32 protein-coding genes and 5 tRNA genes are annotated in these 41,069 nt (G+C 71.4%); 14 read left to right on the forward strand and 23 right to left on the reverse strand.

All coding sequences use genetic code 11. The features are described 5' to 3' along the window. Positions 1-24 precede the first annotated feature (24 nt). The 10 genes from ACFT4A_RS17690 to ACFT4A_RS17735 form a co-directional block, all read right to left on the reverse strand. A tRNA-Glu gene (locus tag ACFT4A_RS17690) sits at positions 25-97 on the reverse strand. Positions 98-141: 44 nt separating this feature from the next. Then, a tRNA-Gln gene (locus ACFT4A_RS17695) sits at positions 142-213 on the reverse strand. 20 nt (positions 214-233) lie between these two features. After that, positions 234-306: transfer RNA gene (locus ACFT4A_RS17700), tRNA-Glu, on the reverse strand. Positions 307-347: 41 nt separating this feature from the next. Further along, positions 348-420: transfer RNA gene (locus tag ACFT4A_RS17705), tRNA-Glu, on the reverse strand. A 21-nt stretch (positions 421-441) separates the two neighbouring features. Beyond that, a tRNA-Gln gene (locus ACFT4A_RS17710) sits at positions 442-513 on the reverse strand. Between the two features lie 91 nt (positions 514-604). Beyond that, complete coding sequence (locus ACFT4A_RS17715) at positions 605-1,336, reverse strand: HAD family hydrolase (protein WP_382831014.1); 732 nt, start codon at positions 1,334-1,336, stop codon at positions 605-607. A gap of 29 nt (positions 1,337-1,365) precedes the next feature. Further along, a complete protein-coding gene (locus ACFT4A_RS17720) occupies positions 1,366-3,582 on the reverse strand; it encodes a FlgD immunoglobulin-like domain containing protein (protein WP_382831017.1) in 2,217 nt (738 codons plus the stop codon). 169 nt (positions 3,583-3,751) lie between these two features. Beyond that, the gene (gltX, locus tag ACFT4A_RS17725) at positions 3,752-5,236 is read right to left on the reverse strand and encodes a glutamate--tRNA ligase (protein ID WP_382831018.1); all 1,485 of its coding nucleotides are present in this window, start codon (positions 5,234-5,236) and stop codon (positions 3,752-3,754) included. Next, the gene (locus ACFT4A_RS17730) at positions 5,229-6,005 is read right to left on the reverse strand and encodes a fumarylacetoacetate hydrolase family protein (RefSeq protein WP_382831020.1); all 777 of its coding nucleotides are present in this window, start codon (positions 6,003-6,005) and stop codon (positions 5,229-5,231) included. Before ACFT4A_RS17730 ends, gltX begins: the two co-directional genes overlap by 8 nt. Before the next feature lie 173 nt (positions 6,006-6,178). Further along, positions 6,179-6,370 (reverse strand): hypothetical protein, encoded by a 192-nt coding sequence (locus tag ACFT4A_RS17735; RefSeq protein WP_382831023.1) that lies wholly within the window; start codon positions 6,368-6,370, stop codon positions 6,179-6,181. A gap of 603 nt (positions 6,371-6,973) precedes the next feature. Between ACFT4A_RS17735 and ACFT4A_RS17740 the strand changes: the two genes are divergently transcribed. The 8 genes from ACFT4A_RS17740 (at position 6,974) to ACFT4A_RS17775 (ending at position 17,559) form a co-directional block, all read left to right on the forward strand. After that, entirely contained in the window at positions 6,974-10,768 is a 3,795-nt protein-coding gene (locus ACFT4A_RS17740; RefSeq protein WP_382831025.1) for a nitrate- and nitrite sensing domain-containing protein, read from the forward strand. A 9-nt stretch (positions 10,769-10,777) separates the two neighbouring features. Continuing rightward, positions 10,778-11,191, forward strand: coding sequence for a roadblock/LC7 domain-containing protein (locus ACFT4A_RS17745; protein WP_257850117.1), 414 nt, complete (start codon positions 10,778-10,780; stop codon positions 11,189-11,191). Positions 11,192-11,302: 111 nt separating this feature from the next. Continuing rightward, positions 11,303-11,698 (forward strand): DUF742 domain-containing protein, encoded by a 396-nt coding sequence (locus ACFT4A_RS17750; RefSeq protein ID WP_053668780.1) that lies wholly within the window; start codon positions 11,303-11,305, stop codon positions 11,696-11,698. Next, positions 11,679-12,254, forward strand: coding sequence for an ATP/GTP-binding protein (locus ACFT4A_RS17755; RefSeq protein ID WP_104781463.1), 576 nt, complete (start codon positions 11,679-11,681; stop codon positions 12,252-12,254). Before ACFT4A_RS17750 ends, ACFT4A_RS17755 begins: the two co-directional genes overlap by 20 nt. 377 nt (positions 12,255-12,631) lie before the next feature. After that, on the forward strand, positions 12,632-15,901 hold the full coding sequence (locus tag ACFT4A_RS17760; RefSeq protein ID WP_382831028.1) for a nitrate- and nitrite sensing domain-containing protein: 3,270 nt from the start codon (positions 12,632-12,634) through the stop codon (positions 15,899-15,901). Positions 15,902-15,911: 10 nt separating this feature from the next. Continuing rightward, positions 15,912-16,325, forward strand: a complete 414-nt coding sequence (locus ACFT4A_RS17765; protein ID WP_003993185.1) for a roadblock/LC7 domain-containing protein — start codon at positions 15,912-15,914, stop codon at positions 16,323-16,325. Between the two features lie 93 nt (positions 16,326-16,418). Continuing rightward, a complete protein-coding gene (locus ACFT4A_RS17770; RefSeq protein ID WP_184598587.1) occupies positions 16,419-16,997 on the forward strand; it encodes a DUF742 domain-containing protein in 579 nt (192 codons plus the stop codon). After that, positions 16,978-17,559, forward strand: coding sequence for an ATP/GTP-binding protein (locus ACFT4A_RS17775; RefSeq protein ID WP_009314218.1), 582 nt, complete (start codon positions 16,978-16,980; stop codon positions 17,557-17,559). The genes ACFT4A_RS17770 and ACFT4A_RS17775 overlap by 20 nt, the downstream gene beginning before the upstream one ends. A gap of 117 nt (positions 17,560-17,676) precedes the next feature. Here the strand turns inward: ACFT4A_RS17775 and ACFT4A_RS17780 are convergent, their stop codons facing one another. The 4 genes from ACFT4A_RS17780 to ACFT4A_RS17795 all read right to left on the reverse strand — a co-directional run bounded on the left by ACFT4A_RS17780 (position 17,677) and on the right by ACFT4A_RS17795 (position 23,291). Continuing rightward, on the reverse strand, positions 17,677-17,871 hold the full coding sequence (locus ACFT4A_RS17780; protein ID WP_382831031.1) for an acyl-CoA carboxylase subunit epsilon: 195 nt from the start codon (positions 17,869-17,871) through the stop codon (positions 17,677-17,679). Positions 17,872-17,906: 35 nt separating this feature from the next. Continuing rightward, complete coding sequence (locus ACFT4A_RS17785; protein WP_215118336.1) at positions 17,907-19,490, reverse strand: acyl-CoA carboxylase subunit beta; 1,584 nt, start codon at positions 19,488-19,490, stop codon at positions 17,907-17,909. A gap of 154 nt (positions 19,491-19,644) precedes the next feature. Next, entirely contained in the window at positions 19,645-22,023 is a 2,379-nt protein-coding gene (locus ACFT4A_RS17790) for a polysaccharide lyase 8 family protein (RefSeq protein WP_382831034.1), read from the reverse strand. A gap of 458 nt (positions 22,024-22,481) precedes the next feature. Next, positions 22,482-23,291: an SDR family NAD(P)-dependent oxidoreductase gene (locus ACFT4A_RS17795; protein ID WP_382831036.1), complete on the reverse strand. Its 810-nt coding sequence runs from the start codon at positions 23,289-23,291 to the stop codon at positions 22,482-22,484. Between the two features lie 380 nt (positions 23,292-23,671). Between ACFT4A_RS17795 and ACFT4A_RS17800 the strand changes: the two genes are divergently transcribed. Beyond that, positions 23,672-24,277 carry a YceI family protein gene (locus tag ACFT4A_RS17800; RefSeq protein ID WP_382831039.1) on the forward strand — a complete coding sequence of 202 codons (606 nt, stop codon included), beginning with the start codon at positions 23,672-23,674 and terminating at the stop codon, positions 24,275-24,277. Between the two features lie 235 nt (positions 24,278-24,512). Then, positions 24,513-25,298 carry a S1 family peptidase gene (locus ACFT4A_RS17805; protein WP_382831042.1) on the forward strand — a complete coding sequence of 262 codons (786 nt, stop codon included), beginning with the start codon at positions 24,513-24,515 and terminating at the stop codon, positions 25,296-25,298. Positions 25,299-25,543: 245 nt separating this feature from the next. Here the strand turns inward: ACFT4A_RS17805 and ACFT4A_RS17810 are convergent, their stop codons facing one another. Continuing rightward, complete coding sequence (locus tag ACFT4A_RS17810; RefSeq protein WP_382831044.1) at positions 25,544-26,122, reverse strand: YdeI family protein; 579 nt, start codon at positions 26,120-26,122, stop codon at positions 25,544-25,546. A 39-nt stretch (positions 26,123-26,161) separates the two neighbouring features. After that, on the reverse strand, positions 26,162-26,746 hold the full coding sequence (locus ACFT4A_RS17815; protein ID WP_382831047.1) for a TetR/AcrR family transcriptional regulator: 585 nt from the start codon (positions 26,744-26,746) through the stop codon (positions 26,162-26,164). A 71-nt stretch (positions 26,747-26,817) separates the two neighbouring features. Between ACFT4A_RS17815 and ACFT4A_RS17820 the strand changes: the two genes are divergently transcribed. Further along, entirely contained in the window at positions 26,818-27,756 is a 939-nt protein-coding gene (locus tag ACFT4A_RS17820) for a DMT family transporter (protein WP_382831050.1), read from the forward strand. 165 nt (positions 27,757-27,921) lie between these two features. Further along, a complete protein-coding gene (locus ACFT4A_RS17825) occupies positions 27,922-29,094 on the forward strand; it encodes a Cmx/CmrA family chloramphenicol efflux MFS transporter (protein WP_382831052.1) in 1,173 nt (390 codons plus the stop codon). A gap of 465 nt (positions 29,095-29,559) precedes the next feature. On the opposite strand, the gene ACFT4A_RS17830 is transcribed toward ACFT4A_RS17825, so the two are convergent. Then, the gene (locus ACFT4A_RS17830) at positions 29,560-30,921 is read right to left on the reverse strand and encodes a hypothetical protein (protein WP_382831055.1); all 1,362 of its coding nucleotides are present in this window, start codon (positions 30,919-30,921) and stop codon (positions 29,560-29,562) included. A 182-nt stretch (positions 30,922-31,103) separates the two neighbouring features. On the opposite strand from ACFT4A_RS17830, the gene ACFT4A_RS17835 reads away from it, so the two are divergent. Continuing rightward, positions 31,104-31,763: an SLATT domain-containing protein gene (locus ACFT4A_RS17835; RefSeq protein ID WP_382831058.1), complete on the forward strand. Its 660-nt coding sequence runs from the start codon at positions 31,104-31,106 to the stop codon at positions 31,761-31,763. 135 nt (positions 31,764-31,898) lie between these two features. On the opposite strand, the gene cimA is transcribed toward ACFT4A_RS17835, so the two are convergent. The 6 genes from cimA to ureA all read right to left on the reverse strand — a co-directional run bounded on the left by cimA (position 31,899) and on the right by ureA (position 39,520). Continuing rightward, positions 31,899-33,503 carry a citramalate synthase gene (cimA, locus tag ACFT4A_RS17840; RefSeq protein ID WP_382831059.1) on the reverse strand — a complete coding sequence of 535 codons (1,605 nt, stop codon included), beginning with the start codon at positions 33,501-33,503 and terminating at the stop codon, positions 31,899-31,901. A gap of 301 nt (positions 33,504-33,804) precedes the next feature. Continuing rightward, positions 33,805-35,052: a TolB family protein gene (locus tag ACFT4A_RS17845; RefSeq protein ID WP_382831062.1), complete on the reverse strand. Its 1,248-nt coding sequence runs from the start codon at positions 35,050-35,052 to the stop codon at positions 33,805-33,807. A gap of 166 nt (positions 35,053-35,218) precedes the next feature. After that, on the reverse strand, positions 35,219-35,818 hold the full coding sequence (locus ACFT4A_RS17850; RefSeq protein WP_382831064.1) for a TetR/AcrR family transcriptional regulator: 600 nt from the start codon (positions 35,816-35,818) through the stop codon (positions 35,219-35,221). A gap of 16 nt (positions 35,819-35,834) precedes the next feature. Continuing rightward, positions 35,835-36,875, reverse strand: a complete 1,041-nt coding sequence (locus tag ACFT4A_RS17855; protein WP_382831066.1) for an agmatine/peptidylarginine deiminase — start codon at positions 36,873-36,875, stop codon at positions 35,835-35,837. Positions 36,876-36,896: 21 nt separating this feature from the next. Beyond that, entirely contained in the window at positions 36,897-38,606 is a 1,710-nt protein-coding gene (locus ACFT4A_RS17860; protein WP_382831068.1) for an urease subunit alpha, read from the reverse strand. Continuing rightward, positions 38,603-39,520 (reverse strand): urease subunit gamma, encoded by a 918-nt coding sequence (gene ureA / locus ACFT4A_RS17865; protein WP_382831070.1) that lies wholly within the window; start codon positions 39,518-39,520, stop codon positions 38,603-38,605. Before ureA ends, ACFT4A_RS17860 begins: the two co-directional genes overlap by 4 nt. Positions 39,521-39,635: 115 nt before the next feature. Between ureA and ACFT4A_RS17870 the strand changes: the two genes are divergently transcribed. After that, complete coding sequence (locus ACFT4A_RS17870; RefSeq protein ID WP_382831073.1) at positions 39,636-41,066, forward strand: cytosine permease; 1,431 nt, start codon at positions 39,636-39,638, stop codon at positions 41,064-41,066. The last annotated feature ends 3 nt before the right edge of the window (positions 41,067-41,069 follow it).

Consider the following 41,069-nt stretch of genomic DNA (forward strand, 5'->3'; position numbering starts at 1 on the left):
GAAGTGAGGGGCCTTCGTAGTGCGTACCCCCGACCGGATTCGAACCGGCGCTACCGCCTTGAGAGGGCGGCGTGCTAGGCCGCTACACAACGGGGGCGTGGAGCCTGCAGGCGTTTATTACTACACCGCCGCAGGTCCGAGCTGGTCTACCTGGACTCGAACCAAGACTAACTGAACCAGAATCAGCCGTGCTGCCAATTACACCATAGACCAATGTGGTTTAGACCAGTCAGTACCCCCGACCGGATTCGAACCGGCGCTACCGCCTTGAGAGGGCGGCGTGCTAGGCCGCTACACAACGGGGGCCCTAGCAGTTCCGAGATGATCGTCGATCCTCCGGAACCCTGTACCCCCGACCGGATTCGAACCGGCGCTACCGCCTTGAGAGGGCGGCGTGCTAGGCCGCTACACAACGGGGGCCTTGCAGATGAGCTCTGCGAGCTGGCCTACCTGGACTCGAACCAAGACTAACTGAACCAGAATCAGTCGTGCTGCCAATTACACCATAGGCCACTGGAACGCAAGCCCCCGAGGGGGTTCTTGTTCTAGTAGTGCGCCTGGGGCTCCTGCCTTCCGGCCCGCTCCCCGCGGCGCAGGAAGAACATTACCTGAAGGTGGACGGGGCTCCAAAACGACTATCCGGGCCGAGCAGTGAGGGCAGTTCGGCGAGGGAGGCGATGCGGTGCGGGCCGACGGGCGGCTCGATCGTGGCGTACATGCCGCCGCGGTCGATCCACACCGACAGCAGCCCGGCGTCGGCGGCGCCCCGCCCGTCGATCTCCGGGTGGTCACCGACGTAGGCGACCTGGTGCGGCGGCAGATCGAGGGCCGTGCAGGCGGCGAGGAACGCGCCGGCCTCGGGCTTGGAGACGCCGAGCTCGGCGGCGCACAGGATGCTCTCGAAGCGGTCGTGGACGCCGAGGACGCGCAGCTTGTGGTCCTGGACGTGGATGCTGGAGTTGGAGAGCACGGCGTGCCGGTGGCTGGCGGCGAGGGCGTCGAGGACGGGCAGGACGTCCGGGAAGAGGGTCCAGACCTCCTCGTAGTGGGCGCGGTACCGCCGGAACCACGCGTCGGCCTCGGCGTCGGTCAGCTCCCGGCCAAGGAACACCCGTACGCGGTCGCGCCGCTGGGCCTCGAAGGTGGCCTCCCCGGCCGCGAAGCGCGCCCATTGCAGGTCGGTGATCTCCCGCCAGCGGGCGATGGCCTGGTCGACGGTGTCGTAGTCGTCGAGCAGGCCCTCGGTCGTCAGGTGGGCGCGCATGCCGAGGCGGTCGGCGGTGGTGTAGTCGAAGAGCGTGTCGTCGACGTCCCAGACCACGGCTTGGATGCTCATGGTCCGACCGTACCCACCGCGCCCCGGGCTCAGCCCAGGTTCATGGTGCCGGAGAGCGTGAGGTCCGGTCCCTGGTTGTCGCGGGGGCGGGCGGTGAGCTTCCAGGTGTAGCCGCCCGACGGGGCCCCGGCTCCGCTGGCGGTGGTGCCGTCCCAGGCGGGGCGTACGGCGGCTCCGGTGGAGGTGCCGGTCAGGGTGCGGACGGCGGTGCCGGAGGCCGTGGTCAGGGTCAGGGTCCAGGTGGACGGCTTGTTCAGCTGCCAGACCGGCGACCAGGGGAACGATCTGCCGATCACGGACGGCGAGTGGACCTGGGCCTCCGTCTGCGCGAGGGGCGAGGTGGGGACGCCGCTGGGGACGATCGACACCTCGCCGTACGTGCCGTTGAGGTAGGCGATGTGGCCGCCGAAGCGGTCGACGGCCCAGCGGCCGTTGCTGCCGCCGGTGTTCTGGTCGGTGGCCGGCAGCCTGACCAGGGTGCGGGTGGTGGCCGTTCCGGTGTGGAAGTCGGTGAGCAGCAGGTCGTGGGTGGTGCGGTTCTCGCGGAGCAGGAAGCCGTCGGCGAGGCGGGCGGGGCCGATGTCGGCCGGGACCGTGATCCTGCGGTTGGTGGCCCGGTCGTAGACGCCCGCGGAGCTGCCGCAGGACCAGTACAGCCAGGTGTTGACGGCCTGGATGTCGGTGGGGGTGCACGGGGCGCCGGTGGCGAGGGTGGTGGTCGTGCCGGTCTTGAGGTTGCGGCCGGTGACCGCGCCCTGGGTGCTGCCCGGGGTCCACAGGGTCTGGCCCCAGACGGCGGCGGCGCCGCGGTCGCGGGTGAGGGTGGACTCGCCGCCGGTCGCGGCGCGCGGGAAGTCGACGATCCGCTGCTTGCCGGAGCCGCCGCTGTAGAGCACGTAGCGGCCGGTGCTCCCGGCGAGGCGGCCGCCGGAGTCGCCGTCCGTGGGCCCGTTGAGGACGGTGCTGGTGTCGAGGCCGACCGTGAGGACGGATTCCTGGCCCGTGTCGCCGGTCCACAGGTAGGCGACCCGGCCGTCGCCCAGGGCCTCGTGCTGGGGGCAGGCGGCGTCGCCGGTGAGGCAGGTGGACGTGTCCAGCCCGGGGCTGCGGCGGGTCTGGGGGCCGGCGGGCCGGCCGGTGGCGTCCAGCTGGAAGCCGCTGTAGCGGAGCGAGGCGCCCGGTGTGGCGCCGTAGAGGAACAACTCGCCGCCGGCGACGGCCAGTCCCTGCACTCCGGTCGAGGCCGCTGGGACCCGGGCCACCTTGGTGGTGGTGAGGCCGCCGCTCTCGGTGAGGGTGATCCGGTGGATGTCCCAGTCGAGGCTGGAGGGGCCCGCGGTGGCCAGTGCCCCGCCGTCCAGGGTGGGGCCGATTCCGCCGAAGGACGAGGCGAGCACGGTGCTCGAGGCGCCCGTGACCAGGGAGCGGGCGGTCAGCGCGGCCTCGGTGCCGCCCAGGACGAACATCGGGTTGCCGAGCAGGAGTTGGTCGCCGACGACGGCTTCGAGCTGGGCGTCGGTCCTGGTGAGGGCGGTGGGCTCGGTGCCGGGTTCGGCGTCCACCCGGATCGCCTTCCAGTCGGCGACCAGCCAGCGGTCGTTGAAGGCGAGCTGCGGGGCCGTCTCGGCGCTGGTCACGAACGTGCGGAAGGCGCCGTTCGCGAGGTCGACCAGTCCCACGGACGTCCTGCCGTCCAGCGCGGAGACGATCGCGAGACGGCTGACCGAGCCACCGGTGCGGTAGGAGACGGGCCGGGCACCCGTCGGGAAGCCGGTGACCGGGGTGTCCGTGGTGGTGCCGTCGGCGGCGGCGCGCAGCACGTGCAGGGCGCCGGTGCCGTCCATGGTCAGCACGCTCCAGCCCACGGCGGCCCGGTAGGCCTGGCCGGAGGGGATCGTGACGGTGGCGGTGACGCCCGTGGAGCGGTGCTTCTGCGTGACCGTCTGGCCTGAGCGGGTGTTCACCACGTCGGTGCCGCCGGCCAGGTCGTCCGGGCCGGCGTGGGCGGGCGGGACCGTGTCGGGGTAGTCGACCGTGGTGACCGTGGTGGTGCCCGGCCGGTACTGGAAGCCGGAGGCGCCGGCCCACGGGTAGTCGACGGTCACGCGCTTCTCGGTGACGAGGCGCACCGTGCCCGCCGGGGCCTCGGCCTCGGGTGCCGCCTGCGCGGGTGTGGTCAGCACCGTGCAGGACAGGGCCACCACCCCGCCGACGGCCGCGTGGACGAGTCTTCGTGAACGGCTCATGGTCTCTCCCCCGGTACCAGGGCGCACACGCGCACCGTGTGCACGCGGGACATCCAATGTCCCCTCGGGGAGCCGGAGTCGGCCGGAAGGATGAACTCCGGGTGACGGCTGGGCGGACACGACGAGGGCGGCGTCCGAAGCGGACGCCGCCCTCGTGGTGGGTGCTGCGTTACGCGGCCAGCTTCGCCAGCGCCGCGTCGATCCGGGCCAGGGTCTGCTCCTTGCCCAGGACCTCCAGGGACTCGAACAGCGGCAGGCCGACCGTGCGGCCGGTGACGGCGACACGGACGGGGGCCTGTGCCTTGCCGAGCTTGAGGCCGTGGGCCTCACCGGCGGCCAGGACGGCCTCCTTCAGCGACTCGGCGGAGGTCCAGTCGGCGGCCTCCAGCTTCTCCCGGGCGGTGCGCAGGAGGGCGTCGGAGCCTTCCTTCATGGCCTTGGTCCAGCTGGCCTCGTCCACCGCCGGCTCCGGCAGGAACAGGAAGTCGACGTTGTCGGTGATCTCGGAGAGCACCTTGAGGCGGGTCTGCGCGTGCGGCGCGATGGCCTGCCACTTCGCCTCGTCGAAGGCCTCCGGGGCCCAGGGCGCGAACGGGGCCCGGAGCCACGGGGCGCAGCGCTCCGTGAAGTCCTTCACATCCAGCAGGCGGATGTGGTCGCTGTTGATGGCCTCGCACTTCTTCAGGTCGAAGCGGGCCGGGTTGGGGTTCACGTCGGAGATCTCGAACGCCGCGATCATCTCGTCGATCGAGAAGACGTCCTGGTCGGCCGAGAGGGACCAGCCGAGCAGGGAGAGGTAGTTGAGCAGGCCCTCGGGGAGGAAGCCGCGCTCCCGGTAGAGGTTGAGGGAGGACTGCGGGTCGCGCTTGGAGAGCTTCTTGTTGCCCTCGCCCATGACGTAGGGCAGGTGGCCGAAGGAGGGGATCTCCTTGGCGATGCCCAGCTCGGTCAGCGCCTTGTACAGGGCGATCTGGCGCGGGGTGGAGGAGAGCAGGTCCTCGCCGCGCAGGACGTGGGTGATCTCCATCAGGGCGTCGTCGACCGGGTTGACCAGCGTGTAGAGCGGGGCCCCGTTGGCGCGGACGATGCCGTAGTCCGGGACGTTCTCCGGGGTGAAGGTCAGCTCGCCGCGGACCAGGTCCGTGAAGGTGATCGTCTCGTCGGGCATCCGGAAGCGGACGATCGGCTCGCGGCCCTGGGCCTGGTACTCCTCGACCTGGGCGTCGGTCAGCTCGCGGCAGTGGCCGTCGTAGCCGGAGGGCTTGCCGGCGGCGCGGGCGGCCTCGCGGCGGGTGTCCAGCTCGTCCTGGGAGCAGTAGCAGCGGTAGGCGTGGCCGGCGTCGAGGAGCTTGGCCGCGACGTCCTTGTACAGGTCCATGCGCTGCGACTGGCGGTACGGCGCGTGCGGGCCGCCGACCTCGGGGCCCTCGTCCCAGTCGAAGCCCAGCCAGCGCATCGCGTCGAGCAGCTGGGTGTAGGACTCCTCGGAGTCGCGGGCCGCGTCGGTGTCCTCGATGCGGAAGACCAGGGTGCCCTGGTGGTGCTTGGCGAACGCCCAGTTGAACAGGGCGGTGCGGACCAGGCCCACGTGGGGGTTACCGGTGGGCGACGGACAGAAACGGACGCGTACGGGAGTGCCGGGTGCGCTAGCCACGCTTGACAACCTTGTTGGTGAGAGTGCCGATGCCTTCGATGGTGACGGCGACCTCGTCGCCGACGTTCAGGGGGCCGACCCCAGCCGGGGTGCCCGTGAGGATCACGTCGCCGGGGAGCAGCGTCATGGCCTCGGAGATGTTGACGATCAGGTCCTCGATGGAGTGGGTCATCTCGCTCGTACGGCCCAGCTGGCGCTGCTGGCCGTTGACCGTGAGCTGGATGGTGAGGTCGGCCGGGTCCAGGTCCGTCTCCACCCAGGGGCCGAGCGGGCAGGAGGAGTCGAAGCCCTTGGCCCGGGCCCACTGCTTCTCGCGCCGCTGGACGTCGCGGGCGGTGATGTCGTTGGCGCAGGTGTAGCCGAAGATCACGTCCCGGACGCGCTCGCGCGGGACCTCGCGGCACATCCGGCCGATGACCACGGCCAGCTCGGCCTCGTGGTGCACCTCCTCGGAGAAGGAGGGGTACTGGATGTCGTCGCCGGGGCCGATCACCGAGGTGGAGGGCTTGAAGAAGGCGAAGGGGGCGTCGGGGACCTCGTTGCCGAGTTCCCTGGCGTGCTCGGCGTAGTTGCGGCCGAAGGCCACGACCTTGTTGGGGAGCACCGGCGGCAGCAGCCTGACCTTGCTCACCGGCACCTTCGTACCGGAGAGTTCGAAGTCCGCGAACGGGATGCCCTTGATGATGTCCAGGACGAGCTCGTCCTGCTTTTCGCCCTCGATGGCGCCGAAGGCGACGTTCCCGTCGATGGAGAATCTGGCGATGCGCACGGGATGCTTGGCCCCTTGACTGAAGCGGCTGGAGTCTGACGCTCCAGGCTAACGCGGGCAGGTGTCCGCGCCGTGCTCATGATGAAGGGCGCCCCCCGCCGTCGGAGGGCGCCCTCGATGTTCGTGTCCCGCCGCCTTGAGCAGTCGGCGGCCGGTGCGCGTACTACCTGGTGTCACACCGCGGCCGCGGCGGCCGCGACGGGGACCTCGGTGAGGATGGTGCGCTTGGGGTTGGCGGTCTGGGCGGGGAGTTCGACGCTGTGCTCCGGCTGCTCCGGCGTCCGCAGTTCGTCGGCGTCTTCCAAGTGCGCCAGCGTCGTGCGTCGCGGGTTGGCGATCTTGTGGAACATCGTCGTCGTCTTCACTGTTTACTTGACCCTGTCCTGTGACGGCGACCGGGACGGGTCCATGGACCTCGCACCGGGCGCGGGTTGTCGGTTTTGCCATCGCTGTAAAGCGTCAGGCTAAACACGGGATTCCCGGCCCAATCGCGGAGGGACCATGATCAGCATGTGAGTTTCCTCACGAATCAGAGGCCGAATCGGTCAATCCGGACTCATGCCCCACCCCCACGAAACGGACATTGACCCTCTGAAGCCAACATTCCGCTCCTGATCATGGCGACTGGGACACCCGTCACGCCCTGACGACTCGCGGGCTTACGTCCGAAATGGACGAACTCACTTTCTACGACCGGTGATCCGGCCCTCACGTGGTGTCACCTATGTCACGGCATGGCCTACGGGCCTTGTTGGAGATCCTGTGCTGTGCTGGAATCTCACGGACCGCCGCAGGATCGAGCCGGCGCACAGGGGGCGCACAGACGCGCCGAGTGGCGGCGAGAAGGGGGAGCCAGCGCCGGTCACTCACGACCACCACGGGGGCGTACTCAGGGCGTCCCCAGAACGCCGACACCGTGCCCCGCCGTTTACGGCGACGGGGTGCCTGGTCCAGAGGTTGCGACGCTAGTGCAGGGACGTTTCAAGAGGGATGGCAGCGCTTCGGCGGAGCCGGAGCCGCACGGCGGGACTGGCCCCATGAAGGGTGGCCCCGCGCCCCAGCACGCCCAGAACCCGGGCTCGGCCGGCGACGGCGGCGAGCGCTCCGGGCGGTCCGGTACATCGACCCCCTCGGGAGCCGCGAACCCGTCCCCGGCGCTGAAGCCGCCGACGGGACCCACCGGCCCCGGCCCGCGAATAGCCCTGCGCAACTGGCGCATCTCCACCCGACTGGTCTCGCTGCTCGCCCTCCCGGTGGTCGCGGCCACCTCGCTGGGCGCACTGCGTATCAACCAGTCCATGGACGACATCCAGCAGCTCGACAACATGAAGCTGCTGACGGACATGACCAAGCAGGCCACCGAACTGTCGGCCGCGCTCCAGGAGGAGCGCGACCAGTCGGCCGGCCCGCTCGCGCACGGCGGCAAGGCGACCGACTTCACGGTCAAGGGTCTTCGTGAGAAGACCGACCGGGCGATGAAGAACTTCCTCGACAGTTCCGAGGAGATCGACAGCGCCAGCAAGGAAGGCAACCTCAAGGGCGTCCGTGAGTACCTCATCCAGCTCGCCGGCGAGCTGGGCGACCTGGCGCAGATCCGCAAGGGCGCCTACGCCTCCGAGGGCAATTCCACGCAGACGATCGAGGCGTACCACCGTCTGATCGAGAACCTGGTCGACCTCTCCCAGGACATGGCCGAGGCGACCAGCAACCCGGACATGATCCAGCGCACCCGTGCCCTGGCGGCCTTCTCCTCCGCCAAGGAGTACTCCTCGATCCAGCGCGCGGCCCTCGCGGCGGCGCTGCCCGCGAGCAACACCACGACCGGCAAGCTCTCGCCGAACGACCGGCTCTACGCCGAGTCGTCCCTGGAGAGCCAGAAGTCCGAGATCCGCAGCTTCAAGAGCATCTACGGCGAGGACGCCGCCGCCGAGCTGCTGCAGCCGATCGAGGACGGCGGCAACTCCACGATCAAGGCCACCGACACCTACGCGGGCCGTGCCCTGGTCTCCGCGAGCGGTCTCGCCCAGCAGGACAAGCGGTCCTACCGCGACTGGCTGGACGACAGCTCCACCAAGATCCAGCAGATGAAGAACATCGAGCACACGCTGCTCGAGGAGATGGAACAGAAGGCCCGCGAGCTGCGCAGCGCCACCGAGCGCGACGCGATCATCTCCGGTGCGCTGATCCTGATCGTGCTCGGTGTGTCGCTGGTCGGCGCCTTCGTCGTGGCCCGCTCCATGATCCGCTCGCTGCGCCGCCTGGAGGAGACCGCGACCAAGGTCGCCTCCGACCGGCTGCCCGAGCTGGTCAAGCAGCTGTCCGAGTCCGACCCGCAGGACGTCGACACGTCCGTGGAGTCGGTCGGTGTGCACTCCCGGGACGAGATCGGCCGGGTGGCCGCGGCCTTCGACGACGTGCACCGCGAGGCGGTCCGGCTCGCCGCCGAGCAGGCCCTGCTGCGGGGCAACGTCAACGCGATGTTCACCAACCTCTCGCGCCGCTCCCAGGGCCTCATCCAGCGTCAGCTGTCGCTCATCTCCGAACTGGAGTCCCGCGAGGCCGACCCGGACCAGCTGTCCTCTCTCTTCAAGCTCGACCACCTCGCCACCCGCATGCGCCGTAACGGTGAGAACCTCCTCGTCCTCGCCGGTGAGGAGCCCGGCCGCCGCTGGACCCGTCCGGTCCCGCTGGTCGACGTGCTCCGCGCCGCCGCCTCCGAGGTGGAGCAGTACGAGCGCATCGAGCTGGCCTCCGTGCCGACGACCGAGGTCGCCGGCCGCGTGGTCAACGACCTCGTGCACCTGCTCGCCGAGCTGCTGGAGAACGCGACCTCGTTCTCCTCCCCGCAGACCAAGGTCAAGGTCACCGGTCACGCGCTGCCCGACGGCCGTGTGCTGATCGAGATCCACGACACCGGTATCGGTCTGTCGCCTGAGGACCTGGCCGCGATCAACGAGCGGCTCGCCTCTCCCCCGACGGTGGACGTCTCCGTCTCCCGCCGCATGGGTCTGTTCGTGGTCGGCCGTCTGTCCCAGCGGCACGGCATCCGCATCCAGCTCCGCCCGTCCGACTCCGGTGGTACGACCGCGCTGGTCATGCTGCCCGTCGATGTCGCCCAGGGCGGCCGGAAGCCCCAGCCCAAGCAGCCCGGCCAGCCGCCGCTCGGCGGCGGTGGCCCGGCCGCCGCGCAGGCCGCCGCCGGTGTGGCAGCGGCCCGGCGTGGCGCCGGTGGCGGCCAGGGCGGCGGCGCGCTCGGGGCGGGTTCCTCCGGTGGCGGTGCCTTCGGTGCCGGTGCGTCCGGCGGGGGCCGGCTCGGTCCGGGCCAGAGCCCGCGGGCCGCGCTGCCCGGGCGGGACGCGGACGGTGGCCGTCCGGGAGCGCCGGGCGGAGCGCGCGGACCCCAGGGTTCCGAGAAGTCCCCGTCGTTGTTTGACCAGGGTGCTCCCTCCGCGCCCCCGCAGGGCCGTCCGGCCGGTGCCGGGTACGGGCAGGCCCCGGGTGCCCCGCAGGGTCTGCAGGCCGCGGGCACGAACGGCCCGCAGGGCCAGGACGCCTTCGGCGGCGGCCGGGGTCAGCAGCGCCCGGGCGGCAACGCCGAGCAGGGCCAGGGCCGTCGGCCGCAGCTGCCGCCGCGCGGCGGTCCGCGGGCCGAGCTGCCCGGTGGCGACCCGCAGCCGCGGGTGCCGAGCTGGAGCGACGAGAACGCCCAGCCGCCGGTGCCGCGTGCCTCGCTGGACACCCCGCGTGGTCACGAGGAGCCGGACGTCTCCCGTACGTCTCAGATGCCTCGGATCGACGACCGTCAGGGCCCGGGCGCTACGGCGGAGATCCCGGCCGTGCCGCAGTCGGACCAGTACGCCACCGGCACGAACGGATCGCAGGACCCGGGTCAGTTCGTCCGCCCGGACGTCTTCGGCTCAACGGCCGGCCGCCGCGACTCGTCGCCCCAGACGGGCCAGTACCCGGCCCCGCAGGCCCCGCAGTCCTACGACAACGGCTCCACGGGTCAGTACCCGGCGCAGCGCCAGGACAACAACGGCAGCCAGTACCCCGCGCAGCGCCAGGACAACGGGTCGACCGGCCAGTACCCGGCGCCCCGCCAGGACAACGGCTCCGGCCGGCCCACCCTTCCGGGTCCGGCCACCCCGGCCGACCCCGGTGGCACGGGCCAGTACGAGCGGCCGCAGGTCAACGGCGGCCGGGGCGCGTCCGACTTCGGCGCACCGCGGCCCCCCGCCCCGCAGGCCCGGCCCGCCCGGCAGGAGCCCGAGGCCCTGCCGCCGGCGTCCGGTCCCGGCGACGGGCGTACGCCGCTGTACGACACACTCGAGACCAACTGGTTCCACGGCCAGAACGGCCAGGGCCAGAACGGCCAGCAGGAGCAGCAGTCCCAGCAGCCGCAGAACAACGGCTCGGCTCCGCAGCAACCGCAGGGACCCACCGGTCCGCAGCGGTCGTCCGCGCCCGCCGGCTGGCGCAGCTCGCCGAACGACGATCTCGGCCGCCAGGCCGAGCGCGTCCGCCAGCCCGCCGCCGGTGGTGTCACCACCTCCGGCCTGCCTCGCCGGGTACCCCGCGCGAACCTCGTCGCGGGCACGGCGCAGCAACAACCGCAGCAGCAGAGCGGTCCGCAGATCTCCCGGGCGCCCGATGACGTCCGGGGCCGGCTGACCAATCTCCGCCGCGGCATCGCACAGGGTCGTCAGGCCGGGTCCACCCAGACCGGCAGCTTCCCTCGACCCTCTCACCAGCAGGAGCGTTAGTTGAGTCCGATGAGCCAGGCGGCACAGAACCTCAACTGGTTGATCACCAACTTCGTGGACAACACCCCCGGGGTGTCCCACACCGTCGTCGTGTCCGCCGACGGTCTCCTCCTGGCGCTGTCGGAGGGCTTCCCGCGTGACCGCGCGGACCAGCTCGCGGCCGTCGCCTCCGGTCTGACGTCGCTGACGGCAGGCGCTTCCCGGATCTTCGAGGGGGGCGACGTCGCGCAGACGGTCGTGGAGATGGAGCGGGGGTTCCTTTTCCTGATGTCCGTCTCGGACGGCTCGTCGCTGGCCGTCCTGGCACACCCTGACTGCGACATCGGCCTCGTCGGCTACGAGATGGCGCTCCTGGTCGACCGCGCGGGCGCGGTCCTGACCCCCGACCTGCGAGCTGAGCTCCAAGGCAGTCTGCTCCACTGATCGGCCCCGGCACCACCCGTCTCACCACATCACCGTCCGGCCGCCACACACCCCACACAGGCCCCGTCAGACGGCTCGACTGACCGACTTGCTGTCCCGCCCGGAGGACCCATGACCCCGCCCCCCGCCTCTCATGATCCGTACGCGGAGCCGTACGAGGATGAGGGCGACCAGCCGCTGGTAAGGCCTTACGCCATGACCGGCGGCCGGACGCGGCCGCGCTACCAGCTGGCCATCGAGGCTCTGATCAGCACGACCGCGGACCCCGCGGCACTCATGGGGCTGCTGCCGGAGCACCAGCGCATCTGCCACCTGTGCCGTGAGGTGAAGTCGGTCGCCGAGGTCTCGGCGCTGCTCAACATGCCGCTGGGTGTGGCCAGGATCCTCGTCGCGGACCTCGCGGAGGCCGGTCTCGTCGCGATCCACCAGCCGGGCGGCGACGACGCCACCGGTGCGCCGGACGTGACACTGCTCGAAAGGGTGCTCAGTGGACTTCGCAAGCTCTGACGCGGGTCGTTCCACCACGTCCGCGAAGATCGTGGTGGCGGGCGGCTTCGGCGTGGGCAAGACCACGTTCGTCGGTGCCGTCTCGGAGATCAACCCGCTGCGCACGGAGGCCGTGATGACCTCCGCCAGTGCGGGGATCGACGACCTGACGCACACCGGGGACAAGACCACCACCACGGTGGCCATGGACTTCGGCCGTATCACCCTGGACCAGGACCTGATCCTGTACCTGTTCGGTACGCCGGGCCAGGACCGCTTCTGGTTCATGTGGGACGACCTGGTGCGCGGCGCCATCGGCGCGGTGGTCCTGGTGGACACGCGCCGGCTGGCCGACTGCTTCCCGGCCGTCGACTACTTCGAGAACAGCGGCCTGCCGTTCGTCGTCGCGCTGAACGGCTTCGACGGCCAGCAGCCCTACCAGCCCGAGGAGGTGCGCGAGGCGCTGCAGATCGGGCCGGACACCCCGATCATCACGACGGACGCCCGCCACCGGGCCGATGCGAAGAGTGCCCTGATCACGCTGGTCGAGCACGCTTTGATGGCACGGCTGAGGTAGCACCCAATTCGAGAGCGCCATACGGAAGTTGTCGTAGATGCACCGGAGCCGACTGTGTCCTTTGACACGGTCGGCCAAGGTGTTCATAACGTTTCGGCAGAGGAATCGGGTGGTACGGCCACGCGTCGCGCACATCCGGTCTCGCTGCGCGCACAATCGCCCCGCCTTTTGGCGGGGCTCGCTCTTTATGACCGTTTTATCTGGGGCTTACATCGCTCCGAATCCGCGCCCCGGACTGTTTGGAAGAGCGCAGGTCGTCGTGCTGGAATGCCTGAACTGCCCAATAGTCAATGACGCACTCGTCCGTCGATGGCGTGTTGGGCTCTGAGACACTGCGGCACAACGTTGGTGCCGACCGCCGAGAGGTTGTTGGTCGAGTGAGGCGAAGCAAGAACAGTCCCGAGCCGTCGGCCCGGGGCAACTTCACCCCGCCGCCGCGCACAGCGGCGCCCGCCCCCGTGCCCGGTTCGGAGCCGACGGCCGCGGCTGCCGAGAGCAGCGGCCGTCTCTCCCCGCGCAACTGGCGCGTGGCGACCAGGCTCAACGCGATCCTGCTCATACCCGTGCTGGTCGGCCTCGTCATGGGCGGCTTCCAGGTGAAGAGCTCGATCGACACCTGGCAGGAGGCCGAGGACGCGGAGAACACGGCGCGCCTGGTGCGGGCCGCGCTGGCCTACGGCAACGAACTGCTCGTAGAGCGCGACGTGACCGCGGCGCCCCTGCTTCAGGGCAAGGGCGTAAAGGACCCGACCGTCGTGAAGGCCCGCGCGAACACGGACAAGGCGGCCGACGCCTTCGACGAGGCCGTCAAGAACATGCCCGACCGGGCCAACCTGCAGCGGCGCCTGGACCGCTTCCGCGAGGTGGAGCCGAAGCTGACGCAGCTGCGCGCGGCTGCCTACACCAGCCAGCTCACCGGCGTGCAGACCGAAGAGGGCTACGTCGACACCGAGCACAGGCTGCTGGAGTTCGCCAACGAACTCGGCCTGGGCACCGGCAACATCACGAGCTACGGCCGTACCGTCTACGCCATCTCGCTGACCAAGGGCGCGCTCTCCCTTCAGCGCTCCATCGGCATGCACATGCTGATCAAGCCCGGCCCGGACGGCGGCAACCTGGCCAGCCAGCGCATCGCCCTGTCCTCGTACGCGTACCTCGAGCGCATCGCCATCCAGGAGTACACGAGCGGTGGCACGCAAGCGGACACCGCCAAGCTGACGGCGGCCGAGAAGCAGATCAAGGCCGATGGCGCGAAGATGGCCGCGGCGGCCAAGGCCCAGGACCCGGACTACGTACCGCCGCCCTCCAACCCCACCACGATGGTCGCGCGGATCGCGGCGATGCCGTCCACGGACACCAGCGCTCGCGCCGACCTCGCCCAGGAGGGCATCACCGCGCAGAACTGGTGGGCGGTGACCTCGCTGAGGTTCGACGCGTACAACAAGATCGAGACGGATCTGGCCGACACCGCGGTGGGCGAGGCCTCCGACATCGCCGACGACGCCCAGCGTGACGCCTACGTCACCGGTGCGGCCGTCGTGGTCGCCCTGCTCCTCGCCTTCATCCTGGCCGGCGCGGTGGCCCGCCAGATGAGCCGCTCGATGCGCCAGCTGCGCAACGCCGCCTTCGGCATCGCCGAGCAGCGTCTGCCGATGCTGGTCGACCAGCTCTCGCGCACCGACCCGGGCCGCGTGGACACCCGTGTCCAGGCCATCCCGATCACCACCACCGACGAGATCGGCGAAGTCGCCCGCGCCTTCGACCAGGTCCACCGCGAGGCCGTCCGGCTCGCCGCCGAGCAGGCCCTGCTGCGGGGCAACATCAACGCGATCTTCACCAACCTGTCGCGCCGCAACCAGTCGCTGATCGAGGGCCAGCTGACCCTGATCACGGACCTGGAGAACAACGAGGCCGACCCGGACCAGCTGGAGAACCTCTTCCGCCTGGACCACCTCGCGACCCGTATGCGCCGCAACGGCGAGAACCTCCTGGTCCTCGCCGGCGAGGAGCCGGGCCGCCGCTGGGACCAGCCGGTCCCGCTGGTCGACGTGCTGCGCGCCGCCTCCTCCGAGGTGGAGCAGTACGAGCGCATCGAGCTGTCCGGTGTCCCGGAGGCCGAGATCCACGGCCGTGCCGTGACCGACCTCGTGCACCTGCTCGCCGAGCTGCTGGAGAACGCCACGACGTTCTCCTCCCCGCAGACCAAGGTTCGCGTGACCGCCACCCGTCTCCCCGACGGTCGGGTCATGATCGAGATCCACGACAAGGGCATCGGCCTCACCGCCGAGGACTTCGCGGACATCAACCACAAGCTGGCCAACCCGCCGACCGTGGACGCCGCGATCTCGCAGCGCATGGGCCTCTTCGTGGTCGGCCGGCTGTCCGACCGGCACGGCATCCGCGTCCAGCTCCGCCCCTCGGGCGAGCAGGCCGGTACGACCTCGCTGGTCATGCTGCCCGACGCGATCACCCACGGCGGTGGCGGCGAGCAGCACGTCGACCGCGACGAGTTCACCGTCTCGCAGATCATCCCCGAGCAGAACTTCGGCGGCGGCGAGAACTTCGGCCAGCCGATGCGCACGGCCGCGGAACTCGGCTTCGACGACAGCCGCTACTCCGAGGTCCCCGACGACATACGTGAGCTGGACCCCGTCGGCCGTTCCCTGATGCGCGAGGAGCGCAGGGCGGCCCTGGAGGCCCAGTCCCACGACGAGCAGCCCGCCCTGCCCGGACGGAACCCGCAGGACCCCGACGAGGGGCACGCGTACCCCGAGGAGTTCAACGGGCAGCAGGGCTACGACACCGGCCAGGCCTACGACACGGGCCGGACCGGCTACCCCCAGCAGCAGCCCTCCGCGTACGACCGTCAGCCGACGTACGAGAACCAGCAGGCGCAGTACGAGGAGCAGCGGCACACGGCGTACGAGGAGCCGCAGCGCCCCGCGTACGACGAGCAGTACTTCGCGCCGAACGGCGGCTACCCGGAGCCCTCCTACACGGAGCCGGCCCAGGAGGAGCCCCCGGCGCAGGGTGCGGGCGTGCCCGAGAGCTTCCCCGCCTTCGAGCAGCGTCGTTACCAGGACGACTGGCCGCAGCAGGACGGTTACCAGAACGGCTACCCGAGCCAGTACCCTTCTCAGGCCCAGGAAACGGAATCTGCGCAGGCCGCTGACGCAAGTGAGCAGGACCGCGTAGGCTTCGACCGTCCGGGACCGGCCCACTCCGCCGCCCACTCGATGACCGACGCGGGGCTTCCCCGCCGCGGAGCCACTGCGAGCGGTGCGAACGGCACGGGCGGCGCGCGGCACGTGAGCCAGGAGCCTCCGGCCTCCACCCCGGAGAGCAACGGCGACAGCGACTGGCGCTCGGCGAACGACGAGCGGTGGCAGCAGGCTTCGCAGCTCCGGAAGCCCAGGGCGGGCGGGGTCACCTCCTCCGGCCTGCCGAGGCGGGTACCCAAGGCCAACCTGATCGAGGGGGCCGCCGAGAGCACCCCCCAGGGAGGCCCCCAGGTCTCCCGCGCCCCGGAGGACGTCCGGGGCAGGCTGAGCAACCTGCGTCGCGGCGTGGAACGCGGACGCAACGCAGGCAGTGAAACGAACGGCCAGGGCTTCGGTCCTGACAGCACCTACAACCAGGAGCGTTAGTGTGAGCCCGATGAGCCAGGCGGCACAGAACCTGAACTGGTTGATCACCAACTTCGTGGACAACACCCCGGGGGTGTCCCACACGGTGGTGGTCTCCGCCGACGGACTCCTTCTGGCTATGTCCGAAGGCTTCCCCCGCGACCGCGCCGACCAGCTCGCGGCCGTCGCTTCCGGTCTGACGTCCCTGACGGCAGGCGCCTCCCGGATCTTCGAGGGAGGCGCCGTGAACCAGACGGTTGTGGAGATGGAGCGGGGATTCCTCTTCATCATGTCCGTATCCGACGGCTCCTCTCTCGCGGTTCTCGCACATCCCGAGGCGGACATCGGTCTCATCGGGTACGAGATGGCCCTGCTGGTGGACCGAGCCGGTACGGTCCTGACACCGGACCTTCGTGCGGAGCTCCAGGGGAGCCTGCTCAACTAACAGACGGACGGTGCGTTTTGGCGTCCCGTGGCCGTAAAGTTTCGGGACGCGGCTCCACAGCGTTGGGTGCCAGCACAGTCGGAGGAGGAGAAAGTGGCAACACCCCCAGGCGGTTCGTCTTCGGGCAACTGGTCGTACGGCCCTGCCCAGGGCCAGAACGACGGTGCGCAGAACCCGAACCGTTACAACTTCCCCTCCACGCCGAGCCACCGGCAGCCGTACGCGCCGCAGGGCCCCGGCCCGTCGCCGTACGACCAGCCGCCGGCCCCGCGGATCCAGCCTGTGCAGCCGCAGCGCCGCACCCCCGAGCCGGCGCCCGCCGGGGCGTCGAACAACCCGCTGGTGCGTCCGTACGCCATGACCGGTGGCCGGACCCGCCCGCGCTACCAGCTCGCCATCGAGGCGCTGGTGCACACCACTGCGCAGCCGCACCAGATGCAGGGCCAGTTGCCCGAGCATCAGCGGATCTGCAACCTCTGCCGAGAGATCAAGTCGGTCGCCGAGATCTCGGCGCTCCTCACGATCCCTCTCGGCGTGGCCAGGATCCTCGTCGCCGACTTGGCGGAGGCGGGACTGGTCGCCATCCATCAGCCCGGCGGCGACGAGAACGCCGGCGGCCAGCCAGACGTGACACTGCTCGAAAGGGTGCTCAGTGGACTTCGCAAGCTCTAGCGGCGGTCCTTCCCGCTCCACCACCTCAGCGAAGATCGTGGTGGCGGGTGGCTTCGGCGTGGGCAAGACCACGTTCGTCGGGGCCGTCTCGGAGATCAACCCGCTGCGTACCGAGGCCGTCATGACGTCCGCTTCGGCGGGCATCGACGATCTCACCCACACCGGGGACAAGACGACCACCACGGTCGCCATGGACTTCGGCCGTATCACCCTGGACCAGGACCTGATCCTGTACCTCTTCGGTACGCCCGGCCAGGACCGCTTCTGGTTCATGTGGGACGACCTGGTGCGCGGCGCCATCGGCGCGATCGTCCTGGTGGACACGCGGCGTCTCGCCGACTGCTTCCCGGCGGTCGACTACTTCGAGAACTCGGGTCTGCCGTTCGTGATCGCGCTGAACGGGTTCGACGGGCAGCAGCCGTACAACCCGGACGAGGTGCGGGAGGCTCTGCAGATCGGGCCGGACACGCCGATCATCACGACGGATGCGCGGCATCGGGCCGATGCGAAGTCTGCGTTGATCACGTTGGTTGAGCACGCGCTTATGGCACGGCTTCGGTAATTGATTGCTGTGGGACAGCCCCTGGCGGCCTCTGGGTTGCCGGGGGCTGTTGCGTTGAGCAAAAGCAGAAGCCAAAGAGGCCCCTCCTGGTGGAGGGGCCTCTTTCAGGTGCTGGGGTCAGCGCCAGCTGTGCGGGGCGCGGAAGCCCGGCTCGCGTTCCAGGCGGCGCCAGCCGGCCTTGACGCGGCCGCGGTGCGTCGGGGTGGGGTCGGTGGGGCGGGCGGCGGCGCGGGCCAGGAGGATCGCCGTGATGGCGGCGACTTCCTCGGGCTCGGCGTGGCCCTTCTCGACGCGGATGTCAGGGGTGCTCATGGGTGTCAGTCTCCGTGAGAGAGATGTCCGCGGGGTTACTGCGGAGGGTTGCCGTGCTTGCGGGAAGGCAGGTCGGCGTGCTTGGTCTGGAGCATCGCGAGGGACTTGATCAGGACCTCGCGGGTCTCGGCGGGGTCGATGACGTCGTCGACCAGGCCGCGCTCCGCCGCGTAGTACGGGTGCATCAGCTCGGACTTGTACTCCTTGACCATGCGGGCGCGCATGGCCTCGGGGTCCTCGGCCTCGGCGATCTGGCGGCGGAAGATGACGTTGGCCGCACCCTCCGCGCCCATGACGGCGATCTCGTTCGTCGGCCAGGCGTAGGTGAGGTCGGCACCGATGGACTGGCTGTCCATGACGATGTACGCACCTCCGTAGGCCTTGCGCAGGATCAGCGAGATCCTCGGCACGGTCGCGTTGCAGTAGGCGTAGAGCAGCTTGGCGCCGTGGCGGATGATCCCACCGTGCTCCTGGTCGACGCCGGGCAGGAAGCCGGGTACGTCCAGAAGAGTGATGATCGGGATGTTGAAGGCGTCGCACATCTGGACGAAGCGGGCCGCCTTCTCGGAGGCCTCGATGTCCAGGACGCCCGCGAGGGCCTGCGGCTGGTTGGCGACGATGCCGACGACCTGGCCGTCCATCCGGCCCAGTGCGCAGATGATGTTCCGCGCCCAGCGCTCGTGGACCTCCAGGTAGTCACCGTCGTCGACGATCTCCTCGATGACCTTGGCCATGTCGTACGGCCGGTTGCCGTCCGCCGGGACCAGGTCCAGCAGGACGTCCGAGCGGCGGTCGACGGCGTCCGAGGCCTCGGCACGCGGCGGGTTCTCGCGGTTGTTCTGCGGGAGCAGCGAGAGGAGGTAGCGGACCTCGGCGATGCAGGTCTCTTCGTCGTCGTACGCGAAGTGGCAGACGCCGCTGGTCTCGGCGTGCACGTCGGCGCCGCCCAGGCCGTTCTGGGTGATCTCCTCGCCGGTGACCGCCTTGACGACGTCCGGGCCGGTGATGAACATCTGCGAGGTCTCGCGGACCATGAACACGAAGTCCGTCAGGGCGGGGCTGTACGCCGCGCCGCCCGCGCACGGGCCGAGCATGACCGAGATCTGCGGGATCACGCCCGAGGCCTTGGTGTTGCGCTGGAAGATGCCGCCGTAGCCGGCGAGGGCGGAGACGCCCTCCTGGATACGGGCACCGGCGCCGTCGTTCAGGGAGACCAGAGGAGCCCCGGCCGCGATGGCCATGTCCATGATCTTGTGGATCTTCGTGGCGTGGGCCTCGCCCAGCGCGCCGCCGAAGACCCGGAAGTCATGGGCGTAGACGAAGACCGTCCGGCCCTCGACCGTCCCCCAGCCGGTGATCACACCGTCGGTGTACGGCTTCTTGGCCTCCAGGCCGAAGCCCGTGGCCCGGTGCCGGCGGAGCTGCTCGACCTCGCGGAAGGAATCCGGGTCGAGGAGCAGCTCGATGCGCTCCCGCGCGGTCAGCTTGCCCTTGGCGTGCTGCGCCTTGGTCGCCTTCTCGCTCGGTCCGGCCACCGCCTGCGCACGGATCTCGTGCAGTTCGGCCACGCGTCCGCGCGCGTCGGTCGGCTCACCCGGCGCCTCATCCAAAACGGTCATGTAGCGACCTTACGAAGCGAACCCAGGAAAGCGGGCCGTCGACTCCTCACAGTCTCCGGCGTGTTTTCCTGGTACCCCTGAACAGAACCATGGTGGAGTGCAGCCAATCCGACTGCTCAGAGGGTGTGCCGCTTGTAGGGGTCACACAAAGACCTCAACCGAGAGTCACCTCACATCGGTGGGTCGCGCATACCTCCCCCGGGGTGACGCGCAGTCTCAGTCGAGGGCCGGTCGAGAGCACCTCGACGGTCTCGTCCGCGCGGACGACCCGGCGGACCGGGCGGTCCCAGGTGATCTCCAGCGGCCGGCCCGAGCGGGACGGCTCGCTCGCACAGAGGGTAGCGGTACGGCCCCGGCGGACGGTCAGCACGCTCGCGCCGGCGGAGACGGTGAGCGGGCCCGCGGTGCCGGCCTGCCAGAAGTTCGCGGCCAGGAAGCCGAGGGACGGCACGGTGACCGCCTGGCGGTCCGCGTCGTTGGCGAGGACCGACAGCCAGTGCGGGTGGGCGGCGCGGCGGGCGACCGCGCGGCAGGACGCCCCGGGCATGAGGACGTAGGCGTACGTGGCGTCCTCGGGGTCGGTGCCGTGGTCGAGCCAGAGGGTCTGCCAGCGGCGGGTGCGGCGCTCCGGGGTGCTGCCGGTGTTGATGTCGGCCCAGGCGCCGGTGCGGTCCGCGCGGACCGCCTTCGGGTCGCCGTCGAGCAGGACCCAGCCGCCGTGGTCCTCCAGGTGGGCCCAGTTCGGGCCCTGGGCGAAGCGCTGGGTGCCGGACTCGCCGAGGTTGCGGTTGTCGACGATCGTCTCCACCGGGACACCGTCGGCACAGCTGATCCCGGCGCCCAGGCAGATCACCGCGTCCGCGACGCAGAACCAGGACTTGCGGGCCTGGAGGGTGGAGCCGAGGCCCTTGAGGTGCTGGCCGAGCGCGGCGTACTCGCCGTCGGTGGTGCCGCCGACCCAGCGCGCGTCCGGGCGGGCGGTGCCCCACTCGCCGCCTTCCCGGTCGGCGAGGCGTTTGGTGGAGACGGTGGTGCCCGGCAGGCGGTACCAGTCCACCGTCGGCCAGAACCAGTCCGTGTACTGGTCGCTCGTACCGGACCACCAGCTGACCATCCCCGCGCCGGTGTGCCAGCCGCGTGGGTTCTCGCCGTTGCCGCACTCGTAGTGGGCGATGCGGTCGCTGGCCATGGCGATGTTCACGGTGAAGCCGGGGCGGCGGTGGACGGCACGGTCCATGGCGGCGAAGAGGTGGTGTCCGGTGGGTTCGGGTGCGGCCGGGGCGGGTGAGGCGGCGATGGCGTGCAGCCGGGCGAGGGCGGCGACGCCGAACTGGGGTGCGGTGAGGATCGGGGTGACCGTGTCCCGTTCGATCCAGCCCTTGACGCGGGCGTGCCAGCGGTCTCGTTCCGCTGGGCTCGCGGCGCCCGCGAGGAGTGCGATGGCCGCGATGAGCTGCTGGCCGTGGAAGTGGTCGCCGCGCATCACCTTGCGGTCGTCGGTGGTGAGGTAGCCGCGGCTGATGGCCCGGCCGTTGACGCTGTCCATGACCAGTCCGTCGTGGATGAGCGGCGCGTAGGCCCGCTCGACGCTGTCGAGGATGATCTGCCGGTTCGGGTCGGTGACCGCCCAGTCGGATCCGGCGAGCAGGGCGAAGAGGCGGCCGAGGCCGTCGAGCATGACCTGTCCGTAGGTGCCCGAGTAGGCGACCCAGGTGTGCTGGACGAAGGAGCCGTCGGCGTAGAGGCCGTCGCCCCGGGTGACGTACGGGAAGACCGGGGAGAGCGCGTCCCGGGCGAGGGAGATCTTGGCCGGGTCGCGGCCGAGGATGCCGCGCAGGGCGACGGAGCGGCACAGGTCGACGCGGTTGGCGCCGGTGGAGGTGCCGGTGTAGTCGCCGAGGGCCGAGTCGGGGACGAAGTGGTCGACGGCGGCGCAGGCGGCTTGCACGCGGGTTTCGCCCAGTTCGTCGTACAGGGCGGCCGTGATGTCGGTGAGCAGGCGGGGGCTGCCGATCTGCCATTCCCACCAGTTGCCGTAGCGGGTGGTGGCGGGGTTGTAGACGGTCGCGGAGAGGTGATCGAGACCGCGCAGTACATCGGCGAGGAGGTCCGGGTCGGCCGTCGAGCCGGTGCCCTGCTGGACGTAGGCCTGGGTCATGGTCCACAGACGCCCGTAGCTGAGGGTGATGCCGGCCGGCGGGTCGAAGGGGTGCCCGGGCCAGAGGGAGTTCGCCGCCGGGGCCATGGAGGCGCGCAGACCGCGGGCGAGTTCACCGGTCTCGGCGAGCCGTGAGGCGTACGGCTCCGCGGCCGGGTCGTAGCCGTCACCGAGGGCGATGCCGAGCCAGCGCCGGCGCAGGGTTTCGCACGGGTCCTCGACTTCGGAGGCACCCGTGCGGCGGGGCGTGGGCGTCGCACCGCCGGTAGCCGCCAGCGCCGCGGCCGCGAGCAGCAGGGCCCGACGGCTGGGGCGGAACAGGGTGGCGGCGGCCTTGGCCGTACGGCGGGGGAATCCACGACGCTGGGGAGTCATGCCCATGCCCTACCACGGGGAGACGGTCACCTGAACGGAGGATCCGGCCGGAGTGACCGGGTTGACCGGGATGGGGGAACGAGGGGATGTGGGGGGGTGAAGGGGCCGTCTGTAGGGCCGCCGTGGGGGTGGCTGGCCACGCAGGCTGTCGGACGCCCCGAGCCGGGTGAGTGGTTCGGCCGGGGCGGGCCGTGGGGCAGGGCAGCGGGCGGTGGGCGGGGGACGACGGGGGAGTAGCGGGGAGTCGAGCTTGGGGCCGGGGAAGGGGCACGCGCCGAGGGCAGGCTGGCGAGGGGGCCGAACTGTGGGCAGGGAGCGGTTGGCGTACCGGCCCGAGACCAGTCCCCCAGCGCGGGCGCCGGTGCAGGGCCGGAAGCGGGTGGGGCACGGGCCCGAAGACCGGCCCCCGACTCGGGCGCAGTGTGCCGGGCCAGGAGCGGCTGGCGTACCGGCGCCCGTCAGCCGAAGGCGTTCAGCAGGCGGCGGTAGAGCATCGGGGCCAGGGTGCGGATGCGGGTCGGGAGGGTTCGCCAGGTGGTGGGGGTGTGGGCCTCGTCGTGGTCCTGGCGTACGGCCTCCCAGACCTCGTGGGCGACGCTGCCGGGCGAGACGGGTCGAGGGCTGTCCCGGCGGGTGGGGCCGGTGCGGCCGGGCACGACGAAGGTGACGCCCACGCCCGTGCCGCGCAGTTCCTGGCGCAGCGCGTCGGCGAAGGCGGCGAGGCCCGCCTTGGCGGCGGAGTGCACCGCTTCCTCCCGTACGCCCACGCAGCCCGCGACCGAGCCCAGCAGCACCACCCGGCCCCGGCCGGCCGCGATCATGGACGGCAGCACCTCACGCACGAGGTGGAGCGTGGCGTTGAGGTCCAGGGCGAGCACCCGGTCGATGTCGGTGTGCGGCATGGCGGCGAACGGGCCCGTCCAGCCGATGCCCGCCCCGGCGAACAGGACGTCGATCCGGCCGGTCGCGTGCAGCGCGGACTGGGCCAGCAGGCGCGGACCGCCCGGGGCGGCGAGGTCGGCGGGCAGGACGAGGGCCGAGGTGCCGGACGCCGTCTGCTCCAGGCAACGCCGGTCGCGTCCGTTGAGGAGCAGTTGCCAGCCGTCCATCGCGAATCGCCGTGCCGTGGCCGCCCCGATGCCCGAGGAGGCCCCGGTGACGAGGGCCACGCGCCGGTCCAGACGCCGCGCCGGCCCGTGCTCGCGCACGCGGGAAGGGGCCGCGGGGCCCGGTGGGTCGTAGGCCGAGCCGGAGCCGGTGAGTGTCATCGGTCGGTCTCCCCTGCGCTGTACGTCCGCCGTGGTCTCGGCTGTCTCCCTGCGGGTCCCTCCACACGGAACCCGGAACCTCGTCTCCCAGGACACCGCCCTTTCGGTGCACCGCGCCAGTGCTGGAGTCCGCTCATGGACCCGGCTCACCCGGTCCGACGTGCCCGTTTCCGTTGGCGGTCCACGGGCCGGGCCCGTCCGCGACGGCCGTGGCAGGACCACCCCTGCGGGCCGCGCGGTGCCGCCAGGCGGCGGTATCGCGACACAGCCTCCGATGATGTTGAACATTGAACCGGAATAGGTCTACGGTGGTGCGCGTTGATGTAGTTCAAGATTCAACATCAAGAGTCGGCATCACATCACGCGCAGGAGGCGTACCCATGAGCATCTTCAGCAGCAAGGACACCGAGACCGCCACCGCCACGTCCGGCGCCGTACGACCGGAGCTGGCCGCCCTGACCGGCGACTACACGATCGACCCCGCGCACTCGACGATCGGCTTCGTCGCACGCCACGCCATGGTCACCAACGTCAAGGGCGGCTTCCAGGACTTCACGGGCACGCTCCGTCTCGACGGCGGCGACCCCTCGCGGTCCTCGGCCTCCCTCGACGTCGTGATGGACAGCATCGACACGGGCAACGCCGACCGGGACGGCCACCTCAAGAGCGCGGACTTCTTCAAGGCGGACGAGTTCCCGACCATGACGTTCCGCTCCACCAAGGCGGAGTCCCTGGGCGGCGACGACTACCGCATCACCGGTGACCTGACGATCCTCGGCACGACCCGCCCCCTCGCCATCGAGCTGGAGTTCAACGGCGCCGCGAAGGACCCCTTCGGCAACGAGCGCGTCGGCTTCGAGGGCAAGGCGGAGATCCTGCGCTCCGAGTGGGGTCTGACGTGGAACGCCGCGCTGGAGACCGGCGGCGTCCTCGTCTCCGACAAGATCAAGCTCAACTTCGACATCTCGGCGATCAGGAACGCCTGACCCTCCTGAACCGCCTGCACCTCCGGCCACGCCGTACGGGCGACTCCGTGCGGCGTGGCCGAATCGGGCCTCTTGTGCGAGGACTCTCGGCGTTCTCATAATCCAGCAGCAGAATTTTGACCGGTCCATGCCAGCACATGGACGTTTTTTTGCCCCTGCTGCTGACATGCGCTCGTCAAAACGGATGCTTCGGTTGTACATCTCCCCAGGTCAACCCCCCACGGAAGGCATCACGTTGAAGAGACTTCTCACGGCCCTCAAGAGATGCGCGGTCGTCGGCGCCGCCGCGCTCGCGATCACCAGCCTTCAGCCCGTCACCGCCGCGCAGGCCTCGCCGTCGCCCGTCGTCGGCGGGACGCGGGCCGCGCAGGGTGAGTTCCCGTTCATGGTCAGGCTGTCCATGGGCTGCGGCGGCGCGCTCTACACCCAGCAGATCGTGCTCACGGCCGCGCACTGCGTGGGCAGTTCGGGCAACAACACCAGCATCACCGCCACCGCGGGGGTCGTCGACCTGCAGTCCACGAGCGGCCGGGTCCAGGTCCGCTCCACCAAGGTGCTCCGCGCGCCCGGCTACAACGGCACCGGCAAGGACTGGGCCCTCATCAAGCTCGCCCAGCCGATCAATCTGCCGACGCTGAAGATCGCCACGACCGCGCAGTACAACACCGGTGACTTCACCGTCGCCGGGTGGGGCGCGAACCGTGAGGGCGGCTCCCAGCAGCGCTACCTCCTGAAGGCGACCGTGCCGTTCGTCAGCGACGCCGCGTGCAAGGCCTACGGCGGTCTGTACAGCGGCCTCGTCGCGAACGAGGAGATCTGCGCCGGCTTCGACGCGGGCGGCGTCGACACCTGCCAGGGCGACTCCGGCGGCCCCATGTTCCGCAAGGACAACGCCGGCGCCTTTATCCAGGTCGGCATCGTCAGCTGGGGCGAGGGCTGCGCCCGGCCCGAGGCCCCCGGCGTCTACACGGAGGTCTCCACGTTCGCCTCCGCCATAGCCTCGGCGGCGTCCACCCTCTGACCCGCCCCTCAACGACAGAACGGCTCACGGGTCCGGTGCGGTTGGGCACCGGGCCCGTGGTCATGCGGCGGGGTGACTGCCGGTCGGGTCGACGCGTCCGGTGGCGGTACGGCGCGGTGCGGTGGTTGCCCCGACCAGGCCGGGCCCACTCCCGAGCAGCGGGGCCACCCCCAGTCGATCCACCCTCGATGCCGAGCCTCGCCCGAGTGGCAGAGCAACTCCCCCTGGCCCGCCCCCCGTCGGGCTCATCGGTCCCGCCCGTCGTCCTCCAGCTTCGCGATCGCCGCTGCCACCTGGGCTGCCCGGCTCCGGGGTGTCCGGGCGCGGAGGACGGGGAGCATGGTGAGGTAGCGGTCGGTTCGGCCGAGTTGGTCGAAGGCTGCTGCGGCTCGCGGGCTGCGTTGCAGGCCCGTCGTGAGGTCTTCGGGGACCTCGGCCTCCTGTTGGGAGGCGTAGGCCGCGTCCCAACGGCCGTCCGCCTTCGCGGAGGTCACCTCGTCGTGCCCGGCGGGGCGCATGCGACCGGCGGCGGTGAGTTGCTCCACCCGGCGGACGTTGACCATGGACCAGAGGCTGCCGGGGCGCCGGGGGGTGATCCGCTGGAGGTAGTACGACTCGTCGAGGCCCTTGCGCTGCCCGGTGATCCACCCGTGGCACAACGCCACGTCGTTGACGTCGGCGGCGCTGACGGAGGGGATGCCCGAACCCTTCTTGGCGACCTTGACCCAGAGTCCGGGATACGGGGCGGGGTGGGCGGTCAGCCAGGAGTCCAGGTCGGCCACGGTGGCGAAGGTGAGCGGGGCCGTGCCGTCGGAGGTGGTCATGGCACCACCGTAGGGACCGAGTAGGACAGGTTCCGTCCGCTACGCGAGCAGGGCGCGGGCCTGTTCGCGGGCGTGCTCGATGGCGTCCGGGAAGATGCCGAGGCCGTGGGCGACGAGCGCGCCCTCGTGCAGCAGCATCAACGCCCGGGCCAGACGTGCCGGTTCGTCCGGGGCGATGTCCGCGGCGAGGCCGGTGAACAGGGCGAGCATCCACTGCTTCTGGCCGATGATGATCGGGTGGGCCGGGTGGGCGGGGTCGCTGATCTCCGCGTGGGCGTTGACCATGCTGCATCCCTTGGGGCTGCTGTCCCGCGCCCATGCGCGCGAGGCGTCGAAGACCGTGAGGACCCGATCCCTCGGGTCCGGTCCGGCCGCGTCCAGGCGCTCGCCGAGGAAGGCCCGCCAGCGCTCGTCGCGGTCGGCGAGGTACTCCACGACGATCTGCTCCTTGGAGCCGAAGCGGTCGTAGAGGGTCTTCTTCGTGACCCCGGCCTCCGCGGCGATGAGGTCGACCCCGACGGCGTGGATGCCGCGCTCGTAGAACAGCCGCGCGGCGGCCTGCAGGGCGCGGCGGGCGGCCGGCGTCATCGTGATCCGGCGGGGGCTCTCGGCGGTGGTACCCATGACACCCGAGTATACCGTTCTGTATAGTCGACAGCGAACGGGTAAACCGATCTGTCTAGTGGTGTGGTGTCGTGAACATCCTGCTCTCCCTCGCCTTCGTCCTGTGCTGGAGCTCCGGGTTCATCGGAGCCAAGCTCGGCGCGGGCAGCGCGTCCGCGCTCACGGTCCTGATGTGGCGGTTCCTGCCGCTGGCCGTCGTCCTGATCGCCGTCGCCGTCCTCACGCGGTCGGCGTGGCGGGGCCTCACCGCCCGGGACGTGACCCGGCAGTCCGTGATCGGCGTGCTGTCGCAGAGCGGCTATCTGCTGAGCGTCTACTACGCCATCCAGCTCGGCGTCTCCAGCGGCACGACGGCCCTGATCGACGGCGTCCAGCCCCTCGTCGCCGGAGCCCTCGCGGGGCCGCTGCTCGGGAGCCACGTCTCGGGCCGGCAGTGGATCGGACTGGGCCTCGGACTGAGCGGCGTCGCCGTGGTCACCCTCGCCGACGCCGCAGCCGGGACCGACGTGGCTTGGTGGGCGTACGCCATCCCGCTGCTCGGCATGCTGTCCCTGGTCGCGGCGACGTTCCTGGAGAGCCGGTCCCGCTCGCGGGTCGCCCCCTCGGTGTCGCTGACCGTCCACTGCGTCACCAGCGCCGTCCTCTTCACCGTCCTGGCCCTGGGCGCCGGAGCGGCCGTACCGCCGGCCGAGGGCGCGTTCTGGGTCGCGGTCGCCTGGCTCGTGGGCCTGTCCACGTTCGGCGGGTACGGGCTGTACTGGCTCATCCTCAAGCGCTCCGGCGTCACCGAGGTCAACACCCTGATGTTCCTCATGGCCCCGGTCACGGCCGTCTGGGGCGCGCTCATGTTCGGTGAGCCGTTCGGCCTCCAGACCGCCCTCGGGCTGGCCGTCTGCCTCGCGGCCGTCGTGATCGTCCACCGTGGCGGGGGCCGGGGGAACGCGGCCCTGACCGGCGCCCGGGGAGAGCGGGAGGAAAACCGGTGGACCCGGTCCTCCGAATCCGTCTAACGTGCCTGTCGTGTCCAGCCCCGAGGCGTCCAGAGTGCGGCCACCGGCTCTCCGGTGGCTGCTTGTGATGCCGGGCCGCTGAGGCAGGCCCCTTCTTCGCTCCGCCGCCGGATCGCCGACCGACGTGTCGTGTTCGTCGTCGACTTCCGGGTGCGGAGTTTCCTCATGCCGTTCGCTCTTCTTCTGCTGGGCCTTGCCGTGTTCGCGCAAGGAACGTCCGAGTTCATGCTGTCCGGGCTGGTGCCGGACATCGCGCGGGATCTGGGGGTGTCCGTTCCCGCGGCGGGTGCGCTGACCTCCGCCTTCGCGGCGGGGATGGTCGTAGGGGCGCCGCTCGTGGCGGGTCTCGCGCGGCGCTGGTCGCGGCGGGGCGCGCTCCTGGCGTTCCTCGTCGTCTTTCTCGCCGTCCATGTCGTCGGTGCTCTCACCGGCAGTTTCGAGGTGCTGCTCGCCACGCGGGTGGTGGGGGCGCTCGCCAACGCCGGGTTCCTCGCCGTCGCGTTGGTAGCCGCCGTGGGCATGGTCCCGGCGGATGCGAAGGGCCGGGCGACATCCATGCTGCTGGGCGGGGTGACGCTGGCGTGTGTGGCCGGGGTGCCCGCCGGGGCCGTGCTGGGCGGGCTGTGGGGCTGGCGTACGGCGTTCTGGGCCGTGGCGCTGGTGTCGCTGCCGGCCCTGGTGGCGGTGGCGTGGTCCGTGCCGGGCGGTGCGGCCGAGGGCGTGCCGCCCGCGCTGCGCGGTGAGCTGCGGTCGCTGCGCAGCCCTCGGCTGATCGTCGTGCTGTTGCTGGGCGCCCTCGTGAACGGCGCGACGTTCTGCACCTTCACCTATCTCGCGCCGCTGGTCACCGAGGTGACGGGGCTGGGCAGGGCGTGGGTGCCGGGGGTGCTCGCGCTGTTCGGGGCCGGGTCGTTCGCGGGGGTGACCGTCGCGGGGCGGTTCGCCGACCGGAGTCCCGTGCCGGTCCTCGTCGGCGGGGGCGGCGCGGCCTGCGTCGGCTGGTGCCTGCTGGCCATCGGGGCCGGGCACCCGGTCCTTGCCCTCGGGCTGGTCTTCGCCCAGGGGGCGCTGTCCTTCGGCGTCGGCTCCACACTGATCGCCCAGGTGCTGTACGCGGCCCCGGGCGCGCCGACCCTGGCCGGGGGCTTCGCCACGGCCGCGTTCAACGTGGGCGCCGCGCTGGGCCCTTGGGCCGGTGGAGCGGCGATCGGCGCCGGGTTCGGGTACCGGTCGCCGGTGTGGGTGAGCGCGCTGCTGGTCGCGCTCGCGGGAGTCGTGGCAGGGGTGGTGTGGCGGCGGGGGCGGCGGCTCGCGGACCGGGAGGCGCTACGACGCTGAGCCGTAGGCGGGCGCCCGGGGCGGTCAGAACCCACGAGGGTCAGCGACCGCCACGGCCAGGACCCCCTGCGGGGCCCGGGGCGGGGCAGAACCCACCGCGGTCGGAACCCACCGGGTACAGAGGCCGCTACGGCCGGAGCCCGCCCCGGGCGCCCGGAGCGGGTCAGACACCGGTTCGGTCAGAGCCCACCGGTTCAGAACGCACCGGGGCCACAGCCCACCGAGTTCAGGGCGCACCGCGCTCAGAGCCCGCCAGGTTGAGAGACCGCCACGGCCAAGCCCGCCGCGGGCACCCGGAGCGGGTCGGAGAACCGCCACGGTCGGAGCCCACCGCTTCAGAAATCACCGGGGTCACAACCCACCGAGTTCAGGGCCCACCGCGCTCAGAACACGCTGGGTTCCGAGTCCACCTTGCGGTCAGAGCCCACCGGGTTCCGAGACCGCCACAACCACTCGGGCCCGGGGTCAGAAGCCGCCGCCGAAGTCCCCTCCGCCGCCGAAGCCTCCGCCGCCGAAGTCTCCTCCGCCGAAGCCGCCACCGAAGTCGCCGGAGTCGAAGTTGGCGCCGGAGACGTCGCCGCCCTCGTATCCGCCGAAGTCGCCGTAGCCGGAGCCGTAGTCGGCCGCGTAGGCGGGGGCGGCCATCATGCTGCCGAGCATGGTGCCGACGAGGAGGCCGGGCAGGATGCCGCCGGCGAAGTAACCGCCGGCCCAGGGGCCGTAGGCCGGGCCGGCCTCCCAGTACGGGCGGCGGCCGTAGTCGGTGTCGACCTCGCGGATCGCCGGGTCGCGGCCCTCGGCGAGCCGGGTCCCGTCGGCCGCGCAGACGGGGACGTCGCGCGTGGTGCCGCCCGAGGGCGTCCAGCTCGCGTCGGCGACCGCGGGGCCGTGGCGCGGGTCGAAGAAGCAGGGCGGTCGGCGCTCCGGCAGCCGGTCGCCCTCGCGCCGGGCCGAGAGCAGGGCCAGGGAGAAGCGGCCGTCCTCCACGGCCTGGGTGACGGGCCGGACGTCCTCCGGTTTCGTCGCGGCCGCCATCAGGGACTTCGCCTGCTCGTAGGAGTCCAGGGCACGCTCGTAGTCGGCGCGCATCGCGTCGTCGGCGGCGGGTTCCCCGGGGTGGAAGTCGAGCCGGTCGAGCTCCTCGCCGAAGGCGGTGATGTCCTCGTCGACCACCACACGCAGCTTCTCCAGCGCGGCCCGCTGCTCCTCCTCGTGGCGGCGCCGGTTGCGCCGGACCACCGCGTAGGTGCCCGCGCCGCCGGCCGCGACCAGGGCGCCGAACGTGATCAGGCCGCCGACCGGTACGCCGGTTTCCGAGCCGTCGCTCCAGCTGCTCGGCGCCGTACCGCCCACGCTGCGCAGGGCGTCGTCGACGAAGTCGTTCAGCTGGGCCTTGGTGTCGCCCGCGTCCCGCACGGCCGTGACCAGGTTGGACACCGCCTGGCGGCTCATCACCGCGCTGTCGGCACGGGCGTCGAACTGCTCGCCGACGCGGACGCCGTACAGGCCGGTGACGCCGGTCTCGGTGCGGAGGTTCCGGAAGAGGTCCTGCGTGGAGGTGTCGGCCGGGAGGACCGCCACGAAGACGGGCTTGTCCGCGTCCTTGATCTTGTCGGCGAGGGCCTCGGCGTCCGACGCCGCCAACTGGTCGGAGGCGGCCGGGTCGACGTAGACGGGGCTCTCGCGCAGTTGCTCGGCGACTTTCGAGAGGTCGGTGGCCGCGTGCGCACCCGTCGCACCGGCCGTCATCACCACCAGCACCGCCACCAGGGCGGCGACCGGCGCGATCAGCAGTCGTACGACGGTACGCACCAGTGCGGCCTTCATATGTTCGAAGCTACCTGAAACGGTACAGAAGGGATATCGATAAGGGCGGGGATTTCGGGAGGTCGCTGCGCCTACGATGCCTTCTGGCTCACTGCCGTGGGCCGGGCCGGGTCCGTCCGGTCCACCGGTCACAGCGGAAAGGGCGGATCAGGGGCATGTTCGGAAGACGCAGGGCCGCGGACATGACGGTGTCCGCACTCACCGAGCTGGACCGTTCGCGTTCTCGGGCGGACCTGTTGTGGGAGCTGTTCCGGCATGCCGAGGCGGAGGTGACGACGGCGATCGGCTGGTACCTGGCGCGGCGCCGGGGGCCGTCGCTGTGGTCGCGGTCGTTGCGGGCGCTGGCCGCGCTGCTGGGCATCGTCGGCACGCTGACTCCGCTGGTGCATGCGGCCGCCCCTACGGCGTTGCAGCCCGAGTGGGGGTTCGTGTTCCTGGCCGGTGGGGCGGGCTGTGTCCTGTTCGACCGGATCTTCGGGTTCTCGGCGTCCTGGACGCGTTACATCCGTACGCAGCAGGCGCTGCAGCAGATCCTCAAGAGGGCGCAGTCCGAGTGGGCGCAGACGTATCTGCGCGCCACCGACTCCCCCAGCGACAAGGAGCAGGCCGCGCTGCTCGGGGTGATCGAGCGACTGCGGACGGATGCGCAGCGGATCATCGAGGACGAGGGTTCGGCCTGGGTGGGTTACCTGGCCGACGGCGTCGAGGAACTGACCCGCGCCACCACTCACGCGTCCGGTCAGCGGTCGAACGGGGCGGGGTTGTTCCGGCTGGACCGGGGGGCGGGGCGCGAGCGACTGGGCGAGGCCCAGGTACCGCGCGCCCGCGACTCGGCCATGTGACCTACCTGGCTGCTTCCCGACACCCGGCGCCGGTGCTGGCGCCGGGTGGGCCCGCAACCCGGCGTAGCGGGGTGCCGCTCTCTGTGGGACGGGCGCCGCCCCTAGCGGCACGCATGCCCGCAGCCGGGGCCCCGGCTACTCCGCCGGCGTCACCCCCGCCCGCAGCAAGCCGTACGTGTACGCGTCCTCCAGGGACTGCCAGCTCGCTGCGATGACGTTTTCGGCGACGCCGACCGTGGACCATTCGCCCGTGCCGTCGGAGGTGGAGATGAGGACGCGGGTCGTGGACTGGGTGCCGTGTTTGCCTTCGAGGATGCGGACCTTGTAGTCGACGAGCTCGAGCTTGGCGAGCTGGGGGTAGATCTTCTCCAGGCCGACGCGCAGGGCGCGGTCGAGGGCGTTGACCGGGCCGTTGCCCTCGGCGGTGGCGACGATGCGCTCACCCTTGGCCCACAGCTTGACCGTGGCCTCGTTGGCGTGGGACCCGTCGGGCCGGTCCTCGACGATGGCCCGCCAGGACTCGACCTCGAAGTAGCGCAGCGGCTTGCCCTGGACCTCGGTGCGCAGCAGGAGTTCGAAGCTCGCGTCGGCCGCCTCGTAGGTGTAGCCCTGGAGTTCGCGTTCCTTCACCCGCTCCACGACCCGGCCGACCAGCTCCCGGTCGCCGCCGAGGTCGATGCCGAGTTCCTTGCCCTTGAGCTCGATGGACGCGCGGCCCGCCATGTCGGAGACCAGCATCCGCATGGTGTTGCCGACCAGCTCGGGGTCGATGTGCTGGTACAGGTCCGGGTCGACCTTGATGGCCGAGGCGTGCAGCCCGGCCTTGTGGGCGAACGCGGACAGACCGACGTAGGGCTGGTGCGTGGAGGGGGTGAGGTTGACGACCTCGGCGATCGCGTGCGAGATACGGGTCATCTCGCGCAGGTGGCCGTCGGGCAGGACCTTCTTGCCGTACTTCAGTTCCAGCGCCGCCACGACCGGGAAGAGGTTCGCGTTGCCCACCCGCTCGCCGTACCCGTTGGCCGTGCACTGCACATGCGTCGCACCCGCGTCGACGGCGGCCAGCGTGTTCGCCACCGCGCAGCCCGTGTCGTCCTGGGCGTGGATGCCGAGCCGGGCGCCCGTGTCGGCCAGGACCGTGGAGACGACCGCCTGGATCTGCGCGGGGAGCATGCCGCCGTTGGTGTCGCAGAGGATCACCACGTCCGCACCGGCCTCCGACGCCGTGCGGACGACCGCCTTGGCGTACTCCGGGTTCGCCCGGTAGCCGTCGAAGAAGTGCTCGCAGTCGACGAAGACCCGGCGGCCCTGCTCCGTCAGGAACGACACCGTGTCGCGGATCATCTCCAGGTTCTCGTCCAGGGTGGTGCGCAGGGCGAGTTCGACATGGCGGTCGTGGGACTTCGCGACCAGGGTGATGACCTCGGCGCCCGACTCCAGCAGCGCCTTGACCTGCGGGTCCTCCGCCGCCTTCGCTCCCGCGCGGCGGGTCGCGCCGAACGCGACGAGCTGGGCGTGCCGGAAGTCGATCTCCTGCTGGGCGCGGGCGAAGAACTCGGTGTCCCGAGGGTTCGCGCCCGGCCAGCCGCCCTCGATGAAGCCCACGCCGAAGTCGTCCAGGTGCCGTGCGATGGCCAGCTTGTCGGCGACGGTGAGGTTGATGCCCTCACGCTGGGCGCCGTCGCGCAGGGTGGTGTCGAAGACGTGGAACGAATCGTCGAGTTCGCTGGTTGCGGTCATGGTCTCAAGGCTCCTGAGGATTGGATCTCGGTCGTACCGGAATGACCGGCTCCACCGCCCCCACATACTCCCTCGCGCTCTCGCTCCTGGCTTCGGGTGGGCCAGAAAAGCGAAAAACCTCTCGCGGGTGCGAGAGGTCTGCGCGCGGGTCGAGGACGACGGTGTCCGCCCGTACCTGGTCGTACGTGGCGGTCACTGCGGACCGGCGCGCCTGCTGCCAATAATCATGGCGAACGAGAGCACGGGGGCAGTGTGGCACAGCCCCCGCGCCTCGCTCACGGTTGTCTCAGGATGCGGTCGGTCACCGGAGGTGACGCACGTAGACGTGGGACGTGTCGTACGTGTCGCCGGGCACGAGGTCGGGCGAGGAGCTGCTGAAGGCGACCGCGCGGCCGTGCCGGTCGATCACCGGGGCGGACACGCCCTGGTCGTTCGGCCCGCCCTGGGCGTCGGGGCTGGCCAGGACCGTGCGCCCGGTGCGCAGGTCACGGACGTACGCGCGCGTCGTACGGTCCGGGTCGCCCGGGTCGGCCGAGACGAAGGCGAGGTACCGGCTGTCGGCGCTGAGCCGGGGGAACGCGGTGAAGGCGGCCGGGTCGGCGGCGTCGATCCGGCGCAGGTCCCCCGTCCTGAGGTCACGGACGAAGACGTTGTGGCCCTGGTTGGTGTCGCCCGGGGTCAGCCGCGAGTCGAGCGAGTTGAAGACCGCGTACCGGCCGTCGGCGCTGATCTGCGGGAACTCGGTCTGCCCGTCGGACGTCAGGCCGTCCGGCGCCAGATCGGCGTGGAACAGCTTCCCGCTCGGCACGTCACGGACCCAGGCGTCGCTCCAGTCGCCCGAGGAGGGGTGCGGGACGAAGAACTGGTAGCCGACACGGCTGCCGTCGGCGCTGATGGACGGGTGGGTGGCGGCGGTCTTCCGGTCGGTCGCCGCGGGCACCTGGCTGATGCGGACGGCCTCGCCGCTGGTGCGGTCGACGCGGTAGACGCGTCCCCAGCGGTCCTCGCCCTCCCCGAATGCGGAGCGCTCGGCCACGAAGGCGACGTAGCGGCCGTCGGCGCTGATGGCGGGCTCCCTGCCGGTGTCGTAGCCGGTGGCGACGGTGTCCGCGACGCGCTGGAGGGTGCCGGTCTTCAGGTCCTTGACCCAGATGTGGCTGCGGCCGTCGCTCGCAGTGGTGGCGGCGAAGGCCAGATGGCGGCCGTTGCCGCTCAGGGCGACGTCGTCGACGGAGCCGTCCGCGCCACCGCTCGCCAGGCGGGTCGTGCCGGTGTCGAGGTCGCGTACGAAGGCGTCGGCCAGGCCGTCGGTGTCCCCGGCGACGAGGTTGTCCGCGCGGGAGACGAAGGCCAGAAGGCGGCCGTCGGCGCTGAGACTCGGTCCGCCCGAGGGGGCGTCGCCGTCGGTGCCGTCCGGTGCGACGCTCGCCTTCTCGGTGCGCGGCACCGGCGCCGGCGCGGCGGTCGCGGGCAGCGCGGCGGCGGTGCCGAGCGTGACGGCCAGGGCCAGTCCGAGCGCGACGGACGTGGCCCTCCTGATGCTGGTCATGTGCTGTTTCCCCCTGTGTTCCCGCATCCCCGTGGCCCCTACCTTGGTGTCCCCGTGGCCCCGTGGACGCTTCTCCCCCGGCCCCGCGCCGAGGGCTCCTCCAGAGCCAACATCACCACCGGCCAGGGGGTCAATCCGCCGAATTGAGTACAACGCGGGCGGGCGTTCAGATGTCCGCGAGGAGGCTGTCCGCGAGGAACTCCCGTACGTGCTGGAGGACTTGTGCCCGGTCGGTGCCGCGCAGGCCGATCGCCACATGGATGGCGAAGCCGTCCAGCAGCGACCGCAGGCGGGTGGCGAAGCGGTCGGGGTCGACAGGGCGGAACTCGCCTCGTGAGATGCCCTCGGCGAGCAGGGCGACCAGGTCGCGGTGCCAGACGCCCTCGATGGCGGCCTGCCGGTCGCGGGCCGCCTCGTCGGCGTTCTGCGAGCGGTTCCAGACCTCCAGCCACAGCGTCCAGTGCGGGTCGCGATGGCCGTCGGGGACGTACAGGTCGACGTAGGCGTCGAGGCGTTCGCGGGCGCCGGCGGCGCGGGTCAGCAGCCGTCCGCGCTCGGCGCCCAGCCGGCCCTCGCTCCACTCCAGGGTGCGCAGCAGCAGCTCGTCCTTGGAGCCGAAGTAGTAGATCAGGTGCCCGCTGCTCATCCCGACCTCGCGGCCGAGCGCCGCCATGGTGAGCTTCTCCAGACCGCGCTCGGCGATCATCTCCATGGCGGCGGCGAGCACGTCCTCGCGGGGCGGCGCCTGCCTGCGCCCACCGGCCATCTGCGGCTCCCGGGTTCTAGATCTTCGGCTGTTGCTGCGTAATGCAGTGGATGCCTCCACCACCAGCGAAGATCGTACGGGCGTCCACCAGGGTCACGGTCCGCTCGGGGAAGAGCCGGCGGAAGATGCCGGCCGCGATCTCGTCGCGGGGGTCGTCGAAGCCGCACAGGACCACGCCGCCGTTGCAGAGGTAGTGGTTGATGTAGGAGTAGTCGGCCCAGTGGCCGTCGGCCTCCAGGACGGTCGGCGCGGGGACCTCCACCACCTCCAGTCGGCGGCCGCGCGCGTCCGTCTGGGCCCTCAGCAGCCCGCTGACCTCCTTGGCCACCTCGTGGTCGGGGTGCGCCGGGTCCGGCTGGGAGTGCGCCACGACGACCCCCGGCCAGGCGAAGGCGGCGACGATGTCGACGTGGCCGAGGGTGCCGAAACCGTGGGGCGGGTAGTCGCCGGTCAGTCCGCGCGGCAGCCAGATCGCCTTGCGGGTGCCGAGCTGGGCGTGGATCTCCTCCTCGACCTGCTCCCGGGTCCAGCCGGGGTTGCGCTCCGGACCGAGCTGGACCGTCTCGGTCAGCAGGACGGTGCCCTCGCCGTCCACATGGATCGCCCCGCCCTCGTTGACGAGCCGCGAGGCGTACGTCCGTGCCCCGGCGAGGTCCGCGACATGCGCGGCCACCTTCGTGTCGTGCTCCCAGCGGGCCCACTCCTGGGCGCCCCAGCCGTTGAACGTCCAGTCGACGGCGGCCAGTCCGCCCTTCCCGTCGGTCAGGAAGGTCGGGCCGATGTCGCGCATCCAGGCGTCGTCGAGGTCCCGCTCGACCGTGTCGATGCCCTCGCCCAGCAGTGTGCGCGCCTGGTCCGACTGCCCCGGCCCGCACACCACCGTCACCGGTTCGAAGCGGCGGACGGCGCGGGCGACCGCGGCCCAGGCGACGCGGGCGGCGGCCAGCTCCCCCGGATCGGCGAAGGTCGGGTTCTCGCCCGGCCAGGCCATCCAGGTGCGCTCGTGCGGGGCCCACTCGGCGGGCATGCGGAAGCCGTCGGCGGCAGCCTTGTTCATCTGGGGTCCTTGTCCGGGGTGCTAGAGGAAGTACAGGCGGTTGAGGGAGACCGAGTCGGCGGGATCCGAACGCAGGGGCTCGCCGTCGAGGGTGACCAGACCGGTGCGCTGGTCGACGTCGACCGCTCCGGTACGGGAGTTGCGGCGCAGGTCGGCCGGGCCGATCCCGCGGGTGCCGCGCACGGCGACCCTGCGGCGGCGGGTCGGCATCGTGTCGCGCCCCTGGTCCAGGGCGGCCTGTGCGACGAACGCCACCGAGATATCGGCCGGTGTCGCCCCGTGCGCACCGAACTGCGGCCCCAGCACCAGGGGTTCGCAGGTGTCGGTCGCCGCGTTCGGGTCGCCGGTCACGCCGTACGCCGGGAAGCCGGACTTCAGCACCAGCTGCGGCTTGGCGCCGAAGTACTCCGGGCGCCACAGCACGATGTCGGCGAGCTTGCCGGGCTCCAGCGACCCCACCTCGTGCGCGAGGCCGTGCGCGAGGGCCGGGTTGATGGTCAGCTTGGCCATGTAGCGCAGGACGCGTTCGTTGTCGTGGTCGCCGGGGGCGCCGAACTCGGACTTCATCTTCCCGGCCATGGCGAAGGTGCGGCGGACCGTCTCGCCCGCGCGTCCCATGCCCTGCGCGTCCGACGAGGTGATGCCGATCGCGCCCAGGTCGTGCAGGACGTCCTCGGCGCCCATGGTGCCGGCGCGGATGCGGTCGCGGGCCATGGCGGCGTCGCCGGGCAGATCGGTCTTCAGATCGTGGACGGAGACGATCATGCCGTAGTGCTCGGCGACCGCGTCCCGGCCGAAGGGCAGGGTGGGGTTGGTGGAGGAGCCGATGACGTTCGGCACGCCCGCCATCTTCAGGACGTTCGGGACGTGTCCGCCGCCGCAGCCCTCGATGTGGAAGGCGTGGATGGTGCGCCCCTCCAGGACGCGCAGGGTGTCCTCGACGGACAGGCACTCGTTCAATCCGTCGCTGTGCAGGGCTACTTGGACATCGTGCTCCTCGGCCACGCGCAGGGCGGTGTCCAGGGCGCGGGTGTGGGCGCCCATGTCCTCGTGCACCTTGAAGCCGGAGGCGCCGCCCTCGGCGAGGGCCTCCACCAGCGGGGCCGGGTCGGACGACGAACCCCGGCCCAGAAAGCCGATGTTGACCGGCCATGCGTCGAACGCGTTGAACGCGTGCCGCAGCGCCCAGGGCGAGTTGACGCCGACGCCCCACACTGGCCCGAACTCCTGCCCGATGATCGTGGTCACGCCGGAGGCGAGCGAGGCCTCCATGACACGCGGCGACAGCAGGTGCACGTGCGTGTCGACGGACCCGGCCGTGGCGATGAGGCCCTCGCCGGAGACGATCGACGTGCCGGTGCCGACGACGACGTCGACCCCGTCGAGGGTGTCGGGGTTCCCGGCCCGCCCGATCGAGCGGATCCGCCCCTCCCTGATCCCGATGGAGACCTTCCGGATGCCCTGGACCGCGTCGATCACGACGACGTTGCTGACGACGACGTCACAGGTCTCCCGGACGGCTGCGGCCTTGAGATGCAGCCCGTCACGGGCGGTCTTGCCGAACCCGGCGAGGAACTCGTCCCCGTAGCGCTGGGAGTCGGACTCGACCTCGATGGTGAGGCCGGAGTCCCCCAGCCGGATACGGTCACCGGCCCGGGGGCCGTGAGCGGCGGCGTACTCGTACGGGGTGAGGCGGCGGGCCTCGGCGGGGTGCCCTCCTGGGCGGCTCATCGCTCGGCCTCCTGATCAGCTGTGTCCGATATGCCATCGGACGGGTTCGGTGCGCCGTGGGGCGAGTTCGGTACGCCGTGGGGCGGGTTCGGTACGCCGTGGGGCGGGTTCGGTACGCCGTCGTCGGGCGGGGCCGGTACGCCACCGGGCAGGTCCGGCACGCCGCCGGGCGGATCCGGTACGCCGTGGGCCGGGTCCGGTGCGCCACCGGATGAGTCCGGCACACCACGGGGCAGATCCGTTGCGCCCAGGTACCCGCAAGCGGCAGCGCGACGCAGGGCCTCCTCGCGAGTGCCGGGCGCGTCCAGCGGCCCGTCGACCAGACCGGCGAAGCCGATCGCGATCCGGTCGCCGCCCATGGGCACCAGCCCGACCTCGACGCTCTCCCCCGGCCCGAACCGCACGGTCGACCCGGCGGGCACGGCGAGCCGCATCCCGTAGGCCCGCTCCCGGGCGAAGTCGAGCCGCGGGTTCGCCTCGAAGAAGTGGAAGTGGGAGGTGACGGAGACCGGCACCGTCGCGGTGTTGGTGACTGTCAGCCGCTCGGCCGGCTCCGGCTCGGCGTGCTCGGGCCCCGGCAGCAGCGCGCCCGGTGCGGCCGGCCCCGATCCGCCGCCAATGGGGTCGGAGACGACCGCGAGCCGTGAGCCGTCGTCGAAGACCGCCTCGACGTGCACCTCGGTGACGACGTCGGCGACACCGGGCAGCACGTCGTCGGGCCCGAGCACGGACCGTGCGGCCTCGACGGCCTCCGCGAGCCGTTCGCCGTCCCGAGCGGCCTCGCACACCGTGTCGGCGATGAGCGCGGTCGCCTCGGGGACGTTGAGCCTCAGTCCCCTGGCCCTGCGGGCGCGGGCGAGCTCGGCCGCACCGAAGAGCAGCAGCCGGTCGCGTTCGGTCGGGGTCAGCCGCATGTCACTCCCTCCATTTAGAGCATCACTCTAAACATGAGATTCCCTTGGCCGAAAGGTTGACGGTAAGGCGGAGCACACATCACATTGAACGTCGCTCTAACCAAGGGAGACCAGCATGCCGATCGAACAGCGCGGAGTCGACACCATCCCCGAGGAGGAGCGCACCAGCGGGCCGCGCGACCTCGTCGCGATCCTGCTCGGCTCCAACCTCTGCCTGGGCGTGATCGTCTTCGGCTGGCTGCCGCCGTCCTTCGGCCTGGACTGGTGGGGATCGGTCAGCGCGATAGTCGCCGGCACGGTGGTGGGCGTGGTGTTCACGGCTCCGCTGGCGCTGGTCTCGCTGCGCACGGGCACCAACCTGTCGACCTCCTCCGGCGCCCAGTTCGGGGTGCGCGGCCGGCTGGTCGGCTCGGTGGTCGGGCTGCTGCTGGCCCTCGGCTACACCGCGCTGACCGTGTGGATCGGCGGGGACGTGATGGTGGGCGTGCTGGGCCGGCTGGCCGGACTGCCGCAGGGCGGGACGTCGTACGCAGTCGTCTACGGGCTGCTCGCCGCGGCCACCGTCGCGGGCGCGGTGTACGGCTACCGGGTGCTGCTCGCGATGTCCCGGGTGCTGGCGTTCGGCATGACGGCCCTGCTGGCGCTCGGCGTGGCCGCCTACGCCCCCGGCTTCACCACCGCCGCGCTGCCGGAGGCCGGCGGCCATCTCCTGGGCGGCTTCTGGCCGACCTGGCTGCTCGCGGCCGTGGCGGCCGGGCTGTCCGGGCCGATCGCGTTCATCACGCTGCTCGGCGACTACACCCGCTACATCTCACCGGCCCGCCACTCCTCGCGCCGGGTGCTGCACGCGACCTGGCTGGGGCTGACGCTGGGGCTGCTGGTGCCGCAGTTGTTCGGCACGTTCACGGCGTACGCGGCCGGGGCTGCCCTCGACTACGCGGGCCCGCTGGTCTCCGCCGCCCCGGCCTGGTACCTCGTCCCGCTGCTCCTCGCGGCCTCCGCGGGCTCGGTCGGCAACGCGGGTCTGATGCTGTACTCGATGGGCCTCGACCTGGACGCGATCCTGCCGCGCGCCTCCCGCGCCACGGCCACGTACACGGTCGCCGTCGTGGCCACGGCCTGCGTCTTCGCGGGGCACTACCACTCGACCGCGCAGGCCGCGATGACGTCCTTCGTCCTGCTGCTGACGGCGATCGGCACGCCGTGGGCGGTCATCACCCTCATCGGCTTCGCCCGCTGCGGCGGGGTGTACGACGCGCAGGCCCTCCAGGTCTTCAACCGCCGGGCCCGGGGCGGTGCCTACTGGTACCGCTCCGGCTGGAACATCCCGGCGACACTCTCCTGGGCGGCCGGAGCGACCGTGGGCGTCCTGGCGGTGTCCCTGCCGTCACTGACCGGCGGGGTGGACTGCGGTTTTCTGCTGTCGGGGCTGGTGGGCGGGGTGGCGTACGCGCTCTCGGCCCCGGGCTCGGTTTCTGTGGAGCGCGGGGCCGATGAGGCGAGTCGGGCTTCCAGCCCCACCGCTTCGGGTGGTGGGTGGGCATAGGCC

It is taken from the genome of Streptomyces sp. NPDC057099, assembly GCF_042671245.1.
Classification (GTDB): Bacteria; Actinomycetota; Actinomycetes; order Streptomycetales; family Streptomycetaceae; genus Streptomyces; species Streptomyces purpurascens.

Bases quoted from the DNA above. Each gene is read 5' to 3' on its own strand.
- ACFT4A_RS17715 (WP_382831014.1), bottom strand. From the start codon at position 1,336: ATGAGCATCCAAGCCGTGGTCTGGGACGTCGACGACACGCTCTTCGAC.
- ACFT4A_RS17720 (WP_382831017.1), bottom strand. From the start codon at position 3,582: ATGAGCCGTTCACGAAGACTCGTCCACGCGGCCGTCGGCGGGGTGGTG.
- ACFT4A_RS17745 (WP_257850117.1), top strand. From the start codon at position 10,778: ATGAGCCAGGCGGCACAGAACCTCAACTGGTTGATCACCAACTTCGTG.
- ACFT4A_RS17750 (WP_053668780.1), top strand. From the start codon at position 11,303: ATGACCCCGCCCCCCGCCTCTCATGATCCGTACGCGGAGCCGTACGAG.
- ACFT4A_RS17765 (WP_003993185.1), top strand. From the start codon at position 15,912: ATGAGCCAGGCGGCACAGAACCTGAACTGGTTGATCACCAACTTCGTG.
- ACFT4A_RS17780 (WP_382831031.1), bottom strand. From the start codon at position 17,871: ATGAGCACCCCTGACATCCGCGTCGAGAAGGGCCACGCCGAGCCCGAG.
- ACFT4A_RS17785 (WP_215118336.1), bottom strand. From the start codon at position 19,490: ATGACCGTTTTGGATGAGGCGCCGGGTGAGCCGACCGACGCGCGCGGA.
- ACFT4A_RS17790 (WP_382831034.1), bottom strand. From the start codon at position 22,023: ATGACTCCCCAGCGTCGTGGATTCCCCCGCCGTACGGCCAAGGCCGCC.
- ACFT4A_RS17795 (WP_382831036.1), bottom strand. From the start codon at position 23,291: ATGACACTCACCGGCTCCGGCTCGGCCTACGACCCACCGGGCCCCGCG.
- ACFT4A_RS17800 (WP_382831039.1), top strand. From the start codon at position 23,672: ATGAGCATCTTCAGCAGCAAGGACACCGAGACCGCCACCGCCACGTCC.
- ACFT4A_RS17810 (WP_382831044.1), bottom strand. From the start codon at position 26,122: ATGACCACCTCCGACGGCACGGCCCCGCTCACCTTCGCCACCGTGGCC.
- ACFT4A_RS17815 (WP_382831047.1), bottom strand. From the start codon at position 26,746: ATGGGTACCACCGCCGAGAGCCCCCGCCGGATCACGATGACGCCGGCC.
- ACFT4A_RS17825 (WP_382831052.1), top strand. From the start codon at position 27,922: ATGCCGTTCGCTCTTCTTCTGCTGGGCCTTGCCGTGTTCGCGCAAGGA.
- ACFT4A_RS17830 (WP_382831055.1), bottom strand. From the start codon at position 30,921: ATGAAGGCCGCACTGGTGCGTACCGTCGTACGACTGCTGATCGCGCCG.
- ACFT4A_RS17835 (WP_382831058.1), top strand. From the start codon at position 31,104: ATGACGGTGTCCGCACTCACCGAGCTGGACCGTTCGCGTTCTCGGGCG.
- cimA (WP_382831059.1), bottom strand. From the start codon at position 33,503: ATGACCGCAACCAGCGAACTCGACGATTCGTTCCACGTCTTCGACACC.
- ACFT4A_RS17845 (WP_382831062.1), bottom strand. From the start codon at position 35,052: ATGACCAGCATCAGGAGGGCCACGTCCGTCGCGCTCGGACTGGCCCTG.
- ACFT4A_RS17850 (WP_382831064.1), bottom strand. From the start codon at position 35,818: ATGGCCGGTGGGCGCAGGCAGGCGCCGCCCCGCGAGGACGTGCTCGCC.
- ACFT4A_RS17855 (WP_382831066.1), bottom strand. From the start codon at position 36,875: ATGAACAAGGCTGCCGCCGACGGCTTCCGCATGCCCGCCGAGTGGGCC.
- ACFT4A_RS17860 (WP_382831068.1), bottom strand. From the start codon at position 38,606: ATGAGCCGCCCAGGAGGGCACCCCGCCGAGGCCCGCCGCCTCACCCCG.
- ureA (WP_382831070.1), bottom strand. From the start codon at position 39,520: ATGCGGCTGACCCCGACCGAACGCGACCGGCTGCTGCTCTTCGGTGCG.
- ACFT4A_RS17870 (WP_382831073.1), top strand. From the start codon at position 39,636: ATGCCGATCGAACAGCGCGGAGTCGACACCATCCCCGAGGAGGAGCGC.